The 57671-nt window shown below is 32.9% G+C and carries 51 protein-coding genes and 1 pseudogene (1 of these 52 running past the window's edge); 38 read left to right on the forward strand and 14 right to left on the reverse strand.

Features of this window, described 5'->3' with window-relative positions:
* Positions 1 to 69 precede the first annotated feature (69 nt).
* The 6 genes from rimO to rny are packed head-to-tail and all read left to right on the forward strand — an operon-like array spanning position 70 to position 5616.
* A complete protein-coding gene (gene rimO / locus X926_RS05215; RefSeq protein ID WP_103065299.1) occupies positions 70 to 1377 on the forward strand; it encodes a 30S ribosomal protein S12 methylthiotransferase RimO in 1308 nt (435 codons plus the stop codon).
* Positions 1374 to 1883: a CDP-diacylglycerol--glycerol-3-phosphate 3-phosphatidyltransferase gene (gene pgsA, locus X926_RS05220; RefSeq protein ID WP_103065300.1), complete on the forward strand. Its 510-nt coding sequence runs from the start codon at positions 1374 to 1376 to the stop codon at positions 1881 to 1883. The genes rimO and pgsA overlap by 4 nt, the downstream gene beginning before the upstream one ends.
* Positions 1884 to 1904: 21 nt before the next feature.
* The gene (gene thpR / locus X926_RS05225) at positions 1905 to 2513 is read left to right on the forward strand and encodes an RNA 2',3'-cyclic phosphodiesterase (protein ID WP_012207936.1); all 609 of its coding nucleotides are present in this window, start codon (positions 1905 to 1907) and stop codon (positions 2511 to 2513) included.
* On the forward strand, positions 2506 to 3612 hold the full coding sequence (gene recA, locus X926_RS05230) for a recombinase RecA (RefSeq protein WP_103065301.1): 1107 nt from the start codon (positions 2506 to 2508) through the stop codon (positions 3610 to 3612). The genes thpR and recA overlap by 8 nt, the downstream gene beginning before the upstream one ends.
* Positions 3590 to 4060 carry a regulatory protein RecX gene (locus tag X926_RS05235; protein WP_103065302.1) on the forward strand — a complete coding sequence of 157 codons (471 nt, stop codon included), beginning with the start codon at positions 3590 to 3592 and terminating at the stop codon, positions 4058 to 4060. The genes recA and X926_RS05235 overlap by 23 nt, the downstream gene beginning before the upstream one ends.
* 8 nt (positions 4061 to 4068) lie before the next feature.
* Positions 4069 to 5616 (forward strand): ribonuclease Y, encoded by a 1548-nt coding sequence (gene rny / locus X926_RS05240; RefSeq protein WP_369973679.1) that lies wholly within the window; start codon positions 4069 to 4071, stop codon positions 5614 to 5616.
* Between the two features lie 38 nt (positions 5617 to 5654).
* On the opposite strand, the gene X926_RS05245 is transcribed toward rny, so the two are convergent.
* From X926_RS05245 to X926_RS05285, 9 genes are all read right to left on the reverse strand, one after another.
* Positions 5655 to 8774, reverse strand: a complete 3120-nt coding sequence (locus tag X926_RS05245) for an AAA family ATPase (protein WP_103065304.1) — start codon at positions 8772 to 8774, stop codon at positions 5655 to 5657.
* The gene (locus X926_RS05250; RefSeq protein WP_012207941.1) at positions 8771 to 9895 is read right to left on the reverse strand and encodes an exonuclease SbcCD subunit D; all 1125 of its coding nucleotides are present in this window, start codon (positions 9893 to 9895) and stop codon (positions 8771 to 8773) included. Before X926_RS05250 ends, X926_RS05245 begins: the two co-directional genes overlap by 4 nt.
* 62 nt (positions 9896 to 9957) lie before the next feature.
* Positions 9958 to 10464, reverse strand: coding sequence for a ferritin family protein (locus X926_RS05255; RefSeq protein ID WP_012207942.1), 507 nt, complete (start codon positions 10462 to 10464; stop codon positions 9958 to 9960).
* An 89-nt stretch (positions 10465 to 10553) separates the two neighbouring features.
* On the reverse strand, positions 10554 to 11141 hold the full coding sequence (locus X926_RS05260; protein ID WP_012207943.1) for a hypothetical protein: 588 nt from the start codon (positions 11139 to 11141) through the stop codon (positions 10554 to 10556).
* A 30-nt stretch (positions 11142 to 11171) separates the two neighbouring features.
* Positions 11172 to 12074 (reverse strand): cation diffusion facilitator family transporter, encoded by a 903-nt coding sequence (locus X926_RS05265; RefSeq protein ID WP_012207944.1) that lies wholly within the window; start codon positions 12072 to 12074, stop codon positions 11172 to 11174.
* 11 nt (positions 12075 to 12085) lie between these two features.
* A complete protein-coding gene (locus X926_RS05270) occupies positions 12086 to 12610 on the reverse strand; it encodes a class I SAM-dependent methyltransferase (RefSeq protein ID WP_012207945.1) in 525 nt (174 codons plus the stop codon).
* 37 nt (positions 12611 to 12647) lie between these two features.
* Positions 12648 to 13142, reverse strand: a complete 495-nt coding sequence (locus X926_RS05275) for an adenosine-specific kinase (protein WP_012207946.1) — start codon at positions 13140 to 13142, stop codon at positions 12648 to 12650.
* 64 nt (positions 13143 to 13206) lie between these two features.
* Positions 13207 to 13677, reverse strand: coding sequence for a YbhB/YbcL family Raf kinase inhibitor-like protein (locus X926_RS05280; protein ID WP_103065305.1), 471 nt, complete (start codon positions 13675 to 13677; stop codon positions 13207 to 13209).
* 121 nt (positions 13678 to 13798) lie between these two features.
* Positions 13799 to 14389: a DUF2179 domain-containing protein gene (locus tag X926_RS05285; protein ID WP_103065306.1), complete on the reverse strand. Its 591-nt coding sequence runs from the start codon at positions 14387 to 14389 to the stop codon at positions 13799 to 13801.
* Between the two features lie 114 nt (positions 14390 to 14503).
* On the opposite strand from X926_RS05285, the gene X926_RS05290 reads away from it, so the two are divergent.
* The 22 genes from X926_RS05290 (at position 14504) to X926_RS05395 (ending at position 38392) form a co-directional block, all read left to right on the forward strand.
* Positions 14504 to 16015, forward strand: a complete 1512-nt coding sequence (locus X926_RS05290) for a hypothetical protein (RefSeq protein ID WP_103065307.1) — start codon at positions 14504 to 14506, stop codon at positions 16013 to 16015.
* 21 nt (positions 16016 to 16036) lie between these two features.
* Positions 16037 to 17389, forward strand: coding sequence for a hypothetical protein (locus tag X926_RS05295; protein WP_103065308.1), 1353 nt, complete (start codon positions 16037 to 16039; stop codon positions 17387 to 17389).
* Positions 17390 to 17447: 58 nt separating this feature from the next.
* Positions 17448 to 18122 (forward strand): response regulator transcription factor, encoded by a 675-nt coding sequence (locus X926_RS05300; RefSeq protein WP_012207951.1) that lies wholly within the window; start codon positions 17448 to 17450, stop codon positions 18120 to 18122.
* On the forward strand, positions 18085 to 19440 hold the full coding sequence (locus tag X926_RS05305; protein ID WP_103065309.1) for a cell wall metabolism sensor histidine kinase WalK: 1356 nt from the start codon (positions 18085 to 18087) through the stop codon (positions 19438 to 19440). Before X926_RS05300 ends, X926_RS05305 begins: the two co-directional genes overlap by 38 nt.
* 134 nt (positions 19441 to 19574) lie before the next feature.
* Positions 19575 to 20459 carry a YicC/YloC family endoribonuclease gene (locus tag X926_RS05310; RefSeq protein WP_103065310.1) on the forward strand — a complete coding sequence of 295 codons (885 nt, stop codon included), beginning with the start codon at positions 19575 to 19577 and terminating at the stop codon, positions 20457 to 20459.
* A 114-nt stretch (positions 20460 to 20573) separates the two neighbouring features.
* A complete protein-coding gene (locus tag X926_RS05315; RefSeq protein ID WP_012207955.1) occupies positions 20574 to 20861 on the forward strand; it encodes a DUF370 domain-containing protein in 288 nt (95 codons plus the stop codon).
* A gap of 2 nt (positions 20862 to 20863) precedes the next feature.
* The gene (gene gmk / locus X926_RS05320) at positions 20864 to 21472 is read left to right on the forward strand and encodes a guanylate kinase (RefSeq protein WP_012207956.1); all 609 of its coding nucleotides are present in this window, start codon (positions 20864 to 20866) and stop codon (positions 21470 to 21472) included.
* Between the two features lie 25 nt (positions 21473 to 21497).
* Positions 21498 to 21716 carry a DNA-directed RNA polymerase subunit omega gene (locus X926_RS05325; protein WP_012207957.1) on the forward strand — a complete coding sequence of 73 codons (219 nt, stop codon included), beginning with the start codon at positions 21498 to 21500 and terminating at the stop codon, positions 21714 to 21716.
* Positions 21717 to 21782: 66 nt separating this feature from the next.
* Positions 21783 to 23057 carry a serine--tRNA ligase gene (gene serS, locus X926_RS05330; RefSeq protein WP_103065311.1) on the forward strand — a complete coding sequence of 425 codons (1275 nt, stop codon included), beginning with the start codon at positions 21783 to 21785 and terminating at the stop codon, positions 23055 to 23057.
* Between the two features lie 6 nt (positions 23058 to 23063).
* On the forward strand, positions 23064 to 23762 hold the full coding sequence (locus X926_RS05335; protein ID WP_103065312.1) for a 16S rRNA (uracil(1498)-N(3))-methyltransferase: 699 nt from the start codon (positions 23064 to 23066) through the stop codon (positions 23760 to 23762).
* A gap of 16 nt (positions 23763 to 23778) precedes the next feature.
* Entirely contained in the window at positions 23779 to 24615 is an 837-nt protein-coding gene (locus tag X926_RS05340; protein ID WP_103065313.1) for a mechanosensitive ion channel family protein, read from the forward strand.
* Between the two features lie 182 nt (positions 24616 to 24797).
* Entirely contained in the window at positions 24798 to 25475 is a 678-nt protein-coding gene (locus X926_RS05345) for a hypothetical protein (RefSeq protein ID WP_012207961.1), read from the forward strand.
* Between the two features lie 2 nt (positions 25476 to 25477).
* Positions 25478 to 29305 carry a flagellar hook-length control protein FliK gene (locus X926_RS05350; protein WP_103065314.1) on the forward strand — a complete coding sequence of 1276 codons (3828 nt, stop codon included), beginning with the start codon at positions 25478 to 25480 and terminating at the stop codon, positions 29303 to 29305.
* The gene (locus X926_RS05355; protein WP_103065315.1) at positions 29298 to 29960 is read left to right on the forward strand and encodes a flagellar hook assembly protein FlgD; all 663 of its coding nucleotides are present in this window, start codon (positions 29298 to 29300) and stop codon (positions 29958 to 29960) included. The genes X926_RS05350 and X926_RS05355 overlap by 8 nt, the downstream gene beginning before the upstream one ends.
* 42 nt (positions 29961 to 30002) lie before the next feature.
* Positions 30003 to 32888, forward strand: coding sequence for a flagellar hook-basal body complex protein (locus X926_RS05360; RefSeq protein ID WP_103065316.1), 2886 nt, complete (start codon positions 30003 to 30005; stop codon positions 32886 to 32888).
* Positions 32889 to 33057: 169 nt separating this feature from the next.
* A complete protein-coding gene (locus X926_RS05365) occupies positions 33058 to 33243 on the forward strand; it encodes a flagellar FlbD family protein (protein ID WP_012207965.1) in 186 nt (61 codons plus the stop codon).
* 69 nt (positions 33244 to 33312) lie between these two features.
* Entirely contained in the window at positions 33313 to 34092 is a 780-nt protein-coding gene (locus X926_RS05370; protein ID WP_012207966.1) for a motility protein A, read from the forward strand.
* A gap of 17 nt (positions 34093 to 34109) precedes the next feature.
* Positions 34110 to 34982: a flagellar motor protein MotB gene (locus X926_RS05375; protein ID WP_103065317.1), complete on the forward strand. Its 873-nt coding sequence runs from the start codon at positions 34110 to 34112 to the stop codon at positions 34980 to 34982.
* 26 nt (positions 34983 to 35008) lie between these two features.
* Positions 35009 to 35536, forward strand: a complete 528-nt coding sequence (gene fliL, locus X926_RS05380) for a flagellar basal body-associated protein FliL (RefSeq protein WP_012207968.1) — start codon at positions 35009 to 35011, stop codon at positions 35534 to 35536.
* Between the two features lie 18 nt (positions 35537 to 35554).
* Positions 35555 to 36634 carry a flagellar motor switch protein FliM gene (gene fliM / locus X926_RS05385; protein WP_012207969.1) on the forward strand — a complete coding sequence of 360 codons (1080 nt, stop codon included), beginning with the start codon at positions 35555 to 35557 and terminating at the stop codon, positions 36632 to 36634.
* 1 nt (position 36635) lies between these two features.
* Complete coding sequence (gene fliY / locus X926_RS05390; RefSeq protein ID WP_012207970.1) at positions 36636 to 37754, forward strand: flagellar motor switch phosphatase FliY; 1119 nt, start codon at positions 36636 to 36638, stop codon at positions 37752 to 37754.
* Positions 37751 to 38392 carry a hypothetical protein gene (locus X926_RS05395; RefSeq protein ID WP_012207971.1) on the forward strand — a complete coding sequence of 214 codons (642 nt, stop codon included), beginning with the start codon at positions 37751 to 37753 and terminating at the stop codon, positions 38390 to 38392. Before fliY ends, X926_RS05395 begins: the two co-directional genes overlap by 4 nt.
* Positions 38393 to 38397: 5 nt before the next feature.
* Here X926_RS05395 and X926_RS05400 read toward each other — a convergent pair whose 3' ends face one another.
* A complete protein-coding gene (locus X926_RS05400) occupies positions 38398 to 39126 on the reverse strand; it encodes an MBL fold metallo-hydrolase (RefSeq protein ID WP_012207972.1) in 729 nt (242 codons plus the stop codon).
* Positions 39127 to 39262: 136 nt separating this feature from the next.
* On the opposite strand from X926_RS05400, the gene X926_RS05405 reads away from it, so the two are divergent.
* From X926_RS05405 to X926_RS05415, 4 genes and pseudogenes are all read left to right on the forward strand, one after another.
* Positions 39263 to 40993 (forward strand): ABC transporter ATP-binding protein, encoded by a 1731-nt coding sequence (locus X926_RS05405; protein WP_233186687.1) that lies wholly within the window; start codon positions 39263 to 39265, stop codon positions 40991 to 40993.
* Positions 40994 to 41165: 172 nt separating this feature from the next.
* Positions 41166 to 42023 (forward strand): annotated as a pseudogene (locus X926_RS10430) (ABC transporter ATP-binding protein); the annotation flags it as partial.
* 87 nt (positions 42024 to 42110) lie between these two features.
* Complete coding sequence (locus X926_RS10435) at positions 42111 to 42935, forward strand: ABC transporter ATP-binding protein (protein ID WP_369973680.1); 825 nt, start codon at positions 42111 to 42113, stop codon at positions 42933 to 42935.
* 31 nt (positions 42936 to 42966) lie between these two features.
* Positions 42967 to 43743, forward strand: coding sequence for a carboxylesterase (locus X926_RS05415; RefSeq protein WP_103065320.1), 777 nt, complete (start codon positions 42967 to 42969; stop codon positions 43741 to 43743).
* A gap of 26 nt (positions 43744 to 43769) precedes the next feature.
* Here the strand turns inward: X926_RS05415 and uvrA are convergent, their stop codons facing one another.
* Positions 43770 to 46616 carry an excinuclease ABC subunit UvrA gene (gene uvrA / locus X926_RS05420; RefSeq protein ID WP_103065321.1) on the reverse strand — a complete coding sequence of 949 codons (2847 nt, stop codon included), beginning with the start codon at positions 46614 to 46616 and terminating at the stop codon, positions 43770 to 43772.
* Positions 46617 to 46982: 366 nt separating this feature from the next.
* Here uvrA and wecB point away from each other — a divergent pair, with 366 nt between their 5' ends.
* Positions 46983 to 48086 carry a non-hydrolyzing UDP-N-acetylglucosamine 2-epimerase gene (gene wecB / locus X926_RS05425; protein WP_103065389.1) on the forward strand — a complete coding sequence of 368 codons (1104 nt, stop codon included), beginning with the start codon at positions 46983 to 46985 and terminating at the stop codon, positions 48084 to 48086.
* Here the strand turns inward: wecB and X926_RS05430 are convergent.
* Both X926_RS05430 and X926_RS05435 read right to left on the reverse strand, forming a co-directional pair.
* Positions 48077 to 49078: a Kiwa anti-phage protein KwaB-like domain-containing protein gene (locus X926_RS05430; RefSeq protein WP_103065322.1), complete on the reverse strand. Its 1002-nt coding sequence runs from the start codon at positions 49076 to 49078 to the stop codon at positions 48077 to 48079. The two genes, wecB and X926_RS05430, sit on opposite strands and share 10 nt — an antisense overlap.
* Positions 49075 to 49590: a hypothetical protein gene (locus tag X926_RS05435; protein WP_103065323.1), complete on the reverse strand. Its 516-nt coding sequence runs from the start codon at positions 49588 to 49590 to the stop codon at positions 49075 to 49077. The genes X926_RS05430 and X926_RS05435 overlap by 4 nt, the downstream gene beginning before the upstream one ends.
* A 186-nt stretch (positions 49591 to 49776) precedes the next feature.
* Here X926_RS05435 and X926_RS05440 point away from each other — a divergent pair, with 186 nt between their 5' ends.
* Together X926_RS05440 and aglA are read left to right on the forward strand one after the other, a co-directional pair.
* Positions 49777 to 50886, forward strand: coding sequence for a glycosyltransferase (locus X926_RS05440; protein WP_103065324.1), 1110 nt, complete (start codon positions 49777 to 49779; stop codon positions 50884 to 50886).
* A gap of 148 nt (positions 50887 to 51034) precedes the next feature.
* Positions 51035 to 52489 (forward strand): alpha-glucosidase AglA, encoded by a 1455-nt coding sequence (gene aglA / locus X926_RS05445; RefSeq protein ID WP_103065325.1) that lies wholly within the window; start codon positions 51035 to 51037, stop codon positions 52487 to 52489.
* A 33-nt stretch (positions 52490 to 52522) separates the two neighbouring features.
* Here the strand turns inward: aglA and X926_RS05450 are convergent, their stop codons facing one another.
* Entirely contained in the window at positions 52523 to 53272 is a 750-nt protein-coding gene (locus X926_RS05450; RefSeq protein WP_158245202.1) for a DeoR/GlpR family DNA-binding transcription regulator, read from the reverse strand.
* Between the two features lie 279 nt (positions 53273 to 53551).
* Between X926_RS05450 and X926_RS05455 the strand changes: the two genes are divergently transcribed.
* From X926_RS05455 to X926_RS05465, 3 genes are all read left to right on the forward strand, one after another.
* The gene (locus X926_RS05455) at positions 53552 to 54196 is read left to right on the forward strand and encodes a class II aldolase/adducin family protein (RefSeq protein WP_103065327.1); all 645 of its coding nucleotides are present in this window, start codon (positions 53552 to 53554) and stop codon (positions 54194 to 54196) included.
* On the forward strand, positions 54193 to 55350 hold the full coding sequence (gene rhaI / locus X926_RS05460) for an L-rhamnose isomerase (RefSeq protein ID WP_103065328.1): 1158 nt from the start codon (positions 54193 to 54195) through the stop codon (positions 55348 to 55350). Before X926_RS05455 ends, rhaI begins: the two co-directional genes overlap by 4 nt.
* 68 nt (positions 55351 to 55418) lie before the next feature.
* A protein-coding gene (locus X926_RS05465) for an alpha-L-rhamnosidase (RefSeq protein WP_199171183.1) crosses the window boundary here: on the forward strand, positions 55419 to 57671 show its 5' portion. It continues 432 nt past the right edge of the window; only the first 2253 of its 2685 coding nucleotides appear in the window; the start codon lies at positions 55419 to 55421; the stop codon falls past the right edge of the window.

A 57671-nucleotide genomic window follows, 5' to 3' on the forward strand; every position in this document is an offset into this window, starting at 1 on the left:
GGGCGAAGGGGCGCTATATAATTAGATTTTAAAAGCAATATATTATAATGAAATCATCGGAGGAAACAAATGAAAAAGTTTCACATCGTAAAATTAGGGTGTCCAAAAAATGATGCAGATATGGAAATATTCAAAGGGTTGCTCCAAAGCAAGGGGTATAAATACGTGAGTAATCCTCAAATTGCTGATTATATATTCATAGATACATGTGGGTTCATCGAAGAAGCTAAAAAAGAAAGCATCGAAGCTATATTTGAATATGCCTCCTTAAAAGATAATAACAAAAACCTAAAAGTTATACCAATAGGTTGTCTAACTCAAAGATATTTCGACGATATTCTTAAAGACATCCCTGAGATTGATGGATTATACGGTGTGTTATCTCCAAAAACCATAGTTGAAAAAATTGAAAATGGAGAATATTTTTTTAAAAGGGAGATTCCTGAAACTTTGTACGATTGTAAAATTAGAGCGATTCCAGACTCACATTACGCATACGTAAAAATTGGGGACGGATGTAGTAGAAATTGTGCCTTTTGCTCTATACCCACCTTCAAAGGGAAACCAAAAAGTAGAAGTATCGAAGAAATAAACGAAGAAGTTGAATTTTTGGTATCCAAAGGTGTAAAAGAAATCATTCTCGTATCCCAAGACAATACCTTGTACGGCATAGACAATTACCAAAAGCAGGCACTACCAGATTTACTAGACAAACTTAACACTATAAAAGGAAAATTTTGGATCAGGGTGATGTACTTACATCCGGATTTCTTAAGTGAAGACATTATAGAAAGCATACATAGAAATGAAAAAGTATTAAACTATTTCGATGTTCCAATTCAACATATCTCTGATAAAATTTTGCAAAGTATGGGTAGACATAAAAAAAGAAATGAATTAATTAAACTATTTGAGAAAATCAGAAAAGAACCTTCCGTCATAAGAACCACGTTAATGGTAGGATTCCCTGGAGAAAAAACTGAGGATTTTGAAGAATTAGTAGATTTTGTAAAAGAGATAAAATTTGAAAGAATGGGCAGTTTTAAGTTCTCAAAAGAAGAAAACACCAAGTCATTCACATTACCAGAACAAATTGATGAACAAATAAAAAAACAAAGGCAAAATGAACTAATGACTGTTCAAAGTGAAATTTCTAAAAACATCATGGAAAAATATATAGGTGAAACTTTAGAAGTTCTTTTGGAAGAAAAAGAAGACAACGTTTATGTTGGAAGAAGCTATTTAGACGCTCCAGAGATTGATGGGAATGTATATATAAAAAATTTTGGTGACAAAGAACTAACTTTTGGGAATTTTGTCAAGGTGACAATTACTGGTTCATACGAATATGATCTGGAAGGAGCAATAGTTGAATGAACATACCAAATTTATTGAGTTTTTCTAGGATAATATTAGCCATTCCAATATTCATCCTAACTGTCTTTGGAGAACAGTTTTATACCGCAGCCTTGGTTTTGTTTATTATAGCTTCCTTAACCGATTGGTTAGACGGTTATGTCGCCAGAAAGACTGGTCAGGTTACCGATATCGGCAAATTTTTTGATCAAATATCTGACAAAATACTTATAAACTCGGTTTTTATTGCGATGTTAGGCGTTGGGGTTTTGCCTGCTTGGTTTGTTGCAATAATTGTATCAAGAGACACCTTTGTCAGCGGTTTAAGGATGGCAGCTGCAAATAAAAACATCGTTGTCCCTGCTGATAAGTTTGGTAAACTAAAAACCGTCTTAGAAATCGCTTTAATTATTGTAATATATTTGATGCTATGGAATTTTCTAATTACTACTTTGATCTATTTGACCGTTATAATCAGTCTATTATCGGGAGTTAATTATACTGTCAAAACCGCCAAACAATTCTAAAAAAGAAAGGAGTCCTAGTATATGACACAGCTAAAAAATGTAAATAACCACAATACCGACAAATTAAGATCCTTCATCGCCATCGAAACTAATGAAAAATTAGAAGGGTTGTTGACTGATTTAATCGAAAGGTTTCAAAGGATGGGATTTAAAGCAAATTGGACAAATGCAAAAAATGTCCATTTAACCTTGTTTTTCCTTGGGGATCAAAAGATGGAAAAGATAGCTCAATTAGCTTACAAAATTGGCGAAAGAGTATCCGGATTTCCCACTTTTCATTTTAATATCCACAAGATGGGCTTCTTTGAAAATGATTCTCAGCCAAAGGTCTTATGGCTGGGAATAGAAGAAGACAATACCTTAATCGGTTTGTACGAAGAAATAAAGAAGGTACTAAAGATTTCAGAATTAGAGGTTAAAGATACCAATTTTTTACCTCATATTACAGTCGGAAGAGTTAAATCGTTCCCTAACCACTGGAAAGAACTAATTAATTCTGTCACTTTTGATCAAATCCAAGTATACGTAAATTCTATCGGAATATACTCTTCTGAACTCACAAGAAAAGGTCCAATATATAAAAAACTTTACACTATCGACTTTGAAGGAGGCGTCATCATTAATGGCTAAAAATGATTCTAAAGACGCAAATAAAGAAGAATTGTTAGAAAAGCTTGTTAAAGAGTTAGAAAAAAATCATGGAACAGGATCAGTCATGTTAATGGGTAAGGGATTGGATAATAGCAATCTAGCCGTTGTCCCAAGTGGATGTTTATCGCTGGATATAGCTTTAGGAGTTGGTGGATATCCAAGAGGAAGAATTATAGAAATATACGGAAACGAATCATCAGGTAAAACTACTCTCGCTCTTCATTCCTTAGCAGAAGTTCAAAAATTGAATGGGATAGTGGCTTTTGTTGATGCCGAACATGCTTTAGATGTTGAATATGCAAGAAAGTTAGGTGTAGATGTCGACAAATTGATAGTTTCTCAACCGGATTATGGTGAACAAGCTCTTGAAATTGTAGACTCGCTGGTAAGATCTAACATAGTAGACCTAATTGTAGTAGACTCTGTAGCAGCTTTGGTACCGAAAGCAGAAATAGAAGGAGCTATGGGAGATTCTCACATGGGACTTCAGGCAAGGTTGATGTCTCAAGCTCTAAGAAAACTAGCTGGAAGTATAAACAAATCCAAATCTATAGTAATATTTATAAACCAGGTAAGGATGAAAATAGGGGTAGTGTATGGTAACCCAGAAACTACCACTGGAGGAATTGCACTAAAATTTTATGCTACTATAAGGGTAGAAGTAAGAAAGGGCAATCCAATAAGAGAAGGAAAAGATCAGATAGGGAATGAAACAACCTTAAAAGTCGTAAAAAATAAAGTTGCGCCGCCATTTAAACAAGCAAATGTAGACATGATCTTTGGACGAGGTATCCCAAAAGAAAATGACATCTTTAACATAGCGGTAGAGGAAGAATTAATTCAAAGAAAAGGTGCTTGGTTCTCTTTTATCAACGAAAATGGTGAAGAAATTAGTTTAGGACAGGGTAAAACCAATTCAGTTAGTTATCTCATAGAAAATCCTGACATACTTGATTATTTAGAATATACGATTCGTAAGAAACACAATTTAATTATTCCAGATTATTTGATAGAAAAGTTCGAGTCTAATTCATCAAAAGGGAAAAAAGTAAAAAGTGAAGAATTACAAGAAAATTGATCCAAAAGATGAGAAAGCAGCCGAAAAATCTGCGTTGAATTTAATAAAGTACCGTGCCAGGTCAGAAAAAGAGCTCTTAAGCCGTCTAAAAGAAAAAGGCTTTGATGAAGAAGTTATTGCTAAAGTAGTAGAAAAATGCAAGAAGAGCGGTTTGATAGATGATAAACTTTTTGCATATTTATATGCATATGACAAGTTAACTTTAGACAATAAAGGTCCCATGTTTATACAGTATGAATTAAAACGGTTGGGAGTAGATGAAAGATTAATTCTCGAGGCTCTCGAAAAAGTAAAAAGCGAAGTAGATATAAATACAATTGCTTTAGAATTGGCAAAAAATTATTATGAAAAAACACAAGACACTCTCAAAACTAAAGCTTACTTGTATAGAAGAGGTTTTGAGCCAGACATTATAAACTGTGTTATTGAAGACTTAAGAGGTGATTAAAATTGGAAATTCTGGTATATATAATTATAGGCATAGCTATATTTATCTTATCTCTGCTTGTTGGAATTAATATTGGAAATAGAAGGATGATCTCCACACTAGCAACCAAAAAAGAAGAATTGGAAGTTGAAATAAAAAACAAACAAAAAGAAATAGAAAAGATGTTAAAAAATGCAGAAGAAGAAGCTAAGGCATTAAAACAAAAAGAATTACTTGAGGCAAAAGAAGAGATACATAGGCTCAGGCAAGAATTTGATTCAGAAGCAAAGCAACAAAGAGAAGAACTTAAAGCCAATGAAGAGAGATTAATTAGAAAAGAAGAAAGCTTAGCAAAAAAAGAAGAGAATTTAGAAAAACTAAAAGAAAAATTGGAAGTCCAGCATGAAAACGTCTTGAAATTGGAGAAAGAATTAGAAACTAAATTAAATGAAATTGCAAAAATGACCGAAGAAGAAGCACGTCAAGTAGTAATAAACGAAGCAAGGGATAAATATGAAAGAGAAATTGCCCAAAAGTTCAAAGAAATAAAAGATCATTACGAAGAAGAATCAAAAAAATACGCCAGATGGGTTATCACTACTGCTATTCAAAGATATGCATCAGATGTCACCAACGAAATAACAACCTCAACCGTAGCTTTGCCCACAGATGACATGAAAGGAAGAATAATAGGTAGAGAGGGAAGAAACATCAGAACTTTTGAAAAACTCACAGGTACCGATTTGATAATTGATGATACCCCAGAGATAGTTGTAATCTCATCGTTCAACCCATTACGAAGAGAAATAGCAAAAAGAACACTTGAAATGCTTGTAGCCGATGGAAGAATACATCCTGCTAGAATAGAAGAGCTCTATGAGAAATCAAAAAATGAAATCCAAGAATACATAAAAGAAGTAGGAAAAGAAGCGGTAATGCGAGTAGGTATAAAACAGCCGAACATTGAAATAATCAAACTTCTAGGTAGATTAAAATTTAGAACCAGTTATGGACAAGATGTGTTAGAGCATTCAATAGAAGTATCACAATTTGCTGGAATGATGGCAAGCGAATTAGGATTGAATGTTGAACTAGCTAAAAGAGCGGCTTTATTCCATGATTTAGGAAAAGCTGTTGATCATGAAGTTGAAGGATCACATGCTATTGTTGGAGGGCAAATTGCTAAGAGATACGGAGAAAAATTAGAAGTAGTTAACGCGATACAGTATCACCATAACGAAGTTGACCCAATGACACCCGAAGCTGTTTTAGTTGCTGCAAGTGATGCGTTATCGGCATCCAGACCTGGTGCACGTAAAGAAACTCTGGAAAATTACATTCGAAGAATCGAGCAACTTGAGGAGATCGCAAAATCATTCAGATACGTTGATAAAGCTTATGCAATACAAGCAGGAAGAGAATTGAGAATAATAGTTCAACCAGATAAAGTTGAAGATGAAATCGCAGAAAAATTGGCACACGATATATCTGTTCAAATAGAGGAAAAGGTTCAATATCCTGGTGTAATCAAAGTAACCGTAATTAGAGAAAAAAGAAGCATATCTTATGCAAGTTAGAAATCTTAGACGCCCTTTAAAGTTAAAGGGCGTTTTTTTCAAAACTTTATGTAGCTACCAGTTTTTCCTGGTATTACCTCGATTTTTGATTTAATTCTTTCTTTCAATTCACTTACATGAGATATTATACCCACCATTCTTCCAGAGCTGTTTAGCTCTGTTAATACTTCAATTGCACTATCAAGAGAGTTTGTATCAAGGCTGCCGAATCCTTCGTCTATGAAAATCGTATCTAAAGAAATACCACCAGCTTCGCTTTGCACCACATCGGCTAATCCTAAAGCAAGAGCTAGTGCAGCTTTAAAACTTTCTCCTCCTGAAAGTGTTTTTATTTCTCTTTCTTTTCCAGTGTAGATATCAAAAACCATGATTTCTAAACCTTCGCTCTTTCTTGCATCAAGTACTTTAGAAGATCTATGCAAATGATATCTCCCATCTGTTAATTTGTTTAATCTTAGATTCGCCTGAGCTAATATTTCTTCAAAATAATATGCTAGTACATATTTACTAAGGCTGATTCTTGTGTTGTTGTCACCTTTACTGACATCTCTTAAGTTCTTTATAATTGAGTATTCTTTTTCTTGTTTTTCTATCTCTTTTATGACAGTTTCTAAATTAGTTTTTGTGCCTTTAAGATGCTTTATTTCATATTCTAAATTTGTTTCATTTTTGATTAATTCTTCAATTTCCTTTTGTAATTGATCTATTTCATTTGCTATAGGAGTTTCATCAGTTTTTTTTAGGTTTTTAGTGGATTCTTCTAAATCGATGAGAAGAGTCTGCTTATTCTTTAATTCTTCTTTATATTTTTGAACTTCATCTTCTAAACTTTCTATTAAGTTAATTTGTTCTTTTATTCTTTGATATTCTTGTTGGTTCTTAAATCCCATTTTTCCTACCATTTGATCGAATTTTTGTTCAGCATTTTTTACTTGGTCGTCTAATTTAGTTATGTCTTCGGTTAATGTTTTTATTGTTCCTTTTGAAGAGTTTATTATTTCTGAGATTCTGTTAGCTTCTTCTCTTTTTTGTTCGTAAGTAGTTTTGATATTATGGATAAATTTTCTTTTTTCTTGTATCTCGCTTTTTATTTCATTTTCAGTTTTGTTCTCTAATTGTTCTTTGAGATTTGTGATTTTAGTTTCTAGTTCTATAATTTTTGATCTCGATTCATCAATAATTTTTCTCAAATTTTCTCTTGGTTCTTCTAGCTCTTTAATTTCTTCTTTGATCTTTTTATTATCGTTTTTTAGGGATTTGACTTTATTGTATATTTTTATTTTTTGGCCATATTCTTGTTTTTGTTGGTTTAATCTATCTTCGAGTATTTTTATTAAATTTTGTATATGAGTGTATATATACTCGCTTTCTTGGGGGATTTGTAGTTCTTCACAGATTCTTTTGTATTCCGATTTAAATAAAGATACCTCTTGTGAATATTTGTTTGATACATCTTCGTAATTTCTTAGTATCATTGCCTTTTCTTTCTCTTTTTCATTTAATTTTTGATTGATTTCCTCTAGTTCTTTTTCTGTTATTAATTTTCCACTACTTTTGGCAGGAGAAGGGTGAACAAGAGATCCACAAACGGGACACGGTTCTCCTTCTTTTAAAGTAGTTGCAAGATGATATGCATGTGATTTTATAAAATCGGTAGTCTTTTTATTTTGTTCTTCCCTTAAGTTCTGGATTTCTATCTCTATTTCTTCTTTTTGCTTCTTTACTTTTTTATAATCTTTGTGTAAGAGTGCCAATTCTGAGTAGTTTTTGGATAATTCGTTGGCTGCATTTAATAATTTTTCAGTTGTACTAATTTCGTTTTTAAGTATTTCAACGTTTATATCTTCGTTTTCTGATATATATTTTTCATTTTGTTCCAATTTTCCTTGAGTTTCCGAAAGTTCCTTGTCCTTTTCTTGGCTTTCTTTAACCTTTTCATCCAAGAGTTTCTTTTTGGTATTGTATTCTTTTATTAAGTTTTTGTACTCAACGTATTTATCTAATTTTTGATTGAGATCTTCAATTTCTTTTTCAACTGCGGATATCTTTTGATATTGCTTTTCAATTTCTGGTAATTTTTCGTCTATTCGTTGCTTTTCTTCCATACTTTTATCTAATATATCTTGTTGATCTTTGAGTTGGTTCTTTTTATCGTTTAATTCTTTCAAATACTCTACGTATCTTTCTTCGTATGGAAGTATCTCTTTTGCCTTTTTTAACCTGTTAAGGAGTTCTTCTCTTTCTTGGATATACTTGGAATTTTGTTGGAGTTCTTCAATCTCTTTTTTAAGGGTCTCTTTCTTTTCGATTAGTTCATTGGTTTTTTTTATCTTTTCAAGATTTGTATTTAGTTTTTGCAGTTTGTCTTGTTTTTGAGATTTTTGTTTTTCGGTTTCTTCTTTTGAAGTTTCCCTTTTCTTAATTTCCTTTGTTAATTGATCGATTAGATTTTCAGGATCGATATTTTCTTCTTTCAACAATTGTTTGTATTCTTCTGATTCAAGGTTTATTGTTTCTAATATGTTTCTGACTTTTTGTTGTTGTTCTTTTAATCCTTTTTCTATATTTTTAAAAATCTCGTCTATTTTTTGTTCGAAGCGCTCATATATACTTATGTCAAATATCTTCTTAAAGATCTCCGCTCTTTCATTTGAATTGGCTGTTATAAACTTTCTGAATTCTCCTTGGGGAATCATCACTATTTGCTTGAATTGTTCATAGTTAAGGCCTAAATATTCTTCTACCTTACTATTTACTTTTTTAACCCCAGTTTCGTGTAATATCAATTCACCATTTTGATATATTTTTATACTAGCTTGACTGTTTTGCTTTGTGGTACCCTCACCATCTTTTTTGGATCTTTCGTAAGAAGGGGTTCTTGAGACTTCGATTATTTTATCTTTAAATTGAAATTCAAATTCCACGTATGTGTCGGTGTTTTCATCTGCAAAATGAGACCTGGCTATCGCATCTCCTCTTTCATCCATCGAACCATTTCCGTATAAGGCATAACAGATAGCGTCGAAAATAGTAGTTTTTCCTGCACCTGTTGGACCTGTAATTAAGAATAAAGTATCGTTTCTTAATTTGTTAAAATCTATTTCTTGCTCTTCCAAAAAAGGTCCAAATGCCTGGAATTTTAATTTTATTGGTTTCATATATCATCACCGCTTGTTTTTTGTAGCCCGTTGAAAATGCTTGTCACTATCTGTTTTTCTTCAAAAGAGAGTTCTTGGTTTTTGACTTCTTGGTAAAACAATTTGAAAAGATCCACTGGCGATATTTTCCTTATATTATAATCCCTTGTTTTTATTTCATCGTTTGTTTTTAAATTGGGGAAATCAAGGGATAGAACATTTGGGAATTTTGCTCTCAATTTGTTTATAGCGTCATAAACGGGTTTGGTGTTTTCTAATATGATTTGAAGATAATCTTCTGAACTCTCCATTTTCATTATGTCATCAAATGATCCTCTTATTATTTTCATATCTTTAGCGGTCTTAAAGCTCAATTTTTCAACTTTTATATTTCCCTTTTCTTTCATTTCTACTAAGTTCATTCCTTTTATATGGTCTGCTTCACTGAAGGAGTACTTTAAAAGAGAACCGGAATAATAAATATTTTTGATCTTTTGAGGTCTGTGAAGATGTCCAAGGGCAACGTAATCAAATTTTTCAAAGATATCTGGATCCACATATTCACTTCCTCCAATTGTCAGAGGTCTTTCGGATTCACTATTCAATCCACCCTTTATGTATTCGTGGGCTATTAATACGTTCCTTTCATCTTCATCCAAATCGATACTGTCTAAGTAGTGCTTTAAAAGCTGGGTTTTATCCTCAAAATTTGTCTCGAATATATCACCGGCTTTTTGAGAATCAACGTATGGAAGCATAAAAAAATTAACGGGACCATACTCGTCATTAAAGGTGATTTTTTTAACTTCTTTTTTCAAAGTACCTTCGATATGAAGATTCATATTAGAGAGTATACCATTCAAGAACTCAAGTCTCTCATCGCTATCGTGATTTCCTGAGATTATGAGTGTGGGAATTTTTAATCCGAGTACAATTTTGGAGAGTACTTCGTTCAGTAGATTAACTGCCTCTGATGGAGGAATGCCTCTATCGTATAAATCTCCTGCTATCAATAATACATCCGGTGGAGTTTTGGATAAATATGCCAAAAAGTTATCTAAAATATATTTTTGATCCAAAGTCATATAGTTGGAATATATTATCTTTCCAAGATGCCAATCCGCAGTATGAACAAATTTCATAATAGCTTCCTCCAAATTCTAAAAAAGGGATGCAAGTTGCATCCCTTATCTTTCAACTTTTTTTAATACAATGGTTCTACATCCATATGTTCCCAATAATCTTTGGATAATTTTTGATAGAGCGTATAAATTCTATCTCTATGTTCTTTTTCCCATTCTGCTAGATGATTCAATATCTTTTTCAACTCTTCATCTTCAACACTTTCAGCAGCTTTGTTATAGAAATTCATGAAATCTTCTTCGATAAGATACGCCATTCTTAATACAGGAATATCGGATTTTACTGCTGTAAAATCACCCTGGTAAGCTATTTCTTGGGTAGCTCTTTTGGAAAAAGATTTGCCCACATCAGTGGGTTGTGAGAAATGTCCATAATCATGACTTTTTACATCTTTTATTAGGCTACTTATATAATCTGCGTGACCTTTCTCCATGCTGCTTAAATCTTCAAAGGTTTCCTTAACTTGTTTAATTTTTACTGTTTTTGCTTTTGATTCGTAAAATTGCATTCCTTCTAATTCCTTAGATAAAGAATATTCTAATATACCAAGAGCCTTTTTTTCATTCAAAGAAAACACCTCCAACTATTTGTTTTATATTGCCTATAGAAACTTTAACATTTGATTTAGAAACCCTTTGCCACACAACCAACAGTCAACTATTTTGAATATTCTACATAAATGTAAGGTAAAAGAATAAATTCTAAAATAATTGATAAGTAAAGTCCAACAACAGGTATCATTCCCAAAAGAAAAATAACAAGTAAAAGCAGAAATATTTGTAAGAAGTTTTCTCCGTTAAAAACGAAAGAAAAACTCCTTTTTAGAGAATCGGTAACCGAAAGCTTGTCAACCACCAATGCAGACGGAGAAAAAATTAAGAAAAGGGCTAATATTAAACCCGGGATAACATAAGCTAAAGTTCCAAGAGATATAAGAAAACCTACCACAATAGAAAGCACGATTATATCTAATAGAAGTTGATTAACTTGAGAGAAACTATTTTTAAGATCAATTTTTTCCCCTTTTTTATATTGATCAAATAATATAGCGATCCAAGCGATTAAGAACATTGTACTTATACCTATAACAATAGAAGATAAAAAATTAGCAATGGGTCCTATAAATCTTATAGCATCGAAAAGTAAAGTAAGTATAATCCCTATAAAGACTGGTATGAGAATGATTGGATTTTTACCGACTATTTTAAACGGTTCGGTAAAAACATCACCTAGTTTTATTCTCATGCATATTCCCCCCTCTAATTTTTAAGACACTCATGTGACTTTTTCTCCTTCCAAACATCTATTTTTTTCAAATTGCAAAGTAGTATGATCGATTTCAAAATCTTCTTTTAAAACTTTGTTTAATTTATCTATGCAATTATCTAAATCATAATTATTTTGGTCCAAACTTTCTTGAAGTCTTATATGAGCTTCCATGTATTTGTCTTTTCCGTCGGTTGTCCAAATGTGGATATGGTGAACATCTTTTACGAAATCAAACTTCTCCAATTTTGCTTTTATTTTTTCAATTTCAATATCCGTTGGAGTTCCTTGTAGTAATATATTTACAGTGTTCTTAAGTAGTGGTACACTTTCTACAAATATATACCCGCTTATCATAAGAGTGAATATAGCATCAACGATATAAAGTTTTTGATAAATGATCAAAAATGCCCCAATGATAACGAATATAGACGAAAAGGTATCACTAAGGATATGAACAAAAGTAGCTCTGACATTTAGATTTGTTTTTGAACCAGAATGCAGTAAATATGCAGTTGCTAAATTACCTGCTAAACCAATGAAAGCAACTATTAACATAATGTTACCTTGTATGATCGATGGATTTGATAATTTATTTATACCTTCAATAAGTAAATAAACAGCAATAACCATTAATATTTCTGTATTTACAAAAGCGGCAAGTGTCTCCACCCTTTTATAGCCGTATGTCCTTTTTGAGTCTCGTTTCTTTTTTGACAAAACTCTTGCTATATAACTTATAAGAATTGCGGTAGTATCGTTAAGATTATGTATGGCATCGGATAATAAAGCTAAACTATTAGAAAAGATTCCACCTAATATCTCTGTTATAGTTATTCCAAAATTTAGTATAACTGAAAAAAGAAGTCTAAAATCTAGAGCCCTTTCTTTTTCTTCATGATTTAGATCCATAAAACCATCCTTTATTTTATTGGCAATTCACTTGAATCATAAACATAGATACCATTTTCATATTTTGAATATTTCCATTTCGGGAAAGTCCATTGATTTGAAATTACTTTTGCACCCGGCTTGAGTTCTTTTTTTAACTTGTTTTCTAATTCATTCATCGCAAAATCCACTTGAAAAACTGTTATAATATCGAATTTAGATAAATCCGCTTTCCAAAAGTTTTTCCAATGAATGAATGCCTTTCCTTTTAGCCCGGCTCTTCTAATATTTATCCTTGAAATCAAAACTAAAAAAGGATTTATCTCAAAACCATGAGCTTGTGCACCTTTTTCAGCAAAGGCTATAACAACACGGCCATCTCCCGATCCTAAATCTACCGATATCTCGTCCCCCTTTATTTCTGCTATGTCAACCATTTTTTTAACGTCTCTTTTTCTACTTGGATCAAAGATTGCACCCTTCAACGAAAAAGGAATTATCCAGAAAAAAAGTAAATATAATATTAATAAAGCTAAAATTGTAAAAAATATCCACATATTTTCTCCCTAGTTATGAATAGAATATATTGTGATCTTACCATCTTTTGTATTTTGTTACTTCTCGCAAGAAGGTCTTTCTTTTTTCTTTGTCGCTTTCTTTTTCTACATCTAACGGGGGATATCCGTCTATTACTCCTAATATACCTCTTCCCTGATCACTTTCAGCTACAATTATTTGTAAAGGGTTTGCTGTGGCAGCAAAAATATTGAGTACTTCTTGCACATTCAATAGTTGATTTTTTATGTTTATTGGGAACCCGTTTTTAATAATTAACACAAAGCAATGACCTGCTCCTATCTTTTGAGCGTTATCGATAGCTACTTTAATCAACTCATCATCGTTCCCATCGTATCTTACAAGGCGTGGACCAGACGCTTCGTTGAAAGCTAAGCCAAATTTTAAAGAAGGATTCGTTGTAACTATACTTTCATAGATATCTTCGACGGTTTTTATGAAATGCGATTGCCCCACTATTATATTCGTATCTTCGGGAATATCTAACTGTACAACATCGAGATTTAAATCCATCTTTCGCCTCCTGATTATTTTTTTTGAAATAGTATCTTTAGGAATTGCTAAAAATTTCTAAAAATCAATCTCTTTTATACAATCCTACAATTTCAGCTTTTTCTATTATATGCCCTTCCATAGCTTTCAATAAATCTTCTTTTGTGGTGTTTTGAGGTAAATCTAAAGTTGTATCTAATGCGTAAAGTTTAAAGTGGTAATGATGAACCCCATGCCCAACAGGAGGGCAAGGACCCATGTATCCAGTTTGCTGAGCACTGTTCTTCCCTTGATTTAATGTAAGAGGATGAGTTATTGAATATTCTTTTGGGATCCTTTCAGGAATCTCATCAACTAATTCAACGTTCCATGCCACCCAATGCACGAAGGTCCCCATCGGAGCATCTGGGTCATCCATTATCAACGCCAAAGATTTTGCTTTTTCTGGGATTCCTTCGATTAACAAAGTGGGGTTGATATTTCTACCCTCGCAGGTGTAAGTGCTTGGAATATAATCGTTATTTTTAAAAACTGGTGAGGAAATTTTTAAAGTCATACCAATATCCCTCCTTCAAACGATAATTTAAAAACAACTAACAACTTAAAAATTTACATTATAATTATACCATAAAAATACTACACTTCTGATGCCTTTATCCAAACTCTACTTTTATCAGTCATTTTCCTTTTCTAGTGAATCTATTTCTAAATTCGAAATTAACGTTTTGCGCTGGAAAAATCCCCTTGTTCACTCCACGAACCTCTTCAATTGAGTAAAATGCATTTGGATTGAATTCATTAACTATGTCTATAATCTTTTTTAAATCTTTCCTCCTAACCACGCTGTATATAATTTTCACAGGTCCTTTAGATCCTTTCGCATCTATACTAGTTACTCCAAAACCCTCTTTATTCAAATAATCTACTAAAGGTTGAGCTTCTTTATTGGTTATCACTCGCACTAAATTTGTTCCAATAGCTATTTTCTCTTCCAAAACCGTTCCTAGATAATTTCCAGTAGCAAATCCCAAGGCGTAGGCTATTGCATAAATAGGGTTATCCAAATTATTCATAACTTGTGAAATAGCTATAAGCCATATAGATACTTCAAAAAATCCTAATACCGATGCCCAAAACTTGATACCTTTCGAGATAAATATGATCCTTATAGTCATCAAACTTACATCACAAAGCCTCATGGCAAAAATTATAATGGGAAAAATCACCAGCGAAAAAAAGGTTGAATCCATAAAAGAAGAAACTTCCACTACATATTCACTCCTTTTAATATTGATTATTTTTTGTCATTCCAAAATATCTTATCATATTTAAGTGATATAATATAGAGATAAATAAATAAAATTAGGAGAGGAGAATTTCTTTTGCGAAAAATAGTTCTAATTTTTATATCTTTGGCCATCTTTAACTTGTTGTTTTCTTTAAACGTTGATTCATTGTTCAAGTCTGTAGAGTTATTAGACAACAAAGAAAACGTTGTGTCATTTTACTTCACTAACGATTCCGAGAGTAAAATTAATATACACATTAGTTCGCTTTCAGAGAATTCCCTTTTTGACGTGTCTTATCCAAGTGAAATTAGCTTGTTCCCATTCGAAACAAAAAAAGTTGATTTTTTAGTTAAAGGTTCTAAAACCTCACTAGGTACACATGTTCTTGCTTTTTCTGTAACAGCTGGGGATAATTTACCAGTCAAGCCAGAAGTTTCTAAAACTACCCTTCCAATTATTATAAAAGTTGTAGATATAAATACTTCGAATATGCAAATTTCTGTAAATATGTATTGTGATACCCCATTCCTTTCAAGCAAAGATAAATTAGGTACCTATTTCCCATTACAACTATACAACAATAGCGATTTGGAAGTTGAAGTTTGGGGAACTTTTTCTTTGTATAAATTAAATAACGAACAATTGATCTTTCAAAAATTCCTTTTTAAAGACCAATCTATAAATCTTTTGCCTCATACTAACAAAGAGGGTAATATTTTTATTGAAAAATATTTAGCTCCCGAAGAATACAAGATTAGAGCAGAGGTATACTACGGATATAAAGATTATTTTCAAGAAAAATACGTTTATGAGAAAGAATTCAAAATATCAGAGGACGTGAACAAAGAAAGGAACGTAGTTAACGTAAATTCAGATCCAAATCAAATTTATATAAAAATACCTAAAGAAATGAGCCCTAGGGAGTATATAACCAATCCTATAGAATTATTTGTGGATGTAGTTAATAATGATTTTTTAGATATGAGCGTTTTTTTGGATTTTGAATCGGAAGGTGACGAACAAAACCCTTATAATAGAAAAACAAACGATAAATATTTATCTATAACACCTAAGGAATTATCAATAACCAAATACCAAAGAATGGAAACAAAGCTAATAGCAGATTATCGAAGATCAAATTTAGTCGAATTAACCGGTGAATATTACACTAACTTAACTCTAATTGGAGAAAGTAACGATGGAACAACAACGATTCAGAGTAAAATCAATATTCCATTGACAATAGATTTTGGAGATAATGTATATAACTCAGAATCAAAAGTATACATTGAAGAGAACAATATTTTAAGCGACTTTTATAACAACATAACAATCAATTTTGAAATAGAAAATACTGGTAACTCATCTGTTAACTATGATATCTACATGAGAAAATGGAATTCTGTTACCAACAATCAGGTAGGAAACGAAATTATCTTAAAATCCAACCAATTACTATTACCTGAACAAACTGATGAATTGACAGAGAAATTAGTTACTGAATTAGGAGTGGATAAAATTCTTATAGAGATTGTTACAAGTAAGGGTACTGATCCCAATGCGATAATTAAAGTTGATAATTACTCACTAAATATAGATAGATAAAATAAAAAAGGTGGTTAAAAGTTGAAAAAAGTACTGCTATTAATTATTGTCGTCGTTTCAGCCTCTTTTTACTTTTCAAATATTCACTTAAGTTTTAACGAAACACCGCTTGAAGAGGCACTAGAAAAACTTGAGGAAGTTAGTGGAAGTATTATTTTAACAAAGGCAAATACTTCAGGAAAAATTACGAAAGAAATAAATACTTTAGATTTAGAAAGCGCTTTAGATATTCTCTTATATTCTACCGATTATGAATACAAAAAAGTAGGAAATAATTTATATTTAGTGGGAGATTTTGATTTAATAATTCAAGGATCTGTACAAAATGCAACAGAGATTAACTTCAAAAATCTGGAAATAACAAAAATATCAAATATTCTGATGCTTTTAAACCAAAGAGTTAGAAAGGTCCCAGACTCTAACTTTAATAGTATAATTGTGTTTGGTAAGGACGAATTGTCATCTCAAATTTTAAATTTTTTCAATTTCCTTGATACTAACGCAGGAGATAACAAAATAATCACCTATTCATCTTCACATAAAATCTCAAAAAAACTCTATGATTATTTAATCGGTTTAGAAAAAAGCTATGGCGACTTTCCACTTGCAAGCAAGGATGCTATCGGATTTTTAGAATCAAACTTTTCAATTCTTACGGATCTAGAAAAAGTCGAATTTTATGAGAACTCTGATGTAAATCAAGCAGATGTTAAGTTTAAAGAAAATATTAATAATTATTATTTGGTAGAAAAAGATGGGGAGTATATTGTTTTAGTTACTTCTAAGTTTAATCTAGAAAACCTAACAGTATATGAAAAAGCAAACAATGTCTCAAATCTAGAAACTACGATAGGAGTAAGTTATCAATTTGATTCTAACGAGATTATATCCAGTATTTCTTTGCAGTTCAACAAGTCTTACTTTAAAATCTCTTCCAACTTCAATAACAACTTTAAATTTACCTATAAAACAACCTTGAATGATAATGTAAGCATTGGAGCTATACTGAAAAATCAAGAAAATCTCATAAATGTATCTTTTCTACTCGACGATTACGAAGATTTCAATAATTTTGCTTTATACGGTATACTTCAGGTGAACAGTCAGATAGAAGATCTAAATAGTATTTTAGTAGATATAAACGAATTAAGCTACGATTTAGTGGCTGCAAAAATTTATAGCATTGGAGAAAAACAAACCTCTGAATTCTCTTTATATCCAGGATTTGGTCTCTCAATAAGTAAAGAAGATCAAGCATCTATATATCTTAATTTCGGATCTCAGTACACTTTCACTTTTCAACAAAGCAGTGTTTTGCTTTCGTACTTATACCATCAAAGCTTACACACTATCAGTTTATCAATTGAATTTTAACTAGGGGCACTATTAAAGTTTTTAAAGACATTAATTTTAATTTTGGGGAGGATTACAAATGTTTAGAATTCTAGTGGTAGAAGATGATAAAGCAATCTCAAGACTTTTAGAGTTGGAATTAACTCACGTCGGCTACAACGTAAAAATAGCAAAAGATGGAGATGAGGCTTTAAAATTCTATGAAAATTTTAAGCCTGATATAATATTATTGGATATAATGTTGCCTATAAGAGATGGATTTGAAGTTGCTGAGGCAATTAGAGACTATGACAGTGATATTGGAATAATAATGATCACAGCCAAAGGAGAGTTGGAAAGCAAGGTTAAAGGTTTAAAAAATGCCGATGATTATGTAGTTAAACCTTTTGAAATAGAAGAAATATTGGCAAGAATAGAGGCTTTGTTAAAAAGAATGGGGAAAACTAAAGAACTAATAAAAGTAGGAGACATTGAGATTTATCCTCAAAACATGGAAGTTCTTGTAAACAAAAAAAATGTTCATTTGAGCCTCACGGAATTTAACATACTAAAGTTACTGGCTATCAATAAAAATATAGTTGTCTCAAAAGAAAAAATCTTAGAAGAGATTTGGGGATACTACGATGAAGAGAACAACAACTTAGTTGAAGTATACATCAATTATTTAAGAAAAAAATTGAAAGATTCCACACAAAATATAGAAACTGTGCGAGGTGTTGGTTACGTTATTAGGGAGAAAGAAAGTAAAACATAGTGCAATTTTTAGACAAACAATAGTTTTTACAGCCATTACTATGAGTATAGTATTGACAATTGTTGGCATAGTGAGGATCGTTTTTGTACAATTCACACTTCAAAGTTACAACGACATGTATATTGCACAATTGAATGTAAGTGGACTGAATAGGGGAAATGCTAACAATCCTCAGGAACCTCTAGATTTGCTTTACCAAATTATGCAAGATTCAAGTGTATTGAGAAGAAGTTTATTATCAAACAGGATCGTCATTCTAGACGGACAGTTGATTTCAGACCCTTATGGTTTGATAAAGGAGAATTTCAAAATTCCTAGGTTACCGTATCTTTATGAATCTGATGGAATGTACTACATCTTTGCAGGTGTTCCTATATTTGGTTCATCTCTTTTAATAGTCGGCGGACCATCTCTTGAGCTAACAGCTCTTTTGAGAAACTTTGAAAAAGCCGTTTTTGTCATAATAACGACTGGTCTTTTTATATCACTATTGGTATCTTATTTTTTAGCAAAAAGCACACTAAAACCAGTAGTCAAAATGGCAGAACAAATATCTGAAATAGATGCCAATACCATAGATAAGAGGATATCAGAACAAAAATCACAAGAATTCGATATCTTCGCACAAAAATTAAATTCTATGTTGGATAGAATTGAAAATGCTTTTGAAATACAAAATCAATTTGTATCTGATGTTTCACATGAGCTAAGAACACCTTTAACTTCTATAAATGGTTACATTAAAATGCTTAAAAGATGGGGGAAAACCGATCCCAAAATTATGGAAGAATCGTTGAACAGTATAGAGTCATCAAGTGAATATTTAAGGGATCTAGTTGATAAACTTCTGCTTCTCACTAAGAACGATTACCAAATTAAAAAGGAAATTATAGATGTTAAAAATGTAGTAGAAGAAACTTTGAACCTTTTTAAATTAGAATTGAACGAATTCAATATAGATATACAAGGAAAAAGTTTTACAGTGAACAGCTCTAACGAATATCTCTCTTTAATCCTCAAAATTTTCATTGAAAACGCAATAAAATACTCATCAAATCAAAAAGAGATAACAATAAAATTAGACCCAGATCAAAAGAGCATAAGTATACAAGACCATGGTATCGGTATTGAACAAACTAAATTAAAAAATATCTTTGAAAGGTTCTACAAAGTGGACTCTTCTCGAAGCGATAAAGGCCATGGATTAGGATTATCAATAGCAAAAAAACTAGCTGATGCATTAGATATTGAATTAAAAGCTTATTCTGAATTAGGTAAAGGAAGCACTTTTACGTTGACTTTTTTGAGTCAGCTGTAAGATGGTCCGAATTATCTTATCTCACCTGAATAACGACGATGAGGCCGAATTATTCGTGATTAAGTTAAAAAATGTCTTAAAATTTTTGAATTATTGACTTTTTAATGTATAATAAACATAAAGGGGGCGAAATTATGCGAAGTATGACCGGTTATGGGAGATTAACAAAAAATATTGGCGATTATAGCTATAATGTAGAAATAAAATCTCTCAACTCCAAAAATCTAAACATCAACACTTCAATCTCACCTTTGTTTTCTCCATTAGAATTACATATTCAAAATCTTGTGAAAAAATACTTCAAAAGAGGAACCTTGCGAATTTCTGTAGATATAAAATTATTGAAAACAGACGACATAATCGATGTTGACTTAGGGCTAGCTAAAGCCTATTACAACGCCCTCAACAGTTTGATCAACGAACTGCATTTAGCAGATGATGTTAATTTAGAAGATCTGTTAAAATTTAAAGATATTGTTAAAATTTCCATTGATGAAAAAACTATCGATGATATTTGGGAAGGTGCGAAAGAAGTTTTAAAAGAGGTTATCGAAACCGTATTGAAATATCAAAAGGAAGAAGGGAAAGATCTAAAAGACTTTCTTGATGGCTATTTGACTGAACTTGAAGATATCATTATTAAAATAGAGGAAAATGCTCAGCAAATGAAAGAAAAATATAGAGAACAGTTAAAACACAACGTTAATTCTTTGATCAGTAATATAGATAGCATCGATGAAAATAGGTTAGAAATGGAAATAGTCTTATTAGCAGAAAGAGCCGACATTAGCGAAGAAATGGATAGATTAAAAAGTCACACTAGAAGGTTTAAAAATTTTCTAGAAAATGAAAATAATAACGACAGTATAGGGCAAGAACTAGATTTTATCTGTCAAGAAATGCATAGGGAATTAAACACGATCGCCTCCAAGTCAAAAATTTTAGATATAACTAACCTTTCCTTGGAAGGGAGAACCCTGGTTAATAAAATTCGAGAGCAGGCTCAAAATATTCATTGAACTATGGTAAGCGTTTAATAATATGTTAGGAAACTACTTGTAAATTGCATTTTAAAGGTGTTTAAGGCAAGGATGGATCTTAGCTAAATCTTTTTGTTGGTGGAGGTGTTCTTCATGTATGGATTAATTAACATAGGTTTTGGAAATATCGTTGTTGGTGATAGGGTTATAGCCATTGTTTCTCCTACTTCTCAACCTTTAAAAAGATTAAAAGAAATCGCCGAACAGCAAGGAAAGTTATTAGAAGTAAACCACGGAAGAAAAACTAGAGCATTTATAATAACCGACTCTGGCCATGTTATAGCCAGCGCAATCCAACCAGAAACAATTACCAATAGATTTTTGCAGAACTATTATGACATAGAAAAAGTTTTGGATAAAATACGCAAGGAAGTACTATAAAAATGGAGGGTTTACTTTACATCGTTAGTGGACCATCAGGTGCAGGAAAATCTACATTGATAAAAAATGTTTTAGACAAAATTATTGGCTTTTCATTTTCTGTTTCCTATACCACAAGAGAAAAAAGACCAGGAGAGATTGACGGAAAAGATTATTTTTTTGTTGATAAAAGCACCTTTTTTAAAATGAAAGAAGATGGAGAATTTCTCGAGTGGGCTGAGGTTCATGGAAATTATTATGCAACTTCCAAAAAATTTATTGAGGAAAAGTTAAAAGAAAGTCGAGGCCTTGTTTTAGATGTCGATGTTCAAGGAGCTTTAAATATTAAAAAAATTTATAAGAACGCCATATACATTTTTATTTTACCTCCCTCAAATGAGGATCTAGAAAAAAGACTAAAAAAAAGGGGTACCGAATCAAAAGATTCTTTGGAAATAAGGCTAAAAGATGCACAGTGGGAGATTTCTCATATGAAAGATTTCGATTACGTTATTGTCAACCAGGAAATTGAAGAATCAACAAATCAACTCATATCAGTTCTCGTGGCAGAACAACTTAAGAGAGAAAGGTTCGATGACAAAACTCCGTTTTTTTTTAAAAAACAACTATGAATTTTAAATTAAGAGGTGAAATCAAATGAATTTGGGAATAAATTACGATAGAATATTAAATAAAGCGAAGTATAAATATGTAATTCCTATTATTGCAGCTAAAAGGGCTGAAACTCTGAAAAACTTAGATGAATTGAAAGGAATTACTGAGAAAAAAGACTACGTAAGCATCGCCTTAAAAGAATTAGAAAACGGTAAAATACAAGTCAAAAATTCAGCTTTATTAGATAGTTTAAGTAAATAATCCAATTCAAGGTGAGGCGAAGGGACGCTAAATAAAGTTTTAAAACATCCATTTTGGGAGGGTAAAATGCTAGATTTAAAATATATCCGAGAGAATCCACAAGAAATAAAAGAAGCCTTAATGAAAAGAAACAATGAAACTTCCATAATAGATGAAATTATCTCTTTCGATGAAGAGAGAAGAAAATTGTTGCAACAAATCGAAACTCTTAGAGCCCAAAGAAATCAAAATTCAAAATTAGTTGCTAAATTAAAAGCCCAAAAGAAAAATGATGAGGCTGAAGAAATAATTATCCAGGGAAAGGAAATCTCTGAACAAATAAAAAATCTGGAATCAGATTTGAAAAATATTGAAGACAATTTAAATTATAAATTATTATGGGTGCCTAACATTCCTGACAGCGATGTACCCGTTGGAAAGGATGAGAACGAAAATCTCGAAGTAAGAAGATGGGGAAAACCACGAGAATTTGATTTTGAACCAAAAGCTCATTGGGATTTAGGCACAGAATTAAACCTCTTAGATTTTGACAGAGCAGCTAAACTAAGCGGATCTCGATTCACCATCTTAAAAGGTGACATAGCCCGTTTAGAGTTGGCTTTAATCAACTTTATGATCGATTTACATACAAAAGATCACGGTTACACCTTTATACTGCCTCCACATCTAGTTACAAAAGAAACTATAACCTCTTCAGGTCAACTGCCGAAATTCGAAGACGATTTATATAAAACTTCTTTGGATCAAATGTACCTTATTTCTACCGCCGAAGTTTCTCTGGCTGGTTTACATAGAAACGAAACCTTAGAATTTAATTCACTCCCCTTAAAATACGTTGCTTATACACCTTGTTACAGAAGAGAAGCAGGTAGTTATGGAAAAGATGTAAGAGGAATGATCAGACAACACCAATTCGATAAAGTAGAATTATTTTGGTATACAACTCCTGAAGAATCCTCTCAAGCGTTGGAAGAATTAACAAGTCACGCAGAAAAGGTGCTGCAACTTTTGAATTTACCTTATAGAGTTGTTGCTCTCTGTACCGGAGATTTAGGTTTTGCAGCAGCCAAGACTTATGATTTGGAAGTATGGTTACCTAGCTACAATGATTATAAAGAAATATCGTCATGTTCTAATACAAAAGATTTTCAAGGAAGAAGAGGAAACATAAGGTACAGGGATAGAGAAAATAAGTTAAATTTTGTTCACACACTAAATGGTTCAGGATTAGCAGTTGGAAGAACTTTAGTAGCTATAATGGAAAATTATCAAACGGCTAATGGCAAGATAGAAATTCCTGAAAAACTCATTCCTTACATGGGAAAAGAGTTCATAGGTTGATTATAGATGCCAAATACGTTTTACGGGAAAAAAGTAAATGAAAAAATTATTCTAAACGAAGAAGAAACTGCACACTTAAAAATAACAAAAAAAGTCGAGGGAGAAACAATAAAAGTAATAACAGGTGATGGGTTATTATTCACGGCAACAATAGTAAAAATAGGTAAAAAAGAAACGATCCTTACAATCATAGACAAAGAAGAACAACAAGAAGATTACAAACCATATGTATCAGTATATTTGGGCATGAGTAAATGGGATAGAATGCACTTACTATTAGAAAAAATGATTGAATTAAGGGCAAATAGTTTTTACCTTTACCGCGGGGAAAAATCGGATATAAATTATACAAATTTGAATAAATTCCAAAGAACTATAATAGAAACATCCAAACAAACTGTTTTTGCCCATATCCCTCAAATTAATTTTGTACAATTTGAGGAAATTCCCAAGAAAGACACGATAGTACTAGACTTAGATGGAACAAATGACAATTTAGGAAAAGTCTTAAAAGAGTTAAAGGGTGCACAGAAAATAAACTTAGTTGTTGGCCCAGAATATGGATTTTCAAAAAGAGAAAAAGACTTTTTTTCTACAAACGAATTCAAAACTGTTAATTTGGGTAAAAGTATCTTTCGTTTTGAAACTTCTGCTATATATGCAATGAGTATCATTAACTATGAATACAACAGGTTATTTATTTAATAAGGGGGGGTTCAAAATGCCAGAATGGCTCCAAACAACTATCAATTATCTAATAAGAATTGGTATCAGTGTTGCAATTCTCTTTATCGCAAGGTATTTAGCAAAATTTATCTATAGAATCATAATAAACACAGCAGAAAAAAGCGGTAGAGTAACGCTTCAATACAGGAAATCTTTAATGACAATATTGAACATAACTATGTATACCTTAGGTGGTTTTATCATTATTTCTATTATTTTTACCAACCTAAGCGCTTTTTTAGCTGGGTTAGGTATTGGCGGTATAATAGTAGCCTTTGCAGTACAAGAACCTCTTGGTAACTTAATCTGTGGATTTTTAATAATGTTGAACCATCTTGTAGTAGATGGTGAAGCTGTCGAAATAAATGGAATATCTGGATCAGTAGAAGAGATAAACGTTAATCATGTGGTCATAAGAACATGGGATGGAAGAAGAGTCAACCTTCCCAGTAGAGAAGTTTGGTCAAGCAAGATCATTCATTATTGGCCTACAAACATAAGAAGAAACGAGGTAAAAGTTGGAGTATCTTACTCATCCGATCTAAACAAGGTAATAAACGTAATAGATGAAGCAGTACGATCAGCCGAATTAGTGCACATAGATGATGACCATCAACCGCTAATCGTTTTTGATGGTTACGCCGATTCTTCAATAAACTTCATTGTAAGGTTCTGGGCAAAACAAGAAAATTTTATAAATTCGTCGATGGATGTAGCAAAATCAATTAAACAAAAATTCGAAGAAAATAAAGTTGAAATACCTTTTAACCAATTAGACCTTCACATAAAAGAAGTTCCCAATGAAATAACACAAAACAAAGAAAATATTTAAATTATAGAAATTTTCAAAAAGGCGGTGTAAACCGCCTTTCTTAATTTTACTGTACTGTGCAAAAGTTTTTTCATAATGCTTTGAAATAACTTCCAAATTCTCATTTGCGAAGCAAATGATGTTTGTGTTTAGGAAAATTGACTATTATAAAGAAAAATATTAGTGTAAGGAGGAAATTTCCAATGCAAAAAAAACAAGAAGAAAATCCGAAACCAAAAAAAAGATCGGGGAAAAAATTCTTAAGAATTATTCTAATTTCCTTGATTGTGGCTATTTTTCTACTTGGAGTTGGTTACATCTACTTCGAATATAATAGGCTTTCGTATCTCAATTTGAATCTTCAAAACAGTTGGAGAAGTTATATGGCATATTTAATCGATTTTATACCAGGATTAAGAAATTTATCTAATTATGAATATCTGGAGATTTCAGATCCTTTCTATTTGCAAAAGGAACTGTTAGATAGCAAACTCAAAGCTATACAAGACGAAAGAGAAAAATTAATTGCCGAACAAAATGAATTACAAAAACTTTTAGACCAAATTTCACAAGAAAGTGCAAATTTAATGGCTCAAAGAGAAGAATTAGAAAAGTTAAATCAAGAATATCAACAAAAAATTGACCAATACAACGATTACAATGCCAGAATAAATACCCTAGCCAATTGGCTGGCTAGATCAACCCCTCAACAAATTGCTAACGCTTTAAGTAGAGAAGAAGTAAGCGTGGAATTATTAGTAGATGCACTCGCAACGCTTGAATCAAAATCAGCCGCTGAAATACTGCAAGCTCTTGCGCTTGTTAACCCACAAAAAGCTGCTGAAGTAATAGCTAAAATGGGAGAAAAAAGGAGCGAATAATTTTGAACGTTGCCTTAACTGATCTTACAACTAATTTACCCAAATCAAAAAACATTAATCACTTTACTGCGAATGCATCTAATGCTAAATTAGAATCCTTCGATCAAAAATTTCAAGACATTGTCAATGGAATAAATAACGAAGGATTTCGTTCTAACAATGCTCCTACGACTGAAAAAAAAGTAATAACTAATAATCGAGACAATCCTTCTATAGATCTTTTAATTAAAACTAACGAAAAATCAAACAATGAGTTATTGGTCATACAGAATACAAATGATTCGAAAGATTTAATAATCTCAAACACTAAAAAAGACAAATATATCAAATTGAACGTCGATCAATTACTCCTACTCATAGAAGCTTCTACCAAAAACACTAAAAACATCGATGAAAAGGAATTATTAAATCAAGCTCAAAAAATATTATCTTCTTCCAAAACCCAATTCACAGAAGAAGATAAAAAAGTATTACAAAAAGCTTTTAGCATTATTATAAAAGAAAGTAAAGATAGTCAGGGTAGTAATACTGAAATACCTTTAGAAGGTTTAATCAAGCATTCTAAGTCCATAGAAGAAAGTCCCAACATTATGTCACAGAACAACGTCCATTCAAAAGAAACCAATCAGGTTGTCAACTCTGATATCCAAAAATTATTACAGTTAATAGAAGAAAGCTCAAAAACCATAGAAAACAAAGATGAAATCAATACATTAGAACAAGCTCAAAAAATACTTTCATCTTCCTATAAAACAGAGTTTACAAAGGCTGAACTAGAGACATTACAAAAAGCCTTAAGCATAATCATAAAAGAAAGTAAAGGTAATCAGCCTAGTAACAATGAAGATAGCAAGGCTATTAATAGCCAAATACCTTTAGAAAGTTTAATCAAGCATTCTAAATCTACAGAAGAAAGTCTCTCCACTCTGTCACAACAGAACCTTTATTCAAAAGTTTCAAAAGAATCCGATCAGGATGTTCAAGCCAATATCCAAAAATTATTACAGGTGATAGAAAAAAACTCAAAAAGTATAGAAAACAAAGATGAAATCAATACATTAGAGCAAGCTAAGAAAATATTGTCTTCTTCTAAAACCCAACTCACAGAAGAAGATAAAGAGGTATTACTAAGTCAACTTCAAGAATTATTTTCTTCTCTTAAAATCCAGCTCCCCGAAGAAGATAAAAAAGAGTTATTAATTCAAACTCAAAAAATATTGTCTTCATCCAAAACAGAACTTACAAAAGAAGATAAAGAGGTATTACAAAAAGCTTTTAGTATTATCATGAAAGAAACTAAAGCAAGTAATACTGAAATACCTTTAGAAAGTTTAATCAAGCATTCTAAATCTACAGAAGAAAGTCTCTCCACTCTGTCACAACAGAACCTTTATTCAAAAGTTTCAAAAGAAGCCAATCAGGATGTTCAAGCCAATATCCAAAAATTATTACAGTTAATAGAAAAAAATAAAAAAAGTACAGCAGACATAGTTGAAATCAATACATTAGAGCAGGCACAAAAAATATTATCTTCCCCTAATACCCAACTCACAGAAGAAGATAAAGAGGTATTACAAAAAGCTTTTAATATTATCATGAGAGAAAGCAAAGACAGTCGACCTAGCAATAGCGAAATACTTTTAGAAGGCTTAATTAAGCATTCTAAACCCACAGAAGAAACTTCTCCTACTCCGTCACAACAGAACCTTTATTCAAAAGTTTCAAAAGAAGCCAATCAGGATGTTCAAGCCAATATCCAAAAATTATTACAGTTAATAGAAAAAAATAAAAAAAGTACAGCAGACATAGTTGAAATCAATACATTAGAGCAGGCACAAAAAATACTATCCTCCTCTAAAACAGAGTTTACAAAGGCTGAACTAGAGATATTACAAAAAGCCTTAAGCATAATCATAAAAGAAAGTAAAGGTAATCAGCCTAGTAACAATGAAGATAGCAAGGCTATTAATAGCCAAATACCTTTAGAAAGTTTAATCAAGCATTCTAAATCTACAGAAGAAAGTCTCTCCACTCTGTCACAAAACAATCTGCATACAAAAGTTTTACAAGAATCCGATCAGGATGTTCAAGCCAATATCCAAAAATTATTACAGGTGATAGAAAAAAACTCAAAAAGTTTAGAAAACAAAGATGAAATCAATACATTAGAACAAGCACAAAAAATACTAATTTCTTCAAAAACTGAACTCACAAAAGAAGATAAAAACGAGTTACTAATTCAAGCCCAAGAAACAGTATCTTCTCCTAAAATCCAACTTACAGAAGAAGATAAAGAAATATTACTAACTCAAGTTCAAGAATTATTGTCTTCCTCCAAAACCCAATTCACAGAAGAAGATAAAAGAGAGTTATTAAATCAAGCACAAAAAATACTATCCTCCTCTAAAATAGAGTTTAAAGAGGCTGAACTAGAGACATTACAAAAAGCTTTCAACATTATCATAAAAGGAAGCAAAGTCACTCAGGGTAGTGATAGTAAAGATAGAAAGGCTATTAATAGTCAAACATCTTTAGATGATTTAATTAAGCGTTCTCAATCCACTCAAACATCTTTAGAAAGTTTAATTAAGCCTTCTAAATCCACAGAAAAGAATCCCACCATTTTGTCACAAAACAATCTGCATTCAAAAGGTTCACAAGAAACCACTCAGATTGCTCAATCTGACATTCAAAAATTATTATCCACAATACAAGAAAGCTCAAAAAATACAGGAAATAAAAACGAGATCCATGCATTAGCGCAAGCACAGAATACACTAATTTCTTCAAAAACCGATCTCACAAAAGAAGATAAAGAAATATTACTAACTCAACTTCAAGAATTTTTGCCTTCCTCTAAAGCCCAGCTTGCAGAAAAAGAGAAAAACGAATTATTAAAACAAGCTCAAAAAATACTTTCATCCACCTCCAAAATAGAATTTACACCTGACGAATTAAATATAATTAAAACTGCTCTTGGTATAAATACCAACAATAATTCAAAGATGGGAAATTCTTCGTCAAACCTAATTGGAGAAACAACTCTCACAGTCAATTCCTTGATTAAGGGAAATACTGATAAAACAAAGAATAATAAAAATGAGAATAATGATTCTATAAAAGCAATGCAATCTGATCAAAAAGCAGATCTTTTAAATACAAAAAACAATCTTGGTAAGAATGTGTATTTTGACCCTTATGAAACCAGAAAAAATAACGTCAGCAAAGATAAAAACTCTGAATTACAAAAGGACAATACCGTTAAACTGACACCAACCAGTAATTTGGGAGACATCAGCAAAAATTTAAATATCGAACAATTAAAAATCGATCCAAGCACTAATGAAATAGGTTTAAAATCCCTACAAATCAACAAAAATAATATACAAGACGGTATCCCTACAACCAATCTAAAAGATTTAAATGCTCAAATAAAGGAAGTAATTATTTCTAAAAACACTCAAACCTTTCTAAACGAAAGTTTCTCAGTGAAAATATCTCCTCCAGACTTAGGAAAAGTCGATATTCAGATATTAAAAAACGGACAAGCTGTAACTGTTAACATATCAACAGAAACCGAAAATGCAAAAAATATTATATCAAAAACATTACAGTCTTTAGTTGGAAATTTAAGGGATGAAGGCTACCAACCTATTAGTATAAAAGTGAATGTCACACAGGAAGAACATTATCTAGCCGATCAAAATCAACAACATCAACAAGAGCAAGAGCAGAAAAAATACAATGAAGAAGATCATAATGGCGATCAATCAGAAGAAGGAACTTACTACACTTTTGATGAATATTTAAGGAGTGATTTGAATGCTTAACTCAGTATCGATGGATTCTATATATCAAAGTACCTATGAAGCAAAAAAAGACAGAGAAATTAAAAAAGAATTAGACAAAGAAGCCTTTTTGCAACTGTTAATCACAGAATTACAAAATCAAGATCCAACACAACCAATGGAAAACAAAGATCTTGTAGCTCAGCTTTCTCAACTATCTTCCACTGAACAAATAACCAACATGAGCCAAGCAATTCAAGAAATGGTCAACTCCCAAATGTCGCTCAATAAATTGCAAGCTGCAAGCTTGATAGGAAAAACTGTTGTGGTGAATGACAACACTATTGATTTGCAAAGTGGGGTAGCAGAGGGAATAAACTATGGAATAAATAACAGCTCCCAAGTATATTTAGAGATTTACAATTCAAATGGACAATTAGTTTATACAGAAGATTTGGGTATGCAGGAAGCAGGCTTACACTCATATGTTTGGAGCGGAAGAAACAACGATGGAACTATGATGCCTGATGGAGAATATCTCTACGGGATTTACACCATAGAAAATGGCCAAATGGTTTTAAACTCTGGTGTAAAAAGTGGGATTGTCGAAGCCGTGAAGTTCTTAGACAATGAACTTTACCTACTTATCAACGGTGAAATGTATCCTTATTCGGTAGTGAATGAGATTAGCGCCTAAATTCAAATTATTAAAAAATATTATAGATAGGAGGAGTATATCATGCTGGGATCAATCTACTCTGGAATCACAGGTTTAAGGAATTTTCAAGATCAACTCGACATAGTTGCAAACAATATCGCTAACGTTAATACAGTAGGTTACAAAGGTTCAAGGGCAACATTTCAAACGCTTCTTTTTCAAAACTTACGTTCAGGAATGGCACCTCAAAACCAATTAGGTGGGATAAACCCCATGCAAATTGGTGCAGGATCACAATTAGCTTCTATAGACAAAATAATGACACAAGGGTCCCCTATGTCCACAGGCAAAGTTACCGATCTTATGATCCAAGGAGAAGGTTTTTTTATACTTTCAGATGGAACAGATCAATACTATACCCGTGCAGGCAACTTCACTAGAGATTACAATGGATTCTTCTTAGAGCCAGCGACCGGTATGAAGTTACAAGGTTGGACAGCACAAGTCGATGAAGAAGGAAATAGGTTTATTGATACCAACGAACCCATAGGAGATATCCAAGTGTCAGCCAATCAAATAATGGAGGCGACAGAAACATCTTTTGTGGCTCTCGCAAACAATTTAAACGCTGGTGTAGGTATCCAAGACACTACAATTGTTGTAAAGAGTACAACAGGTGAAAGTATACCTATCAAATTTTCTTTCACAAGGGACATGAGCAGCGAAGAAAACAAAGATAAAAATGTTTACAATTGGACGGCGAGTGTAGTTGGTTCTGATTACAAATTTGCACTTTACGATAGTTCAACTGGCTATTTAACTTCAACTAACGAAATTACAGGAAAAGTTGAGCTTGACAATACTGGAAATGTAATTAATTGGGTTAATTACGATGGTAGAGGAGTCCCTATAGATAATAGTAAAATTTCAATTAATGAAATAGTGGATAAAAATGGTGCTCCTGTTTCTCTAGAAGCCGCTGCGCCAGTTTCTGCAGAACTCCTGGGAAGTATTAGTGTGAAAGATAGTTCGGGAAATGCGGTTTATTATGATCCCACTAGTACAAAAGTTTCTTTTATCGATACGGATAATGATGGTGATGCAAATCAAGTTAAAATAACTTTGACCATGGAAGGTGGAACTACTTTAACTTTTACAGCAGAAGATGCAGACGGGTTTACAATTGGTGAATTTAACACTTTACTTGCGACAGGAATAGAGCATAAGGATGTTAATGGGGTTGTGGATTACACTCTCACAGGATTGAAGCTAACAGGAGGAGCTGATACAGATATTCTCACTATTCAAACTATTTCCGACCTAAAATCCCAGATTGACCCTAAATCTGTAATTACATCTGCTTTAGTTCCTGCAACGCTTGAGGGAAGTATTAGTATGACAAACGGATCTGGAGATCCGGTTTATTTTCCTCCGCAAAATATAAAAGTTTCCTTCAACGGAACGGATGTTACAATAACCTTAAAGGATTCAGACGGTGACGTTTTAACTCTTACAAAAAATGAAACCGATTTTGGAGATGGAAATGGAGAAATTACAATTAAAGAATTCAACGATTTAATGTTAGAAACTGGGAGTGGAGTAACAAATGGCACTTACACCCTCAAAGGATTGAAGCTAACAGGAGGAGCTGATACAGATACTATCGATGTTCAGGTTCTTGATGGCGTACAGTCTGTTAGTATTCCAGAACCCGCCTCTGCAGAAGTCGCTACACCAGTTTCTGCAACCCTTACAGGAAGCATAACACTTACAGATGAAACAACGGGAGAAACGGTTTATTATGATCCAGAAAATATCGATATTGAGATTAAAGGTACTGTATTCTCAATAACATTGACCAAGAAAGATGGTACTATTTTAACTTTTACAAAAGATGCAACCTCTTTTGGAAACAACGATGCAGAAATTTCAATTGAAGAATTCAACGATTTACTGTCAGAGGGAATAGTTGATGAGTCTGGAACTTATACCCTTACAGGTTTGCATTTAGTTGGAGATTCTGATACATATACTATAAATAATCAGTCTCTTTCCGATTTAAAATCTGTCAGAGAAATGATTCAGACACCTTTAGGTGGAGCAATAAGACTCACTGATCTTAACAATCCAACCAATTTTTCAGAAGCTGAGTATGTAAACCCATCTGTGACAACATCAACCGTAGTATACGATTCTCTAGGTAACCCTTACAATGTTTACTTAAGATTCTCAAAAATAGATGCCAATACTTGGTATTGGAAGGCAGAATTAGAAGATGGGCACCCATTATTTAAAAGTACCACCGATGGTCAATTACTCGACGATCCTGCCGAAGGGGTAATAGCCTTCGACGCAAACGGTAACATAGCTGCAACTCAATGGAAAATTAATCCTGACGGTACCATAGATCAAGATCTCAAAGATGGCGACAACGGAGCAGCAGGTTTCTGGTTTGACCCAGCAAAGGTGGGAGCTGCTTTAAATGATGAGGTTGATCCTGAATCAGCTGCTGCTGCAGGTCCCGTTAACGTTTCGATTAATTTTCAAGAACTTACTCAGTTTTTTGCAGAAAATTCTATAGCGGTTACTGAACAAGATGGAAATGCTCAAGGGACCTTAGAATCTTTTGCCATAGATAACAATGGACTTATTATAGGTTCTTTCACAAACGGTTTAGCAGCCCCATTAGGGCAAATAGCCTTAGCCACTTTTAACAATCCTGAAGGTTTATCTGCTACAGGTAACTCTATGTACGCTATGAGCCCAAACAGTGGCACTCCACAAATAGGTATTTCTGGAGTTGGAGGAAAAGGTAGTATTAATTCAGGGGCTTTGGAAATGTCGAATGTGGATTTAGCAGAAGAATTCACCAACATGATCATAGCTCAAAGAGGATTCCAAGCAAATTCAAGGAGTATAACTACGGCAGATGCGATTCTTAACGAAATTATAAACATTAAGAGATAATTTTTATCTTTGTGGGCGGAAGGTGGGTAGCGAACAAATTTTAGAACGAGCTTAAAAGTTCAGACGCTATAAACGTTCTACTACCCACTCACTTTTTAAAGAAAATAGTTGTCTATGCTTATATTGTAACATCGAATATCATAACAGAAACTAATATTGGGGGATTAAGATGATTAAACTCACAAAATTAAACAATGAAGAATTTTATATTAACCCATATCAAATTGAAAAGATAGAGTGCCACCCTGATACGACCATAACGATGATGAACGGGCATGTTTACGTCGTTAAAGAAAGTATTGAAGAAGTTAAGAAAAAAGTGGTAGAATTAAATAAAGAGATTTTTGGCAAATAAGGTAAGTATTATAATTTTTGAGCAAACTTTTTATAATTGGAATAGCGCAAAACAAGAGGTGGGATAGTTGTGGATATATCAACAATAATTGGTTTAGCCTTAGCGATAGCTGCAATAGTTGTGGGTGCAGGAAGTGAATTTACAACTTTAATAGATATACCTTCTTTTTTTATAACCGTGGTAGGATCTGTTGGCGCAACTTTCATCGCCCATCCAAGTTCAAACTCTTTCAAAATGTTTAACATGATCCTTGAAGCATTCAAAAATCCTAAGATAGACAACCTTGAAACTTTGAGGACCTTGTACTCGTTCTCTGAAAAAGCAAGACGAGATGGAATGATATCTTTAGAAGAAGATATACCGAGTGTTAAAAGTGATTTTTTACGAGATGGATTGAGAGCTGCCGTCGATGGAACGGATCCTGAAGAAATCAAAAAAATACTGGAAGTGAAGATGGATATGTATCAAGAAACAGAGGAAGATAAGATCTCAGTTTTAGATACTTGGGGAGCCATGGCTCCAGCCTGGGGGATGGTAGGAACTTTGATAGGATTAGTTTTGTTGTTGGATACTCTTAGCGATCCAACAACTATTGGTCCGAGGATGTCCCTTGCTCTGATTACAACCTTATACGGTGCTCTTATTGCATACATATTTGCTCTTCCCCCTGCTGAAAAACTAAAAAAAAGGGTGGATAAAAATATTAACCAGATGCGAATGATGTTGGAAGGTATATTATCGATAGTACAAGGTGAAAATCCACATTTGATGGAAGAAAAGCTAAAGGCGTTTCTCAGTGAAGAAGAAAGACGTGCCTATGAGGCAGAAAAAGGTGAAGCTGTTTTGTAATCGTGAGGTGATATTTTATGCCTAGAAAGAAAAGAGAAAAAACTGGTGATGCTAAATGGATGCAGACTTTCAGCGATATGACTACCTTGTTGCTGACTATGTTTATTGCATTGTTTTCTATGGCTACTATATCACCGGGAAAATTTCAACAGGCGGTTGTTAGTTTGCAAAATGTTTTCGAAGGACAACCAATTGGGGTACTAGTTGGAGGCAGAAGCATATCCGACGAACCCTTGATCACTTCTAATCCTGGAATTAGGCAAGAACTATTAAAAATTATTGAAGATGAAAAGTATAAAGGGAAAATCACTATTGAGGAAACTGATAAAGGGACGATAATATCTATGAGGGATATTGCCTTTTTCAGACCAGGGAGCGCTGAATTAACTGCCGAAGCTAAAGACCTGCTTTATAGGATAGGTACAATAATATTAGAGCACACATCTAACGCTATTGAAGTGTATGGTTTTACGGATGATCAACCAGTTTTACCCTCAAGTGTATACCCTTCTAATTGGCATTTGAGTGCAGCTAGAGCGGCAAGTGTTGTTAATTTTTTTACCATAGAATTAAAAAATAGAAGGTTATTGGAAAAGATGGCTGAGATAAATTCTGGGCAATTTGATATAGATTATTTTTACAATTCAGACAGATTCTTTCCCATTGGTGAAGGAGATAGCGAAATCGCTAAGGAAATTTCCCTATTAAGGTCGGAGATTGATTCTCGAAAATCCATCGCCTTTGATCAATTTACTGAAGGAGAATTAAACTCCGCACAGTTACAGCAAATTGAAAGGGAGCTAGAAAATGAATATAATACAAGATTGAATGAATTACGGCAAAAATACAGAAGGATAGATATTCTTATACTAAGGCAAAGAGTAAGATAAGTGCAAGACAGTGGAGGCGAAAGATTTTGGAAAATGAAAATATAACTTCAGAAGAGGGAAAAACCAGAAAGTCAAAGCCATCTTTTTTAATGACTTTAATAATAGTCATAGTTGTTGCTTTAATAATATCAGGAATTACGTCTTTTTTTATAGTGAGAATCTTGACATCCAATGTTTCTTCAAGTTCTGATCAATCTTCGCAAGTATCCGCTACTGCACCTGCTAAAGTATTATTGATCATGGAAGGTTCCAGATATACTATGATGTTAAAAGGAGGATACGACATTGCTGTAATAGATTCTTTACAGCTAGATGTTGGAAGCAGCCAGGCAAGAGATTTAATAACTTCCAACAAATTGGAAGTTTTAGAGGCTATAAGAATGATATTTATGAATAAAACAAGAGGTGAGCTTTCAACTCCACAAGGCATAGAATTAACTAAGAAACAAATAAAAGATTCTTTAAATGAAATGCTGGGATTTACAGGTGAAAGGGAAAGCTTGGGTGTTGTAAAAGTGACAATGATTATAATGACTATAACAACGAGTCAATAATGAAAAAGAGGTGTTTTTATGCCTGAAGATGAGACCCTTACACAGGAAGAAATAGATAGTATTTTAAAATCAATGAGTTCTGGAGAGAGCCCCGAAGAAGTTCTTGAAGAGTATCAGGAAGAAGAAAGAAGAATAAAAGATTACGATTTTAGAAGACCCATGAAGTTTTCACGGGAGCAACTAAGAACTCTCCAGTTAATCCATGAAAGCTTTGCAAGAGAGCTATCTACTTATCTTTCAGGCAGAAGCAGAACATTCGTCGATGTTAAATATGCTAGTATCGATCAAATCACCTTTTCAGAATTCCAAAAATCATTGAACTCCCCAACATTTATCGTTATCTTTTCGTCCGAAGCTTTTTCAGGAAGCGCTATTCTACAAATGGGCTTAGATTTAGGATACGTCATAATAGATAGACTTTTAGGAGGGCCAGGAAACACTCTTGAAGAGATTAGACCTCCCACCGAGATAGAAATGAACATTTTGAGAAAAGAATCTGCAGTTATGTTGAGAATGCTATCAAAATCATGGTCGAATATTGAAGAATTTGACGCCAACTTGGAGAATTTAGAAACCAATCCCCAATTTGTTCAAGTTGCCCCTCCAAATGAGATGACAATTCTTATAACACTTTCTGTTACTATAAAAAACGTACAAGGTTTTGTCAATCTTTGTTTTCCATCTTCTTCGTTGGAACCTTTGAACGATAAATTGACAACAAGAATGTGGACAACCTCTTACAGACATACTGAAGAATTTAAAGAAAATCTAAGACAATCGTTGTTGCTTTCAAAATTAAATTTGTCTGCTATACTTGGCAAAACAGAGATATATTTAAATGATTTTTTGAATCTTGAAGTCGGGGATGTAATCCGCTTAGATTCTTTTTACGATGAGCCCATAGATCTAGAAATTGAAGAAAGACCGATATTCAAAGTAAATGTGGGTAAGAGTAAAGGTTTTTACAGTGTAAAGATCGTTGAGAAAAACAAAGAACTTTTAGAAAGACTTCTTGTTGAAGAGAGTATGAAAAAAAAGACGAAAAAGCTTGATTCTTCTGAAAAAGATGAAGATACAGAAAAAACAGGAGATGAATAAAATGCCTGAAAACGAAGACCGTATTCTAAATCAAAGTGAATTGGATTCATTATTAAAAGGGTTAAATAACACCGATGATCCAAAGGAAAGCGAAGAAACCTCAACAGTAGATGAAAAACTAGACGCACTTTTGGATATGATTGGTGAAATTGCAAATATCACTATGGGTTCAGGAGCAACAACCCTTTCAACTTTACTAAGAAGAAAGATAGAAATCCAATATCCTCAAACAGATATTATTAAATTTAAAAATATCATTACCAATTTTGAAGGAGAAAATGTTGTTGTTACAGTAGAGTACAAAAAAGGTTTGTATGGCTTGAACACCTTGGTATTACCTTTGAATTTAACTAATATAATAGCAGATTTAATGCTGGGAAAAGACCTAGAGAATATCGAAGAGAGGGAATTAGATGATATTAGTTTAAGCGCAGTTTCTGAAGCAATGAATCAAATGATGGGTACAGCTTCAACCGCCTTATCAGATTTTCTAAAAACCAATATTGATATCTCCCCGCCTAGCAGTCGAGTTGTGAATTTTTCAGAAGCCAATATCGAGTTTCCTCCCATAGAAACAGACAAAGAAGCTTATGTTATCTCTATAAAGTTCAACGTGAAGATCAACGGAATAGCCGAAACAACGTTCTGGCAATTTATACCCATGAAATTTGCTCAAAAGATTAGAGAACTTGTGGAAAAAACTTTTGGTAAAACTACAGAAGACGAAGAAAGCTCAAAAAATTCAAATACACAGAAAAGAAGCAATTCCAACGTGATCAAAGAAAAAAAGGTCAAAGTTCAACCTGTAGAATTTGGTGAATTTGAAAAAAAGGAGGAGCCTATTTCCCCAAATATAGATCTATCAAAGTTGGAACTTTTGCTTGATGTCCCCTTAGAACTAAAAGTTGAGTTAGGATCAACCAAATTAAATCTTAGAGAGATTTTAGAATTACACGAAGGGTCTATGATACAGTTAAACAAATTGGCAGGTGAGCCTTTGGATATATATGCCAATGGAAGATTAATTGCTAGAGGCGAAGTTGTTGTTATCGATGAGAATTTTGGAATTAGGGTTACAGAGATCGTCTCATTGAGAGAAAGGATGAAAACTCTGAAATGATAATTAAGAAATATTTCCTTTTATCCTTCCTTGCTTTTTCCACATTCATTTTTGCTCAACCAAGCTTAGAAAGCCTTTTAGAGAGTTATTTGGGTTACAAAAAATTAAGATTTGATATTAATATTCAGTTTCAAATAACTGAGAATAAAGAAATTTCTGCTGAAGTAAGTTATATTGATAACAGATATTTAATTTTTACCTTTAAAAAACCATCTTTATTTGAAGATATTTATTATTGTTACGATTTTTTCGAGTCAGTTTTTTACACAAATGTTCATGAGGAAGTAGATGAATACGGTCAAATATCCATACTTACAGCCACTATTCCTGATTTGCTTTCATCTTTTTTACCTTTTTTTGATCCGGAAAATTTTGATGTCGTTGCCACAGAAGTAGGTGAATATGAAATCCAGCAATATATTCCGAAAACCCGAAACTTCTTAAGATTGCTTAATATAGATTTTACTAAATTCAATATTTACTATTTTAAACCTTATGAAAATATAAAGGTTTTAGAAAAGTTAGAAATTTTGAATTCTCAAGAGAGTAAAAAGGTCATTATAGAAATTAAAGAAATCGCACCTCTACCTAATGAAGAAGCAGATATCGAATTGAAAAAAGTTCTGTTGTCTTCATAGTTTTGTTATAAATGAGCTAAATCTGGCAGGGAGTAATCTGCGTACCTTTTTTCCAAATTCTCTCCGTTTTTCTTCCTTTTTAAATAGGTCAATTGTTCTTTTAGGATCTTTTTGCTTTCTGGCTTCCCATGTCCTGGAAAAACCGTTTCTATATCTAAGGAAGATAAGTTATTTAATCTAGATATCCACTCATCAACATTCGAATTGAGTATTTCTGCATGTACCTTAGAAAATACGAGATCACCACTTATTAAATATCCTTGCGGTTTAAGGATATAGATTGTTGAATCTAAAGTATGTCCACCAATATTTTCTGCTGACAAAATTTGGTCTCTTAGGAGAAGAAAAATAGAATTTTCGAAAATGATGATATCTTTTTCCCTTAAAGCCTCTTTGAAATTGTTAAAATTATAGTCAGCTATTTTTGAACTTTCTTTTAGAAACGTAGGATCCAAGGTATCAAGAAACTCCAATGTTTTTTTGTTCATATACAGATCAAATTTGCGTTTGCTAAAAACAGCTCCAAAGGTGTGGTCAGGGTGAAAATGAGTGAAAAAAACCTTTTTTAATTTTTTTGAAGTACGCTCTTCAACTATTTTGACCATATCTTCAAATTTTCTTGGATAAAGAGAGCTATCAAAGGCTGTCAATCCATCATCATACTCTAAAAATGTAACAGAGCTTGCGCCATTCTCGAACCAAAAATTGTAAACGTTATCGTAACTTTCAAACATACAAATCACCTCTAAAAATATATAGTTAGCGCCTCTTATTATTTTTAAGTTCTAATATATTTTTTCGATAAAAACAATTGATATTCCTCGAACCAAGTGATATAATTTTGTTAGGAATACTAATCAATTTGGGACGGTGAATCTTTTGATCAAAGAGTTTCTAAAAAAATATTGGTGGAGATATCTCATTGGGATTCTCTTTCTTGTAACCGTTGACATTATTCAACTATTTATTCCAAGAGAAATTGGAAGCATAGTCGATATACTAAACACACAATCTCCGAACCTTAATCAAGTTAAAACGCTAATCTTCGGAATAATCATGTTAGCTTTAGGATTAGGAATTGGTAGAGTTTTTTGGAGAATTTCAATTATTGGAGCCGCTAGGCTTTTTGAATATCAAACATGGAAAAATATGTTCGACCATATCATCGGTTTAGACCAAGATTTTTTCGACAAATGGAGAACTGGAGATTTGATGACTAGGTTCACTTCTGATGTTTCTACGTTGATGCGTATGCTAGGAATTCTGGTTATAATGCTCGTTGATACAATAGTATTGACGACCTTGACCGTTTTTGCAATGGGTACTTTTGTGAATTGGAGATTGACCTTTATATCGGTACTGCCTCTTCCTTTAATAGCAATTATATCACTCTTTTTTGGAAGATTCATTCACAGAAGATTCAGAGAATTACAAGAAAAAACTTCTGAGTTATCTAATATAACTGAAGAAAACGTCTCTGGTGTGGATGTTGTAAAGTTGTATTCTAACTATGATACCATGCAAGAGATATTTGACAACAAGTCTCAAGAGTTCTATAATTCTTACATTCGCTTGGTAAAAGTTTGGGGATTGATGTTTCCCTTAGCCATGTTAGTAGGACAATTAGCAACTATTTTTGTTTTCAATTTTGGTGGACCCATGGTAATAAACAATCAGATAACCCTTGGAGACTTCATAATGACAAATCAATATATCGGAATGTTGATATGGCCAATGATGGCGGTTGGAAACCTAATCAACCTAATACAAAGAGGAAGAGCTTCTTTAAAAAGGGTTAATGAAGTTTTAGAACAAAAAAATTCCATTCAAGAACCTCCAAGAGAAGATTTTGAATTTCAGGGACACTATCAAATCAACCATCTAACTTTCAAATATCCAGGTTCACAAAGAGAAGTTTTGAAGGATATAAACATGAATATAAACCCTGGAGAAATGGTAGCCTTTGTTGGAAGAATAGGTTCAGGAAAATCTACATTAGCAAAGCTCCTTGTAAAACTATACCCAGTTGAAAGAGGACAGATATTTTTAGACGGAAAAGATATTAACGATGTGAATGGTGAATTTATAAGAGACTATGTTTCTTATGTACCACAAGATAGTTTCTTATTTTCAATGACGATAAGAGAAAATATAGCTTTTGCTAATGAAAAAATGGAAGACAAAGTGGAAGAATTTGCAAAACTTTCTCATGTACACGATGACATAATGAGCTTCGAAAATAAATATGACACAATAGTTGGAGAAAGAGGAGCCACACTTTCTGGTGGCCAAAGGCAGAGGGTTACCATTGCAAGAGCTCTAGCCAAAAGATCAAAATGGATAATACTAGACGATTGTCTTTCCGCTGTAGATACCGAGACGGAAGAAGAAATAATCAAAACACTTAGACAACAAGCGGAAGGCAAAACAATTCTTGTTATATCCCACAGGCTCAAAGCGGTTAAAAATGCCGACCAAATCTATGTGTTCGACAATGGACAAATCGTTGAAAGCGGTAATCACAATCAGTTAATCTCACAAGAAGGTATTTACTATTCTATGTACATGAAACAATTAATAGAAAAAAATTTGGAGGAGTAGAGTAATGGCTTCTGTTCATGAGGAAATATTTTTAGAAGAAAAAGAAAAAAGCGAAGGCGATCTCAAAACTTTCCTGAGACTGTGGGTGTATATAAAAAAATACAAGTTACTACTTTTTTTGACCTTTTTAACTTTGGCTATAGCAACGATAATAGAGTTAGCGTTGCCAGTTTTCATACGATATGGGATTGATAATGTAATTAATGTGAATTATTCGTTTGATCTAGTCCCTGAAAGCGAAACACAATTTGTTGAACAGGAGAATGGAGCTTATAATCTAGAAAAAAGAGACAACAACTATTATATGGTTAACAATCAAACAGGCGAAAGAATACAAGTCTCAGGCGAGCAATATTCCCAATACTTTGACATAGCTATTCGAAAAATACAGATTTTTAGCCTTATTTTTATATCAGTGCTTGTGGGACAATTTCTTTTAAATTACGGTCAAGTTTTCTTTGCCAACGTAGTTGGCCAAAAAGTTATTTTTCACCTGAGGAAAGACTTATTCAGCCATATATTAAAACTCAAATATACATATTTTGAAAAAAATCCTCCAGGCAAAGTTACCACACGTGTGGTTAATGATACCCAAAATTTATCGGATTTCTTCAGTGATGTTGTAACAAGTTTGCTTAAAGATATAGCTATAATAATTGGGGTGATCATTTTAATGATGGTCCTAGACTTTGAACTTAGTTTGTATACAATGTCTATGTTCCCAGTTATTGTAGTTTCAGTTGTGTTATTCAGACATTTTGATAGAAAAGCCTACGACAAAGTCAGAACTAGAATATCTGCCTTAAATTCCTACTTAGCCGAAAATTTAGCTGGAAGTAATGTCACAAGATTATTCAATCAAGAAGAAAGAAAGAAAAAGGAATTCGATTACATGAGTACAAAGGTATATCGTGCTAATTTGCAACAAATGTATGTATTTGCGATCTTTAGACCTTTGATGAGTCTATTACAGTATTTTACGATTAGTATTTTGCTTTGGTTTGGTTCCTTGCAGTTAACAGATGGGCAAACAACCTTTGGAACCATCTATGCTTTCACTTCTTACATAGATATGTTTTTTAGACCCTTGTTTGACCTAGCAGAAAAGTATGACATAATGCAAAACGCATTTGCATCGGCTGGAAAAATTTTTAAGATATTTGATCAAGAACAGGAAAATTTTGGGAGGAAAAAATATACTACTATTCAAGAAGGAAAAGTTGAATTTCAAAACGTTAAATTCTCCTACGATGGAAATACAGAAGTTTTAAAAGGCGTAAGTTTCAAAATAAATCCCAACGAAAGAGTAGCCATAGTTGGAGAAACAGGTTCAGGAAAAACTACGATAATTAAATTGATAAGTGGACTTTACAAATATCAAAGTGGTAAAATACTACTAGACGATAAAGAATTATACGACTACGATCTCAACGAATTACGCAAAAAAATCGCTGTTGTACCTCAAGACGTATTCCTGTTCTCGGGAACTATTTTAGACAACATGAGATTATTTAACCAAGACATTCCGGATGAAGAAGTAAAAAAGGTTGCAAAATCCGTATATGCCGATGAAATTATCTCGCGGTTGCCCCAAAATTACTACACAGTCATTACAGAAAGAGGCGGAACTTTATCATCTGGTGAAAGACAATTGGTAGCCTTAACGAGGGCGGTACTTTTTAATTCAAAGATTATAATTTTAGACGAAGCTACAGCAAATGTTGATGTAGAAACTGAATTTTTAATACAACAAGCTTTGAATAAAATATCTGAACGTTCAACTATAATTTCCATTGCCCACAGACTTTCGACTGTGAAAAGCTCCAACAGGATAATAGTTGTGCATAAAGGGCTAGTTGTTGAAGAAGGAAGGCACGAAGAACTTATCAACAACCACGGAATTTATTACGATCTTTACAGACTTCAGTTCGAAAATAGCTAATAATTACCAGACTATGAAGGGGGTCTATATCTTGAATTTCTTCGATAATATACCACCAAGCACATCTGTCTCACCAATATCAAAGGAGCTTTATTTAAAAAATGATTCAAATATTGCGGTATTGATTCTACATGGTTACACGGGTTCTCCTCATGATATGTACTACATAGGTAGACAGATTCACAAATCTGGTTTTTCTATATACATACCTCGACTCCCCGGGCACGGAACCAATTCCAACGATTTTTTAAACTCTAATTGGAGAGATTGGCTCAGAAAATCGGTAGACTCTTATATTAATTTAAAAACCTACCATGAAAAAGTCTACATTTTAGGCCTTTCTATGGGTGGTGTAATAGCAACTCTCTTAGCAAGTAAATTTCATCCAGAAAAAATTGTCTTAGCTGCTCCTGCACTAAAAGCAAAAGATTGGAGAATAAATTTAACTCCATTCTTTGGCCTTATCGTTAAGAAAATAAAAAGAAAAAATCCTCAGACATTCGATGACGAAAAGCTTGCTTATCTAGCTAACCAATACTGGAATTATGACTGGCCTTCAAAGGCAGCTGATCTTTACAAACTGCAAAAAATGGCTCTTAAAAACCTTTCAAAAGTCACATCTAACACTTATGTGATACTTTCAAAAAAAGACGAAGCCGTTCCTTTTTCGGTAAAGGAAATTATAGAAAATAATATTAAAGGAAAAACCGAATTTCTGATATTAGAAGAAAGCGGGCACGTAGTTGTAAACGATATCGAAAAAGAAAAAGTGGCAGAACAGACTATAAATTGGCTTAAAAAAGAATAGTCAACGTAAAAATAATTTAATTATTTCTACTTTGAAATTCTTTCTTTTGATAAAACCTCTTGCAAGTAGTACCCGGTGTAAGTACCACTCTCAGCTACTTCTTCTGGGGTGCCTGTAGCCACAATATAACCCCCATTTTCTCCGCCTTCTGGTCCTAAGTCTATAATGTAATCTGCGTTTTTTACAATGTCCATCTCGTGTTCTATTACTATAACGGTATTACCCTTTTCAACGAGAATATTGAGAACTTTTATTAATTTCTTTATATCTTCAAAATGAAGACCCGTAGTAGGTTCATCGAGTATATAAACGGTATTCCCCGTTGCTTTTTTCCTTAGCTCGGAAGTTAATTTGATCCTTTGAGCTTCTCCACCAGAAAGGGTGGTTGCGGATTGACCCAATCTTATGTATCCCAAACCCACATCTTGCAGCAGTTCTAGAACATTTTTTATTAAAGGTAAGTTCTTGAAAAAGTCCAAAGCCTCATCCACAGTCATATCTAAAACATCAGAAATATTTTTACCTTTATAAGTGACCTTTAACGTTTCTTTGTTGTATCTCTTACCTTTACATACGTCACAGGTTACATACACATCAGGTAGAAATTGCATCTCAATCTTCAAAACTCCATGGCCTTTACAGGCTTCACACCTTCCGCCCTTAACGTTGAAGGAAAATCTTCCCTTGTCGTATCCTCTAATCTTAGCCTCAGGTGTTGCAGCGAACAGTTCACGAATATAATCAAATACTCCTGTATATGTAGCTGGGTTACTTCTTGGAGTTCTACCAATAGGACTTTGATCGATAGAGATCACGCTATCTATATATTCTAAACCTTCGATCTTTTCATACTCTCCGGGTCTCACCCTGGAATTATAAAGCTCCTTTTGCAAAGCCGGATACAACGTATCCATAATCAACGAAGATTTACCTGAGCCTGAAACTCCTGTTATAACCACAAATTTCCCCAAGGGAATCTCAACCGTGACATTTTTCAAATTGTTGTGTTTGGCACCGATTATCTTTAAACTAGCGTTCTTTTCTACTCGTTTTTTATCAATTATTTCTATTCTTGTTTCTCCCCTTAAATACTTCCCTGTAAGGGACCCATTAGAATTCTCTAACAACTTACTAGTAGGACCTTGAAAGATGACTTTTCCCCCATTGACACCTGCGCCGAGCCCAAGATCTATAATATAATCTGAGGCTCTAATAACGTTCTCGTCATGTTCGACAACTATTACCGTATTATCGAGGTCTCTCAACTTTTTCAAAGTATTTATAAGCCTGTCGTTATCTCTTTGGTGAAGACCTATAGTTGGCTCATCCAAAACATATGTCACTCCTGTTAACCCCGATCCAATCTGTGTAGCCAATCTAACCCTCTGGGACTCTCCACCAGAAAGAGTTGTCGCATTTCTTCCAAGTGTCAAATAATCAAGTCCTACATCGATCAAAAAAGTTAACCTTCTATTTATTTCTCTAAGAAGTTCGTGGGCAATTTCCATTTCAAAATCACTCAGTTTTAAAGCATCAAAGAAAAGTTTTAGTTCACTAATTGGCATTTCTGTCAAATCATATATATTGTATCCATCGATCCTAACGCTTAACGCTTCTTCCCTCAACCTTTTGCCATTACAGGCTTGACATGTCTTTTGAATCATGAAATTTCTTTCGATCCATTCCTTTATTTCCCGTGAATCCGTTTGCTTGTACCTTCTTTCGTACCAATTCACCATTCCTTCAAACCCTCTAGTAAACTCATAACTGTCTCCGTTCTTTTTTGAAAAGGAAAAATCTATTTCTTTGTCAGTCCCATACAGCAAGGTATTTAAAACTTTCGAAGGCATACTTTTTAAAAGTTTTGATGGATCCTCACCCAAACTTCGAACAACATCTTTCATCATGCTCACCATGAAAGTGTCTTTCCCCATATTCAAAGCAGCGCCATCTTCCAAAGACTTGTTTATATCAAATATATATTCAGGCTCAACCTCCAACTTAAAACCTAATCCATGGCATTCAGAACATGCACCATAAGGGCTATTAAACGAAAATAATTTAGGATTAATTTCTGGGAAACTGTAACCACATTTAGGGCAAGCTAGATTCTCAGAATAAGTTTGAGAAGAAAGGACGTTTTCATCATTATCCATTTCCCTAATTTCTACAAAGCCATCCCCTTCTTTAAGGGACAATTCAATGGCTTCGAAAATTCTCTCAAAATTATCTTTTCTTAACTTAACTCTATCAACAAGTAGGTTTATATTATGCCTATAGCTCTTTTCAAGTGAGTCTATCTCATCTAAATCGTATATCACCCCATCGATTTCCACTCTTTTGAAACCTGAAAGCTTCATACTATGTAGTTCTTTTTTAAACTCACCTTTCTTTTCCTTGGCAATTGGAGCAAAGATATATAATCTTGCATCCTCATTAAAATTCTTAAAAATATTATCCACAATTTCATCTACAGTAGAACTTTGCAGTGGGATATTGCACTTTGGGCAGTAAGCCTTACCAACCCTTGCAAACAACACCCTAATATAATCATAAATCTCTGTGATGGTACCTACCGTTGACCTTGGATTATGACTTACGGATTTTTGTTCAATAGCAATTGAAGGGGAGAGTCCTTCGATAAATTCTACATCGGGCTTTTTCAAATTGCCTAAAAATTGCCTTGCATAGGAAGAAACAGACTCTAAATACCTTCTTTGACCTTCCGCATATATGGTATCAAGTGCTAACGTTGATTTTCCTGAACCTGATAAGCCGGTAATGACTGAAAGAGTATTTTTAGGTATTTCAACATCTATATTTTTTAAATTATGCTCTCTAGCGCCTTTTATTCTAATCCATTTGTTATCCATACACATCCTCCTGGAAAGGCAAAAATTCACACCTTTTTTATACATTTATATTATACAATCAAAAAATTAACGCTAAAAGAATTTTATTTATCTTTTAACAAAGAAACCTCAAAACATCTTCATTGTTGGTTTTACCATCAAAAAACCATGGACCTAAAAACATATATGATATAATTACATTATGTGATTGGCAACTGGGTGGGGAGTATTTGCCGCAGTGTGCAAACCATGTTTTTAAATGATTTTGACCTTGATTTGGGGTTTTTAAGGGGAACCCCCTTAACGTTCGGCGAAGGGGCGCTAACAAAGACTAAACGCAGCTTACATAAAAAAACTAAAAACATTACCATAACAAGGAGTCCTCGAATGAAAACAGCAATGATATTTGGAACGCGGCCAGAAGCAATTAAAATGGCACCGTTATACAAAAAGCTGAAAGAAGAAAATATGGAGGTAAAAGTAATAGCAACCGCTCAGCACAGAGAAATGCTCGATCAAGTGTTGAATCTTTTCGAAATAAAACCAGATTACGACTTAAATATAATGACAAAAAATCAAACTCTACCCCAACTAACTTCAAAACTAATTACAGAGATAGATAAAATACTAAAAATTGAACCATTCGATTACATATTAGTACAAGGGGATACAACCTCCACTTTAGTAGCAAGCCTTGCTGCTTTTTACAACAAAATACCTGTTGGACACGTAGAAGCAGGCTTAAGAACGAACGATATATACAACCCCTTCCCAGAAGAAATGAATCGAAGACTAACAGGCACAATTGCAAAGCACCACTTTGCTTCCACCCAAAAGGCAAAAGATAATCTACTAAAAGAAGGGGTAGAAGAAAAAAACATAATAGTAACAGGCAACACGGTTATAGATGCATTACTATGGGTAAAAGAAAACAAAAACAAAGATATAGAAAAGATTAAAGAAAAGTACGACATAAAGAACAAAAAGTTTATCTTAGTAACCATGCATAGAAGAGAGAACTGGGGAAAACCGATAGAAAACGTGATGAAAGCGATAAAAAGGTATCTACACGAAAACGAAGAAATGCACATAGTATTTCCAGTTCACTTAAATCCAATAGTGAGAGAAAGTGTGTATAAAATACTTGGGAATGAGGAAAAAGCTATACTGATAGACCCAGTAGAATATTTAGAATTCATAGCGTTAATGGACGAAAGTTACTACATTATGACAGATTCAGGAGGGATACAAGAAGAAGCACCTACTTTGGGAAAACCAACGTTGGTATTAAGAGAAACAACGGAAAGGCCCGAAGCGATAGAAGCAGGAACAGCAAAATTAGTAGGAACGCAGGAAGAAAAAGTGTATCAAGCCATGAAAGAACTAGAAACAGAAAAATATGCACAAATGAGCAAAGCGAGCAACCCTTTTGGAGATGGCAAAGCATCTCAAAGAATCGTTGAATTTTTGAAAGAAAGATATTACTGCTGATAAGGGCTGTTTTCACTTGCCACCATTCTATTCCCTGACAAATCGGATATATAATACAATTCATCGTAAAGTTGCAAAAAATCTTTAATAGAAGTCTCTTCGCCCAAATCGATACATTTATTACCCTCATCAAGTTTAACTTTTAGATTGAAATCATCTATTATCTCCTTAACCTTAGAAAACTCAAATTTCTTATAATTACCTTTTTTGATAACCTTATAAAATCTCTTCAAATACGAAGGTTTTCCTTTGATTTTCTCACTAAAATAATCGATACTTTTTAATTTAATATCCTTACCAAAAAGGTTCTCCTCTCTCTTTATTTCCTCGATAACTTCATCTTTAGCCTCTTCATATTTCTTGTAAAACCCGAAATCTCTTTCAAAATAAGTCAAATTTCTAATTAAGACGGTATCTCCAACAACCATGTAATCAAAACTATTTTTTGGAATTAAGTAAAACTGTTCCTTTAAAGGTTGAATTTTACGTGCAGTAAGGGCTAAAATCCTTTTATCTTTAAAGATTTTGGAAGCTGTTAAATATTGAATACCCAACAAAAAATCATTCAACTCATTACTGTACAATTTTACTATCAGTTTGAACTTCTTAATTGTTTCCAAGTCTTTATTAGAATAATTTTTTATATACTTACCTTCACGAATAATCTCAACAATATCCCCAATATCGCTTACATTCTCATTGACATCTTTTAGATACAAAAAGCTCCTATCATCAATGACTGTCTCGTACTCATCTACCTTGTTTGACTCTTTGGCGTGTAAATCATTTAAAAACTCATCAGTAGAGTACAGAAAAATACTCTTGAAAAATGAGGGATCTTCATTTTTCAACCAAAATATCTGGTTGTTCTCATTTTGGATAAAAACATCCATTATGAAATCTGCTGAAGTACCTATTAAATCTCTAAGATGTTCTAAATTCTCTTTTAAAAAGATATTCTTTAAAATATCATCCCAATTAACTTTATTCATTTCTTGCCACCTATCCCCAAATAAATATCTTTAGAAAACTCTTTAACTTTCATTCCTTCTGTTATTGATTTTGAAATCAACCAAGCGGACCGCATACTTTTTTCGCTTCCATCCATAAAATAAACCTTGTAAATACTATAGCCAAACAAAGAAAGAATAGGGTTTATAGCTATCAAATCTGTCTTTACATAAATATTGCCTACGATAAAAACGATTATAGCAAAAGAAATCAACTCTTTAATGCCACCCATATTGATAAAAGGCAAGATATAAACAAAAATATAATCCAACAGCCTCACATTCTGCGATTCTACTTTCTCAAATTTAATGAACTTTTCCTCGGCATTCTTTTTGGCAGAAATAAAAAGAATCAATGAACCAACAAAAACAACAATCGAAAAAACACTAAAAATTAAGAACAAAACGTTCCCAAAATTATTAATGGCAAAGATAACAAAAAGAGGCAGATACGAAAGCAAAAACAAAAAAGATTTAAACAATGTATTGATCATACAAAAACCTCCCCAATGAGGAAATCTATTAATCTTAATAAATCACATATTCATAATTATAACATTAAACCCAACTTTTAATTCTATATCACCCTTCACCTCCATGTAGAAAGCAGTTGTTTCTTATGATATAATAAATCGGGGATAATAACAACAAAAGTCTTTATAATTTCAAGGTGAAATTTTATGAAAATACTGATCATTGGATACATGCACCCAAAATTTGACAAAAGAGTATACAGAACGGTTAAATCCCTTTCTAAAGTTCATGAAGTTATTTATCAATATTGGACTAATAAAGACGAAAAAGAATATACAGATGGAAATATTAAATACCTACCCATAAAAGAAATCAATGAAACAATAGGCAATCCATTAAAAAAGCTTATTAATAGAAGGCCTCTCGATAAAAAAATATGCGATTTGGTAGCCGAAGAAAATTACGACATCTTATACATGCATCATTTTTTAGCAAGCAAACCTTTGGATCCTTTTAAAATAGCAAAAAAAAGAAATAAAAAAATCGTTTACGATATTCACGAATACCATCCAGAAAACTTTTTAGCAGAGTTAGAAGGGATGATTGGAAATTTAAAAGTAAAAACCGTCTGGAGGTTCTTTAAAAAGCAATTAGATCTCTCAGATCTGGCAATATTCGTCTCAGAAGAAACAAGAAATGATGTTGTTAACAAAACGAACATAGATAAAGAAAAAACCTATATTATACCCAATTACGCAAATTTTATTATAAAACCTGATATTCAAAAAAAGAGAAAAGAAATTGTCTTAGTTGGTAAAGTAACAAGAAAGATAGAAGATGAGAAAAAAATATTAAAATCTTTAATCGAAAAGGGTTTTAGCTTCAAGATTATAGGAATGGATTCGAAAGAGTTTATGGACATAACCCATGAATCTACAGAATTTTTACCTTACGATGAAATGATGAATGAACTATCCAATTCCCTGTTTTCTCTAATTTCTTACAACACCGTCAAAAACAGAGATTATAAAAACGACATTTACGCCTTGCCTCATAAGTTTTACGATTCTTTAGCAGCAGGCACCCCCGTTATTGTAAAAGAATCTTTTGTTTCAATGGCTAAACAGGTAGAAAATTTAGGCTTAGGAGTGGTTATAGATCCATCTAAAGTGGAAGAAAGTGTTGAAAAAATCACTAACGCATACAAAAATTACGAAAAAATTATAAAAAACGTTGAAAAACACCAAAAAGAATTTATATGGAATGAAGAAAAAGAAAGGAATTTTCTTAACTTGATATCTCACATAACAACGTAATCCATACTTTAGTGATATCTGATTTCAGAAAGAGTAGTGAAAAAAGCTATTAAAAAAATAGATAACAATATCATAACGATTTACACTATAAACAACATTATAGCAACAAAAAAGTTCAATAGTTGATAAAAGAGGAGGAAAGATGTAAATGACAGCTATCAAGGTAGGAATCATTGGAGCAGGAAGTGCAGCATTTTCTTTAAGATTGGTTAGCGATCTTTGTAAAACAAAGGGATTATCAGGAAGTCTAGTATCCTTAATGGATATAGATAAAGACAGATTGAACGCAGTACACATGCTTGCTAAGAAATTTGCAGAAGAATTTGGAGCAGATTTGAGATTTGAAACTACAACAAATGTTGAAGACGCAATAAAAGACTCAAGTTTTGTTGTAAATACTGCCCTTGTTGGAGGGCACAGTTACTTTGAACAGGTAAGAAATATTTCAGAAAAACACGGATATTACAGAGGAATAGACTCACAAGAATTCAACATGGTTTCAGATTATTACACAATAAGCAATTTCAACCAATTAAAGTTCATGCATGATGTTGCAAAAGCTATTGAAAGGATATCTCCGAAGGCATGGCTTTTGCAGGCAGCAAACCCTGTCTTTGAACTAACAAATTTAATAACAAGAACGGTCCCAATAAATATGGTTGGAATATGCCATGGCCATCATGGAGTAGACCAAATAATTGAAAAATTAGGATTAGATACGGAAAAAGTCGAATGGCAAGTAGCTGGGGTAAACCATGGAATATGGTTAACAAAATTCATGTACGAAGGAAAAGATGCCTACCCATTAATTGATGAATTATTAGAAAAAGAGGTTAAAAACTTCAAACCCACCAATCCATTTGACGATCAACTCTCTCCCGTTGCAAAAGATATGTATGAATTCTATGGAAAAATGCCCATTGGAGACACAGTCAGAAATGGAAGCTGGAAATACCATTACAACCTTGAAACAAAGAAAAAATGGTTTGGAGAGCCATGGGGAGGCGTTGATTCAGAATTAGGATGGAAATGGTATCAAGACAGACAAGCAGAGATTGCATTAGCAATGCAAAAAGTTGCCAAATATTTCCAAGAAAATAAAAACGCCAAGCTACTTTCAAAAGAATCATTCAACGAGATAATTTCTCAAACAAAAAACGATGTAAAAGAAGAATTCACAAAAGAAATATACAACTTGCTAGACCCTGAGAGGAAAAGTGGCGAACAACATATATTGTTGGCAAATGCCTTATTAAACAATGAAAAAGCAGACCTTGTTCTCAATTTACCGAATAACGGTACTATACCTGGAATTCCAGACGATGTAGCCGTCGAGATCCCTGTGTATGCAGACAAAGATGGAATCCACCGTTATAAAATAGATCCACCACTTCCAGAAAGGATAACAAAGATGTACCTATACCCAAGAATTATGAGAATGGAATGGGCATTAGAAGCATTCCTAACTAGAGATAGAAAAGTACTTGAAGAATTTTTGATCAGAGATCCACGTACCAAATCTTACGACCAGGTAGTAAAAGTTATAGATGAAATTCTTGCTTTGCCAGGTAACGAAGAAATGAGGAAGCACTACAGCAAATAATAGTTTATTTTAGGGGGCTAATGCCCCCTTTATTTAACAAACAAGCCTATTTACAAAGATTTTGTATAAATCCTCATTATAAGTATCAGTGATAAATTTATCTATTTCTTCTATTTCAAATGTTTTCATTATAGATTTTTTACCAAACTTAGAACTATCAACAAGCATATATATTTCATTACAATTTTCTGCTACTATCTTTTTTATACTTGCACTTTGTGGAAGATTTTCAAATGTGCCTTCTTCAAAAGAAAAGGCACTACAAGAAAAAAAGGCTTTTTCTACACGGATTTCTTTCATCATATTCTCAGGAATTACCCCAACAGTTACACCATTTTTGTTATCTAATGTTCCACCTGCAACTACAACGTTGTGAGTAGGATTTTCACAGAGTGCCAATGCAGTGTAGAGATTATTAGTTACAATGTTTAAAAACTCTTTTTTTTGAGCTATTTTCTGAGCTAAAATATAGCAAGTACTACTTGCATCTAAAAACAAAGTCGAATCTCTAGTTATAAATTTTAAGGCTAACTCAGCAATCTTTTCTTTTTTATCCTGATTAAGTTTCATTCTTTCAAAAAATCGAGCTTCGGATAAATTATTTCTCTTTTTTCTTATACCTCCGTAGAATTTCTCAATTAGCCCTTTTTTATAAAGCTCTGAAATATCCCTTCTTAAAGTTACCATAGATACATCCAACTCTCGAGCCAAATCTTCTATATTAGCAGATTTTTCTCTCTCTAAAATTTCTAAAATTCTATCCTGCCTCATAACTTTTGTCATTAAAATCACTCTCCATCGATGTTTTATATAAATATGTTTTAAAGAAAAAATTAAAAAGTTTAAATTCATGCAAAAAATCCGATTATGGTCGATTATAATGAATTATTTCCGAATAACTCGAAAATTCTTTGATTATGTTAGTTTTGTATTTCGTCTAATTACTGATATACTATGATGAAATTATATCATAATATTATCACATGATGATCATATTTTACAAAAATATAATATTAAATTTAGGATTATCAATTCAAACAATAAAAAACAGGAGGCTACAACATGCTAGAGGAGCAATTAAAAAAAGAAGTTGCAGAATTTGCAAAATTAGTATGGGACAGAAAACTGACAGATGGAACAGGCGGAAATATGAGTATAAAATATGGAGACAAGATATATATTACTCCAACATCGACTATAAAACACTTTCTAACAGAGAAAGATATCATCACAGTAGATAAAAATGGAAATAAAATTGATGGGCTCAAAGAACCTTCTTCAGAAAGAAAAATGCATATTAAAATATACGAAAAAACAAATGATGTAAACGCAATTATTCATGCTCACCCAATATATGCTACCTCTTTCGCGATCACCTTTGAGAAATTACCTATAAACGCTCTTCCTGAATCTTCTTTAGTTTTGGATCCAATAACCTATATCCCCTATCAAATGCCTGGAACCCAGGAATTTGCAGATGCTTTTAACGAAGGTTTAGAAAAAGGATCTCGTGTATTCGTTCTCCAAAACCATGGTGTTACCGTTGCGGGAAAGGACATGAATGAAGCATATGTAAAGTTGGAAACTTTAGAGTTTCTCGCTCAAGTTTCATTTATTTCAAAACTCTATTCTAACGTGAATGAAATACCAAAAGAAAAAATAGCAGCATTTAAAGAATTTTTCAGAAGAAACAAGGAGGAGCAATGATGGAGTTAACTGAGATAAAAGAAAAAATAAAAAATTTTAAAGTAGAAGTCCCCTCATGGGGGTTCGGAAAATCTGGAACAAGATTTCATGCTTTTCATATTCCCGGTGAAGCCAGAAATGTTTATGAAAAAATTGATGACGCTGCATTTGTAAACAAAATAACCGATGCTGTATCTGCTGTTGCAATACATATACCATGGGACAAAGTTGAAGATTATAAAGCTTTAAAAGAGTACACAGAGGAAAAAGGATTAAAAATAGGTGCAGTCAATCCAAATTATTTTGAAGATGAAGACTACTTATTTGGTTCACTAAGTAATTCTAACTTAAAAATAAGGCAAAAAGCAATTGATCAAACTTTTGAATGTATAGAAATTATGAAACAAACAAATTCAAAAATTTTATCTATGTGGATCCCAGATGGTTCTAATTATCCTGGACAGATAGATTTCAATAAATCTTTTGAATTACTTGAAGATTCATTAAAACAAATTACGAAACATTTAGAAAAAGATATGACTATGCTTTTAGAATATAAATTCTTTGAACCTGCTTTTTATTCGACACTACTATTTGATTGGGGAACTTCATATATGTTGTCAAAAGAATTAGGAGAAAAAGTGAAAGTACTTGTCGATTTAGGTCATCATCCCCAAGGAACGAACATTGAATACATAGTTTCTTTATTATCTCAAAAAAAGAAGTTAGGTGGGTTTCATTTCAATTCAAGAAAATACGCAGACGATGATTTAACTGTAGGCTCTCTCAATCCGTATGAATTATTTCTAATCTTCGTCGAACTCAACAAATTTTTTGATCTTTCTGCAGAAAGTGAAAACCAAAAAATTAGCTTGGTATTAGATCAAAGTCACAATGTAAAACCAAAAATCCTTGCTGTGGTACAGTCCTTAAATAATCTACAAATTACCTATGCAAAGTCTCTACTAGTAGATTATGAAAAATTGAAACAAGCTCAAGAAAACCATGATGTTATAGAAGCAGAAGAAACTTTAAAAGAAGCATACGAAACAGATGTAAGGGAAATTTTAAGGGAGGTGAGAAAAGAAAAAGAATTACCTGAAGATACAATAAAATACGTAAAGGAGAGTGATGAGTACTGGAAGATGGTGAAGGAAAGAGAAACGATATATTAAATTGATTTGCTGGTCATTTGAGAAGAACAGGATTACAACATTTTTTTGTATTAAAAGGAGAAACCAATATGAAACCCGATGTTAAAGGGATGTATACTGTATATTCTATAAATCCTTTAGCTTTAAAAGATACAAGGCCCAGGCTGTCGTGGGTAGTTGAAACCAGTGAAAAAAGGAAAAAACAAAGTGCCTATCGAGTTTTAATATCATCATCTCAACAACTCATTGAACAAGATGAAGGAAATATCTGGGATACTCATAAAATCGAAAGTGAAGATAATTACTGCTACTATAGCGGTGAAGAATTGGAAAGCTTCAAAAGGTATTACTGGAAAGTTAAAATATGGGATGAAAAAGGAGAGGAAAGCAGTTGGAGTAAAGTATCTTTTTTTGAAACTGGACCTTTGAGTAAAAGCGATTGGAAAGCAAAATGGATCACAAAAGAAGATCTAAAAACATTCTATTCTGCAGGTGATTTTAGCACAGAAAAATTCAAACATTACCATGCTGGGTATTTTAGAAAAACATTTGAAATTAAAAATGAGGTACAGAGTGCTAGAGCATATATTAGTGGGTTAGGGTTCTACGAACTTTATCTAAATGGAGAAAAAGTAGGAAATAACGTTCTTGACCCTGGACAATCAGAATATTCCAAAGAAGCTTTGTTTAATGTTTACGATATTACTTCCTTTCTTACAGGGCAGAATTGTGTAGGAGTGATTTTAGGTAACGGAAGGCATTTGGAACAATTTGGATATTCGAAACCAAAACTTATAATTCAAATATTGGTCGAATATGTAAATGGAGAAAAAGAATATATATTAAGTGATGAAAGTTGGGCTTCATCTCATGGACCCTTACAGGAAAATGGAATATATTACGGTGAAAAATACGATCGAACATTAGAAATGCCAGGTTGGAACACTTACCATTTTGATGCTTCAAATTGGGAAGAAGTAGAAATTACAAAAGGCCCAAATTTGAGGTATCAAAATATGCCACCAATTAGGGTCACAAAAATTCTCAAGCCCATAAAAATGTACACCCTAAAACCAGGAGTATTTGTATATGATTTTGGTCAGAACTTTACAGGTTGGGTAAAAATTAGTGTATCTGGTCCTAAAGGTGCGCAATTAAAACTAAGACATAGCGAACTAGTCAATGAAGATGGCTCTTTAAAAACTAATACAATTCGTAAAGCTGAAGCTACAGATACGTATATCCTAAAAGGTGAAGGTAAAGAAAGCTACGAACCACGATTCACTTACCATGGTTTTAGATATGTGGAAGTAAGCGGATTCCCATTTGTTCCTACAATAGAAAATATAGAAGGCCGTTTTGTTCATTCAGATGTAGAAAAGGTTGGTGACTTTTACTGTTCAAATGAACTTATAAATAAAATCCATAAAAATATATTGTGGGGACAATTGAGTAACCTACATAGTATTCCCACAGATTGCCCTCAGCGAGATGAAAGATTTGGATGGATGGGAGATGCACAATTATCTGCGGAAGAAGCGATATATAATTTTGATATGAACCTTTTTTATGAAAATTATCTTCAGGAGATAAAATTATCGCAAAAAGAGGACGGCTCAATTTCTGATGTTGTACCTGCCTATATAAAACTTTATCCAGCAGATCCTGCATGGGGAACTGCGTACATAACGATAGCTTGGTACTTGTATAAATACTATAAAAATGAAAAAGCTTTGTCAGATCACTATGAATCTATGAAAAAGTACGTAGAATTTTTACATAGGAGTAGTGAAAACAATTTGCTAAAAAAATTGGGCAAATTTGGTGATTGGTGCCCCCCAGGAGCTATATCTCCTAAAAAAACCCCTGTGGAGTTCACTTCAACATGGTATTACTACAATGACGTTTATCTCTTTTCAAAAATTGCAGAGGTTTTAGGAAAAGAAAAAGATGCTCAACATTACTTTGAGTTATCTGAAAACATTAAAAAATCTTTTAATGACTACTTTCTTAAAGATTATGGTTACGAAAGTAGAATGTTTGGACCAGTAGATCAATTAATTTCTCAAACATCACAAATTCTCCCTTTATACTACAACATGGTTCAGAATGATAAAAAAGAATTTATTTTAGATAAATTGATAAATAATATTGTGGAGCATCAGGATTCTCATCTAGATACAGGAATAGTGGGAACAAGGTATTTATTCGATGTGCTAAGTGAAAATGGATACTCAGACCTCGCCTTTAGAATAGCAACCCAAGAAAGCTATCCAAGCTGGGGATACATGATTAAAGAAGGCGCAACCACCGTTTGGGAGAGGTGGGAAAAGTTAGAAGCT

This window comes from Petrotoga sp. HWHPT.55.6.3 (assembly GCF_002895495.1).
In the GTDB taxonomy this organism is placed as follows: domain Bacteria; phylum Thermotogota; class Thermotogae; order Petrotogales; family Petrotogaceae; genus Petrotoga; species Petrotoga mobilis.

Bases quoted from the DNA above. Each gene is read 5' to 3' on its own strand.
- wecB (WP_103065389.1), top strand. From the start codon at position 46,983: ATGAAAACAGCAATGATATTTGGAACGCGGCCAGAAGCAATTAAAATG.
- rimO (WP_103065299.1), top strand. From the start codon at position 70: ATGAAAAAGTTTCACATCGTAAAATTAGGGTGTCCAAAAAATGATGCA.
- gmk (WP_012207956.1), top strand. From the start codon at position 20,864: ATGGAGGGTTTACTTTACATCGTTAGTGGACCATCAGGTGCAGGAAAA.
- X926_RS05340 (WP_103065313.1), top strand. From the start codon at position 23,779: ATGCCAGAATGGCTCCAAACAACTATCAATTATCTAATAAGAATTGGT.
- X926_RS05245 (WP_103065304.1), bottom strand. From the start codon at position 8,774: ATGAAACCAATAAAATTAAAATTCCAGGCATTTGGACCTTTTTTGGAA.
- thpR (WP_012207936.1), top strand. From the start codon at position 1,905: ATGACACAGCTAAAAAATGTAAATAACCACAATACCGACAAATTAAGA.
- recA (WP_103065301.1), top strand. From the start codon at position 2,506: ATGGCTAAAAATGATTCTAAAGACGCAAATAAAGAAGAATTGTTAGAA.
- X926_RS05250 (WP_012207941.1), bottom strand. From the start codon at position 9,895: ATGAAATTTGTTCATACTGCGGATTGGCATCTTGGAAAGATAATATAT.
- X926_RS05260 (WP_012207943.1), bottom strand. From the start codon at position 11,141: ATGAGAATAAAACTAGGTGATGTTTTTACCGAACCGTTTAAAATAGTC.
- X926_RS05400 (WP_012207972.1), bottom strand. From the start codon at position 39,126: ATGTTTGAAAGTTACGATAACGTTTACAATTTTTGGTTCGAGAATGGC.
- X926_RS05335 (WP_103065312.1), top strand. From the start codon at position 23,064: ATGCCAAATACGTTTTACGGGAAAAAAGTAAATGAAAAAATTATTCTA.
- X926_RS05455 (WP_103065327.1), top strand. From the start codon at position 53,552: ATGCTAGAGGAGCAATTAAAAAAAGAAGTTGCAGAATTTGCAAAATTA.
- X926_RS05345 (WP_012207961.1), top strand. From the start codon at position 24,798: ATGCAAAAAAAACAAGAAGAAAATCCGAAACCAAAAAAAAGATCGGGG.
- X926_RS05430 (WP_103065322.1), bottom strand. From the start codon at position 49,078: ATGAATAAAGTTAATTGGGATGATATTTTAAAGAATATCTTTTTAAAA.
- X926_RS05440 (WP_103065324.1), top strand. From the start codon at position 49,777: ATGAAAATACTGATCATTGGATACATGCACCCAAAATTTGACAAAAGA.
- rhaI (WP_103065328.1), top strand. From the start codon at position 54,193: ATGATGGAGTTAACTGAGATAAAAGAAAAAATAAAAAATTTTAAAGTA.
- X926_RS05270 (WP_012207945.1), bottom strand. From the start codon at position 12,610: ATGTGGATATTTTTTACAATTTTAGCTTTATTAATATTATATTTACTT.
- fliM (WP_012207969.1), top strand. From the start codon at position 35,555: ATGCCTGAAGATGAGACCCTTACACAGGAAGAAATAGATAGTATTTTA.
- X926_RS05375 (WP_103065317.1), top strand. From the start codon at position 34,110: ATGCCTAGAAAGAAAAGAGAAAAAACTGGTGATGCTAAATGGATGCAG.
- X926_RS10435 (WP_369973680.1), top strand. From the start codon at position 42,111: ATGCAAAACGCATTTGCATCGGCTGGAAAAATTTTTAAGATATTTGAT.
- X926_RS05265 (WP_012207944.1), bottom strand. From the start codon at position 12,074: ATGGATCTAAATCATGAAGAAAAAGAAAGGGCTCTAGATTTTAGACTT.
- aglA (WP_103065325.1), top strand. From the start codon at position 51,035: ATGACAGCTATCAAGGTAGGAATCATTGGAGCAGGAAGTGCAGCATTT.
- X926_RS05360 (WP_103065316.1), top strand. From the start codon at position 30,003: ATGCTGGGATCAATCTACTCTGGAATCACAGGTTTAAGGAATTTTCAA.
- X926_RS05280 (WP_103065305.1), bottom strand. From the start codon at position 13,677: ATGACTTTAAAAATTTCCTCACCAGTTTTTAAAAATAACGATTATATT.
- fliY (WP_012207970.1), top strand. From the start codon at position 36,636: ATGCCTGAAAACGAAGACCGTATTCTAAATCAAAGTGAATTGGATTCA.
- X926_RS05435 (WP_103065323.1), bottom strand. From the start codon at position 49,590: ATGATCAATACATTGTTTAAATCTTTTTTGTTTTTGCTTTCGTATCTG.
- X926_RS05450 (WP_158245202.1), bottom strand. From the start codon at position 53,272: ATGACAAAAGTTATGAGGCAGGATAGAATTTTAGAAATTTTAGAGAGA.
- pgsA (WP_103065300.1), top strand. From the start codon at position 1,374: ATGAACATACCAAATTTATTGAGTTTTTCTAGGATAATATTAGCCATT.
- serS (WP_103065311.1), top strand. From the start codon at position 21,783: ATGCTAGATTTAAAATATATCCGAGAGAATCCACAAGAAATAAAAGAA.
- X926_RS05315 (WP_012207955.1), top strand. From the start codon at position 20,574: ATGTATGGATTAATTAACATAGGTTTTGGAAATATCGTTGTTGGTGAT.
- X926_RS05355 (WP_103065315.1), top strand. From the start codon at position 29,298: ATGCTTAACTCAGTATCGATGGATTCTATATATCAAAGTACCTATGAA.
- X926_RS05310 (WP_103065310.1), top strand. From the start codon at position 19,575: ATGCGAAGTATGACCGGTTATGGGAGATTAACAAAAAATATTGGCGAT.
- X926_RS05395 (WP_012207971.1), top strand. From the start codon at position 37,751: ATGATAATTAAGAAATATTTCCTTTTATCCTTCCTTGCTTTTTCCACA.
- X926_RS05275 (WP_012207946.1), bottom strand. From the start codon at position 13,142: ATGGATTTAAATCTCGATGTTGTACAGTTAGATATTCCCGAAGATACG.
- X926_RS05365 (WP_012207965.1), top strand. From the start codon at position 33,058: ATGATTAAACTCACAAAATTAAACAATGAAGAATTTTATATTAACCCA.
- X926_RS05325 (WP_012207957.1), top strand. From the start codon at position 21,498: ATGAATTTGGGAATAAATTACGATAGAATATTAAATAAAGCGAAGTAT.
- uvrA (WP_103065321.1), bottom strand. From the start codon at position 46,616: ATGGATAACAAATGGATTAGAATAAAAGGCGCTAGAGAGCATAATTTA.
- X926_RS05300 (WP_012207951.1), top strand. From the start codon at position 17,448: ATGTTTAGAATTCTAGTGGTAGAAGATGATAAAGCAATCTCAAGACTT.